This is a genomic window from Candidatus Symbiopectobacterium sp. 'North America', from assembly GCF_015762685.1.
GTDB lineage: Bacteria > Pseudomonadota > Gammaproteobacteria > Enterobacterales > Enterobacteriaceae > Symbiopectobacterium.
Window position 1 is genome coordinate 1 of record NZ_PEHF01000021.1, and the last position, 45,724, is coordinate 45,724.

32 protein-coding genes and 6 pseudogenes are annotated in these 45,724 nt (G+C 45.3%); 29 read left to right on the plus strand and 9 right to left on the minus strand.

All coding sequences use genetic code 11. The annotated features are described in order from the left end of the window. Positions 1-713 precede the first annotated feature (713 nt). The 3 genes from CS369_RS04905 to CS369_RS23025 all read left to right on the plus strand — a co-directional run bounded on the left by CS369_RS04905 (position 714) and on the right by CS369_RS23025 (position 2,273). Entirely contained in the window at positions 714-1,403 is a 690-nt protein-coding gene (locus tag CS369_RS04905) for a LuxR C-terminal-related transcriptional regulator (RefSeq protein ID WP_196906229.1), read from the plus strand. A 154-nt stretch (positions 1,404-1,557) separates the two neighbouring features. Next, positions 1,558-2,049 (plus strand): PAS domain-containing protein, encoded by a 492-nt coding sequence (locus CS369_RS04910; protein WP_244664777.1) that lies wholly within the window; start codon positions 1,558-1,560, stop codon positions 2,047-2,049. A 26-nt stretch (positions 2,050-2,075) separates the two neighbouring features. Next, positions 2,076-2,273 (plus strand): hypothetical protein, encoded by a 198-nt coding sequence (locus CS369_RS23025; RefSeq protein WP_244664778.1) that lies wholly within the window; start codon positions 2,076-2,078, stop codon positions 2,271-2,273. A gap of 73 nt (positions 2,274-2,346) precedes the next feature. Here the strand turns inward: CS369_RS23025 and modF are convergent. Both modF and modE read right to left on the minus strand, forming a co-directional pair. Then, positions 2,347-3,826 (minus strand): annotated as a pseudogene (gene modF / locus CS369_RS04915) (molybdate ABC transporter ATP-binding protein ModF). A gap of 99 nt (positions 3,827-3,925) precedes the next feature. Beyond that, positions 3,926-4,717, minus strand: coding sequence for a molybdenum-dependent transcriptional regulator (modE, locus tag CS369_RS04920; protein WP_196906230.1), 792 nt, complete (start codon positions 4,715-4,717; stop codon positions 3,926-3,928). 237 nt (positions 4,718-4,954) lie between these two features. Between modE and CS369_RS04925 the strand changes: the two genes are divergently transcribed. From CS369_RS04925 to modC, 4 genes and pseudogenes are all read left to right on the plus strand, one after another. Continuing rightward, the gene (locus tag CS369_RS04925; RefSeq protein WP_196906231.1) at positions 4,955-5,104 is read left to right on the plus strand and encodes an AcrZ family multidrug efflux pump-associated protein; all 150 of its coding nucleotides are present in this window, start codon (positions 4,955-4,957) and stop codon (positions 5,102-5,104) included. 173 nt (positions 5,105-5,277) lie between these two features. Then, positions 5,278-6,054, plus strand: a complete 777-nt coding sequence (gene modA / locus CS369_RS04930; RefSeq protein WP_196906232.1) for a molybdate ABC transporter substrate-binding protein — start codon at positions 5,278-5,280, stop codon at positions 6,052-6,054. Continuing rightward, a pseudogene (gene modB, locus CS369_RS04935) lies at positions 6,051-6,735 on the plus strand (molybdate ABC transporter permease subunit). Before modA ends, modB begins: the two are co-directional and overlap by 4 nt. Beyond that, a pseudogene (modC, locus tag CS369_RS04940) lies at positions 6,735-7,793 on the plus strand (molybdenum ABC transporter ATP-binding protein ModC). Before modB ends, modC begins: the two co-directional pseudogenes overlap by 1 nt. Positions 7,794-7,943: 150 nt before the next feature. On the opposite strand, the pseudogene CS369_RS04945 reads toward modC, so the two are convergent. Continuing rightward, positions 7,944-8,765, minus strand: a pseudogene (locus CS369_RS04945) (pyridoxal phosphatase). A 96-nt stretch (positions 8,766-8,861) separates the two neighbouring features. On the opposite strand from CS369_RS04945, the gene pgl reads away from it, so the two are divergent. Beyond that, positions 8,862-9,860, plus strand: coding sequence for a 6-phosphogluconolactonase (gene pgl, locus CS369_RS04950; RefSeq protein WP_196906233.1), 999 nt, complete (start codon positions 8,862-8,864; stop codon positions 9,858-9,860). Positions 9,861-10,003: 143 nt separating this feature from the next. Here pgl and fdnI read toward each other — a convergent pair whose 3' ends face one another. From fdnI to metG, 4 genes and pseudogenes are all read right to left on the minus strand, one after another. Next, on the minus strand, positions 10,004-10,642 hold the full coding sequence (gene fdnI, locus CS369_RS04955) for a formate dehydrogenase-N subunit gamma (RefSeq protein WP_196906234.1): 639 nt from the start codon (positions 10,640-10,642) through the stop codon (positions 10,004-10,006). Continuing rightward, positions 10,639-11,313 (minus strand): annotated as a pseudogene (locus CS369_RS04960) (4Fe-4S dicluster domain-containing protein). Before CS369_RS04960 ends, fdnI begins: the two are co-directional and overlap by 4 nt. A 32-nt stretch (positions 11,314-11,345) precedes the next feature. Then, a pseudogene (gene fdnG, locus CS369_RS04965) lies at positions 11,346-14,384 on the minus strand (formate dehydrogenase-N subunit alpha). 434 nt (positions 14,385-14,818) lie between these two features. Further along, positions 14,819-16,846, minus strand: a complete 2,028-nt coding sequence (gene metG / locus CS369_RS04970) for a methionine--tRNA ligase (RefSeq protein ID WP_196906235.1) — start codon at positions 16,844-16,846, stop codon at positions 14,819-14,821. A gap of 226 nt (positions 16,847-17,072) precedes the next feature. Here metG and apbC point away from each other — a divergent pair, with 226 nt between their 5' ends. Beyond that, on the plus strand, positions 17,073-18,182 hold the full coding sequence (gene apbC, locus CS369_RS04975; protein ID WP_196906236.1) for an iron-sulfur cluster carrier protein ApbC: 1,110 nt from the start codon (positions 17,073-17,075) through the stop codon (positions 18,180-18,182). Between the two features lie 166 nt (positions 18,183-18,348). Here apbC and CS369_RS04980 read toward each other — a convergent pair whose 3' ends face one another. Continuing rightward, entirely contained in the window at positions 18,349-18,633 is a 285-nt protein-coding gene (locus tag CS369_RS04980) for a GIY-YIG nuclease family protein (RefSeq protein WP_196906237.1), read from the minus strand. A gap of 230 nt (positions 18,634-18,863) precedes the next feature. On the opposite strand from CS369_RS04980, the gene udk reads away from it, so the two are divergent. The 4 genes from udk to dcuC all read left to right on the plus strand — a co-directional run bounded on the left by udk (position 18,864) and on the right by dcuC (position 23,830). After that, positions 18,864-19,505: a uridine kinase gene (udk, locus tag CS369_RS04985; protein WP_196906238.1), complete on the plus strand. Its 642-nt coding sequence runs from the start codon at positions 18,864-18,866 to the stop codon at positions 19,503-19,505. 37 nt (positions 19,506-19,542) lie between these two features. Further along, complete coding sequence (gene dcd, locus CS369_RS04990; RefSeq protein WP_196906239.1) at positions 19,543-20,124, plus strand: dCTP deaminase; 582 nt, start codon at positions 19,543-19,545, stop codon at positions 20,122-20,124. A gap of 44 nt (positions 20,125-20,168) precedes the next feature. Continuing rightward, on the plus strand, positions 20,169-22,019 hold the full coding sequence (asmA, locus tag CS369_RS04995) for an outer membrane assembly protein AsmA (RefSeq protein ID WP_196906240.1): 1,851 nt from the start codon (positions 20,169-20,171) through the stop codon (positions 22,017-22,019). A gap of 440 nt (positions 22,020-22,459) precedes the next feature. Next, positions 22,460-23,830, plus strand: coding sequence for an anaerobic C4-dicarboxylate transporter DcuC (gene dcuC, locus CS369_RS05000; RefSeq protein ID WP_196906241.1), 1,371 nt, complete (start codon positions 22,460-22,462; stop codon positions 23,828-23,830). A 47-nt stretch (positions 23,831-23,877) separates the two neighbouring features. Here dcuC and CS369_RS05005 read toward each other — a convergent pair whose 3' ends face one another. After that, positions 23,878-25,464 carry a TerC family protein gene (locus tag CS369_RS05005; RefSeq protein WP_196906257.1) on the minus strand — a complete coding sequence of 529 codons (1,587 nt, stop codon included), beginning with the start codon at positions 25,462-25,464 and terminating at the stop codon, positions 23,878-23,880. A 594-nt stretch (positions 25,465-26,058) separates the two neighbouring features. Here CS369_RS05005 and wecA point away from each other — a divergent pair. From wecA to CS369_RS05085, 16 genes are all read left to right on the plus strand, one after another. Continuing rightward, positions 26,059-27,147, plus strand: a complete 1,089-nt coding sequence (gene wecA, locus CS369_RS05010; protein WP_196906242.1) for a UDP-N-acetylglucosamine--undecaprenyl-phosphate N-acetylglucosaminephosphotransferase — start codon at positions 26,059-26,061, stop codon at positions 27,145-27,147. 114 nt (positions 27,148-27,261) lie between these two features. Next, on the plus strand, positions 27,262-28,398 hold the full coding sequence (locus CS369_RS05015) for a polysaccharide export protein (RefSeq protein ID WP_196906243.1): 1,137 nt from the start codon (positions 27,262-27,264) through the stop codon (positions 28,396-28,398). A gap of 26 nt (positions 28,399-28,424) precedes the next feature. After that, positions 28,425-28,859, plus strand: coding sequence for a protein tyrosine phosphatase (locus tag CS369_RS05020; RefSeq protein ID WP_196906244.1), 435 nt, complete (start codon positions 28,425-28,427; stop codon positions 28,857-28,859). A 15-nt stretch (positions 28,860-28,874) separates the two neighbouring features. After that, positions 28,875-31,046, plus strand: coding sequence for a tyrosine-protein kinase Wzc (gene wzc, locus CS369_RS05025; protein ID WP_196906245.1), 2,172 nt, complete (start codon positions 28,875-28,877; stop codon positions 31,044-31,046). A gap of 37 nt (positions 31,047-31,083) precedes the next feature. Continuing rightward, entirely contained in the window at positions 31,084-32,421 is a 1,338-nt protein-coding gene (locus CS369_RS05030) for a flippase (RefSeq protein ID WP_196906246.1), read from the plus strand. Positions 32,422-32,431: 10 nt separating this feature from the next. After that, positions 32,432-34,780: a polysaccharide pyruvyl transferase family protein gene (locus CS369_RS05035; RefSeq protein WP_244664779.1), complete on the plus strand. Its 2,349-nt coding sequence runs from the start codon at positions 32,432-32,434 to the stop codon at positions 34,778-34,780. Further along, complete coding sequence (locus CS369_RS05040) at positions 34,777-36,000, plus strand: glycosyltransferase (RefSeq protein ID WP_196906248.1); 1,224 nt, start codon at positions 34,777-34,779, stop codon at positions 35,998-36,000. The genes CS369_RS05035 and CS369_RS05040 overlap by 4 nt, the downstream gene beginning before the upstream one ends. A gap of 7 nt (positions 36,001-36,007) precedes the next feature. Continuing rightward, positions 36,008-36,763 carry a glycosyltransferase family 2 protein gene (locus tag CS369_RS05045; RefSeq protein ID WP_196906249.1) on the plus strand — a complete coding sequence of 252 codons (756 nt, stop codon included), beginning with the start codon at positions 36,008-36,010 and terminating at the stop codon, positions 36,761-36,763. Beyond that, the gene (locus tag CS369_RS25050) at positions 36,757-37,989 is read left to right on the plus strand and encodes an O-antigen polymerase (protein WP_374191032.1); all 1,233 of its coding nucleotides are present in this window, start codon (positions 36,757-36,759) and stop codon (positions 37,987-37,989) included. The genes CS369_RS05045 and CS369_RS25050 overlap by 7 nt, the downstream gene beginning before the upstream one ends. Before the next feature lies 1 nt (position 37,990). Further along, positions 37,991-38,989 carry a glycosyltransferase family 1 protein gene (locus tag CS369_RS05055; protein ID WP_196906251.1) on the plus strand — a complete coding sequence of 333 codons (999 nt, stop codon included), beginning with the start codon at positions 37,991-37,993 and terminating at the stop codon, positions 38,987-38,989. 39 nt (positions 38,990-39,028) lie between these two features. Then, on the plus strand, positions 39,029-40,150 hold the full coding sequence (gene gmd / locus CS369_RS05060) for a GDP-mannose 4,6-dehydratase (protein ID WP_196906252.1): 1,122 nt from the start codon (positions 39,029-39,031) through the stop codon (positions 40,148-40,150). 6 nt (positions 40,151-40,156) lie between these two features. Beyond that, positions 40,157-41,125: a GDP-L-fucose synthase gene (locus CS369_RS05065; protein ID WP_196906253.1), complete on the plus strand. Its 969-nt coding sequence runs from the start codon at positions 40,157-40,159 to the stop codon at positions 41,123-41,125. Beyond that, entirely contained in the window at positions 41,125-41,589 is a 465-nt protein-coding gene (locus CS369_RS05070; RefSeq protein ID WP_307833657.1) for a GDP-mannose mannosyl hydrolase, read from the plus strand. Before CS369_RS05065 ends, CS369_RS05070 begins: the two co-directional genes overlap by 1 nt. Before the next feature lie 7 nt (positions 41,590-41,596). Continuing rightward, positions 41,597-42,997 (plus strand): mannose-1-phosphate guanylyltransferase/mannose-6-phosphate isomerase, encoded by a 1,401-nt coding sequence (locus CS369_RS05075; protein WP_196906254.1) that lies wholly within the window; start codon positions 41,597-41,599, stop codon positions 42,995-42,997. A 5-nt stretch (positions 42,998-43,002) separates the two neighbouring features. Beyond that, positions 43,003-43,767, plus strand: coding sequence for a glycosyltransferase family 2 protein (locus CS369_RS05080; RefSeq protein ID WP_196906255.1), 765 nt, complete (start codon positions 43,003-43,005; stop codon positions 43,765-43,767). Further along, a complete protein-coding gene (locus CS369_RS05085) occupies positions 43,754-45,184 on the plus strand; it encodes a phosphomannomutase (protein ID WP_196906256.1) in 1,431 nt (476 codons plus the stop codon). Before CS369_RS05080 ends, CS369_RS05085 begins: the two co-directional genes overlap by 14 nt. The last annotated feature ends 540 nt before the right edge of the window (positions 45,185-45,724 follow it).

Here is a 45,724-nt window from a genome sequence, read left to right on the forward strand (position 1 = left end):
GGCTGATGGCTGAAAACCCGGAAATCTCAAAAAGTGCGTGGAACTAAAACCGGTGTGCTTACAGTATCGCTATCACTTTGATCCATCAATAAGAAACCTTAGCTCCTGCGCCGCGCAGGCAAGGGAAAAATACCATATCTGCTGGGGAAGGGGTACTTGATGATGAATGACAAAGCGTGATGAAAAATGAAGCAGCGCGCCGAAGCGCGCGTGAAAATGCAAAAGGGTCCCTGGTGTAAGTGAAGGGGGATGGCTCCCAAAATCTTATTAGTTTGGTTTTCCTTTTGAATACGCCGATTGTGCTTTTTTTCAGCGTAATACCTCTAATAGTTCTTATACATTACGACTCATTTGTATATAAATAATAGCGTAATTTATTTTTAAGTGGACTGTATCTTTCCGCATTCATTGAGAGGGATCTATACGATACGGGGGTAGTAAATGTTACTATAATAATTCAATCACTTTGCTACTGTTTTGTAAAAATGAATATGTGTTTGTAGTGTGGTTGTGATTTATAAACAAACATAAAACGTATGGTGTGAAATTTCAAAAAATGATGTTATTTATTTTTTTTATTTGTGTAATGTTAATTTGTTGTTCTGCTTAAGTATGAGATTCATAGTGTGGTTGTTTTTTGCAGGCGCTATGCGCCAATAATGATTGTTTTATTATAGAACATTAATCTTTTTTATTGCACTAAAGAGGTCGTCATGAAAAGTGATGAGCACGAAAGCATAGTTCTTCCAAAAATGTTGACATCATTACTTGATCAGCATAGTGATGCTTATTTTATCAAAGGATTGGACTCACGTTTTATCTATGCTAATTTGTCTGCCGTTAAAAAAATGGGACTACAGTCGTTGAATGATTTGTTGTATAAAAATGAGAACGATCTTTCATCTCGTTTGACAGAGAATAAGGATATTATTAAAGAGTGGCAATGGCAGGATAGACAAGTAGCGTCATCAAGAAAAAAATTAGATACATTAGAGGTCAATCCAGAAGCTGTTAACTCACCTTATATGGTTAGAAAATTTCCTTTTTACAATGAAAATAATAAATGTCAAGGCGTTGTTATTTATTACAAGGCTTTAGAGGATTTTTCTTATACACAGTTGTTGGGTGGGAATAGTACAGGGTCATTTTTATTAACCAAGCCTGATGATTTTTTTACTGAAAAAGAGTGTGAGGTTATTTATCTAAGTCTACAGGGACAAACACCAAAAAGTATTGCTTCTCGACTGGTTTGCTCGGTTCGGGATGTTGAGTGCTCGTTTCAGGAAATATACAATAAAGCTTGTGTGAAACATTATGATGATTTTTATGAGTTTTGTTACCGAAGGGGTTATCATCGTTATTTGCCAAGATGTTTTATTAGTAGTCGCTTTATCATGTTTTAATATCTTGATTGTTTTGTTTGTTCTGATTTTATTGGGATGTGGACTATTAGTAAAATCTCATCATTAATTTATATTGTTGAATTTTTCATTGTCGGGTAAATATGCAGAGGTTGTAAGAGGTTTTTTAATTCATATATGGTGAAAAGGTGGTTTTATGAATGATGATGTTCATGATGATAATTATCTCCCAAGAATTCTTACGAATATTTTGGATCAAGTTCCCGATCCTTATTTTATAAAAGATTTAGATTCGATGTATATATATGCTAATTTGCCAACGGCAAAGCTTGCTGGTTTGAGAACGCCAAATGATTTTTTACATAGAACGGAATATGAACTTTGTTCCAGGTTAACGGAAAATGCAGATGTTGTTAAAGAGTGGCAATTTCAAGATAAACAAGTTAGTACCTCAAAGAAAGGACTTAGTATGTTGGATGTCCACCCTGAGGCTGTTAGCTATCCATATATTGTGAAAAAGATGCCCTTTTATGACAACAATAATCAATGTGTTGGAGTAGTGACTTATGAGAAAACCCTACAAACATTCACACCCAATGATTTTGTCAATGGGCGATGCCCCGGGTCTTTATTACTCAATCGTCCAGATGATTTTTTACAGAAAAAGAGTGTGAAATCATTTTTTTAAAACTAAAAGGACGAACCTGTAAAGCTATAGGCGATATGTTATTCCTTTCGCCTCGTACCATTGAGAGTGCTCTGCAAAGACTCTATACCAAAGTTGGTGTATCCCATTTTGATGATTTTGCAGAGTTTTGTCATAACAAAAATTACCATCGTTACCTCCCACGGCGATTCCTTGAATGCAAACGCGCCATGTTTGAAAACAATTATGATTTAGATGAGTGGTGATGTATCTTGCAATTTACATACACTCCGCAGTTAAAAGAATAAAGGCCGCTCAGCGGCCTTTATTCTTTACTTTTTATTTCGTGTTACCCGCCAGCGTTTCAAACTGATATCCGTAAATATCCCCTTGTGCTACAAAGGTAAGACGGTTCGTGATACATTCCGGCGCGTCTTCGGCGTGATGGGAAACAAGCAGTAGTTGCGTTTCTCCTTCACCGATCAACACATCCAGCCAGCGCCGCACCAGCTGTCGGTTGAGCGGATCTAACCCTTGTAACGGTTCGTCAAGGATCAGCCGTGCCGGGTGTTTCACCAGCGCGCGCAATCAGTACCAGACGCTGCTGCCCCCATGACAATGCGTGGAACGGGGAGTCCGCTTGTGAAGTGAGTCCCAGCAGTTCAAGCCATTGTTGCGTTAAAAAACGTTGGTGATCGGACACGGCCTGATAAATGCCAATCGAATCGAAAAAGCCTGACGTAATAACATGACGCACACTACTGCTGACGCGGTATTCCAAATGCAGGCTGCTGCTGACGTAACCGATATGCCGTTTGATATCCCAAATGGTTTCACCACTGCCGCGACGGCGTCCAAACAGCGTTAAATCATTACTGTATCCCTGCGGGTGATCGCCAGTGATAAGGCTCAGCAATGTTGATTTCCCGGCACCGTTTGGGCCGACGATTTGCCAATGCTGACCGGGCAACACCTCCCAATCAAGGTGATGCAAAATAGGGCGATCGTTATATTGCACCACGCCATCTCGCAGGAGGATGCGCGCTTGATCGGCTGGGAGCGTTGGTGTATGCAGTGGGTCTTCTGGGGCTGGTAGCGCTGTGCCGGAAAGCGTTTCACTAAATGCAAGTTGGGCGATCAAGGCATCGGCCAATACCGCTTCAAGCGTACCCGTGCGCGTCAGAGTGCAGTCAGTCAGAATACCGACATGATTGATAAATTCAGGAATATCATCGAACCGGTTAACGATGATCGCCAGCGTGTAGCCGCGCTGAGCCAACTCCGCCAAATGCTCTGCCAACTGTGCGCGGGAAGCCACATCAAGACCATCGAAGGGCTCATCCAGAATCAGCAGATCGGGCTTTGGCATCAGCGCCTGGCACAGCATGACCTTGCGTGTTTCGCCGGTAGAGAGGTATTTAAAACGGCGCGAGAGCAGGGGAGTGATGCCAAACAGGGCGGCCAGCGTCGCACAGCGGGCAGGATCGCGAATCTCATCCTAAATCACTTCAGCGGTAGTACGTCCGGTATCGTCTTCATCAGCGCTGAGCATATCGGTATTGTTACGCTGCCACTCTTGCGTGACCAGTTGTTGCAACTGCTCGAAGGAGATGCGTGCAACGCGAGGAAAATCGCTGTGTTGCGAGCCCTCCAGCAGCGGAAGTTCACCCGATAGTGCACTCGCCAGCGCAGATTTTCCGCTGCCATTTGCGCCCACAAAGGCCCACTGCGATTTTCCTTCCAGCGCCAAGGCATCAATGCGCAAAACGCGTATGTCATTTATGCGAAAAACACCTTGCAAAATTTGCAACGACGACATTCTTTATCTCTTTTTTAGCAAGTAATACTCTCAGAAATAAAGGGCATTGCCGCCATTGTCAAGCCGTTCCTATGGTTATTCTTGTCGTGAGGACAGCAATCAGCACAAGGTCGCGACAATCGCACGATCGGCATTAAAGCAGGCTGTCACCGCCATGCCCACGCGCAGTTTTTGTTGCGTCACTTGCTCGTTTGGCACCGTGGCGCAAAGTGTCTCACCGCTTGCCAGCGCGATCAGCACTTCACTACTATCCTGTCCCGTTTCCAGCGATGACACGGTGCCAGCCAGCTCGTTATCGGATTGAGGTCGGGTTGCTGCGGAATCGTATACCGCAATCCATGGCGCTTTGATCAACACCAGCACTTCTTTACCTTCATTGAGCCCCAATCGTTCGGCGCTCTGTTGGATCAGTAATACATTCACCGCCGTCTTTCCATCGGCCAGCAGTACGCTCAGGTGCTGCTGAACCGTGTCCCGGCTGCGGGCTTGCACCGTACCAAAGAACTGGTTGCGGGCGCTGGTTTGCAGTGAAAAACGCGCGATGGCGGCCAGCAGGCTGTCCAGCGGCAAATTATCATCTTGCAGAACGTCAAACGCCTTTTGCTGTATGTGTGCCAGCAAATCATAGAGTTGAATCAATCGTTCGCCATAGCGCGTCAGCGTAGCCCCACCGCCGCCTTTGCCGCCGGTCATGCGCTCTACGATGGTCTGCTCTGCCAGTTGATTCATTTCGTTGATGGCATCCCAGGCGCTTTTGTAGCTGATACCTGCGAGTTTGGCGCCTTGACTGATGGAACCGGTGTGACGAATCTGTTTGATCAGCTCAATGCGTCGTGGGTCGGCAAAAAGACGTTGTTGTAATTTGAGTGTCAGAAGGATTTCAGCTTGCATGGTCACGGTCCAGGGAGATTAAAAAAGACAAAACCGAGCGTGCGTGACGTTCGGTACAGCGCTATTGTCGCGCGTTTGAGCGGTGCGGGCAAACCGCACAAATGGTCGCATTAATTCTTACAGTTACGGTACACTATTCACCATCACCCGTAATGATTTTTCGTTGCGGTACGTTGAGATTCGCGATGAATGTCGCGTGTATTGAGAAACGGACCGTTAGCGATAAGTGAGGTAAGCATGTTGGATTTGCTCAAAAGCCTGCTGTTTGCAGTTGCCATGGTGCCTGTGATGATGGCGATCATCCTCGGTGCTATCTACGGTTTAGGCGAAGTATTTAACGTCTTTTCCCGTATTGGCCATGCCGATGAACGCGTTGTAAGAAAGTAAACCCACTACGTTTTATCTTTTCTGATGCCCGGTCGATTCTACCGGGCATTATTTTTTTGTATGTACTCTCTTCGGATTATGCGAGCAAAAGCGCATGACATTGCTGGATTTATCGTTATATTATTTCGAATACAACGATAACGTCCTGATGTAATTACTCTTGGGAGAGACCGATGAAACAGCAATGGATGAAATGGGGTGTCGCACTAACCCTGTGCGCAACCTTGGCAATGCCAGCCTTCGCGGCAGAACAGAAAATCACCGTGTTTGCCGCCGCTTCGCTGACCAATGCGTTGCAGGAAATTGCCGCACAATATAAGAAAGAGAAAAACGTCGATATCGTTTCCTCTTTTGCCTCATCTTCAACGCTGGCTCGCCAGATTGAGCAAGGTGCGCCTGCGGATCTGTTTATTTCTGCCGACCAGCAGTGGATGGATTACGCTCAGGATAAAAAACTGACGGATACCGCGACACGCTACACCCTACTGGGTAACGCGTTGGTGGTGATTGCACCGAAAACCAACGATGTGAAGCATTTTGCCATCACGGATAAAACCGACTGGAAGAGCCTGTTGAAAGGGGGCCATCTGGCGGTTGGCGATCCCGACCATGTGCCTGCCGGGATCTATGCCAAAGAAGCGCTACAAAATCTGAAAGCCTGGGATGAACTCTCTCCTGTGATGGCTCGTGCTAACGACGTGCGTTCCGCCATGGAGCTGGTAGAACGTGAAGAAGCCCCTCTGGGTATTGTGTATGGCTCCGATGCGGTCGCCAGCAACAAGGTGAAAGTGGTCAGCATTTTCCCGAAAGAGAGCCACAAGCCGGTCGAATATCCGATGGCTATCATCAAAGATCATAACAACGCGACGGTGACCGGTTTCTACGAATACCTGAAAACGCCTGCCGCTGCGGATGTGCTCAAACGCTATGGTTTCACGCCGCGCGGATGATGCTCACGGATTACGAATGGCAAACCATTGAACTTAGTCTTAAAGTTTCCATCACCGCTGTAATATTCAGCCTGCCGCTAGTGATCCTGGCGGCATGGGTGTTGGTACGCTGCCGTTTTCCCGGAAAGTCGCTGTTAGACAGCATTATCCATTTGCCGCTGGTGTTGCCACCGGTGGTGATTGGCTATTTGTTGCTGATCGGGATGGGCAGAAAAGGAATTATCGGCCAATGGCTTTATGAATGGTTCGGCCTCAGCTTCAGTTGGCGTGGTGCCGCACTCGCTTCCGCTGTGATCGCATTTCCTCTGATGGTGTGCGCAATTCGTCTGGCGCTGGAGGCGGTGGATACGCGTTTGGAACTGGCCGCCAGAACGCTGGGTGCTAACCCTTGGCGTGTCTTCTTCACCATCACGTTGCCTCTTTCATTTCCCGGCATTGTGGCAGGCACCGTATTGGCGTTTGCTCGCTCGCTGGGTGAGTTTGGTGCAACCATTACATTTGTGTCCAATATTCCGGGGGGAAACACGTACCATCCCGTCGGCGATGTACACATTGATTCAAACACCCGGTGCAGAAGCCGATGCGGCGCGCCTGTGCGTGATTGCCATTCTGCTCTCAATGGCGTCGTTGCTGCTCTCTGAGTGGTTAACCCGCTGGGGTCGCAAACGGTTAGGGGTGTAATGCTGGAGCTTAATTTTCATCAACGCCTCGGCGATCTTGATTTGCGTATGGATACCCAATTGCCCGCATCAGGCATTTCTGCGGTGTTTGGCGTATCTGGCGCAGGAAAAACGTCGCTGATCAATGCGGTGGTGGGTCTGACGCGCCCGCAGTTTGGCCGAATTGTGCTCAACGATCGCGTGTTAATGAATGCCGAGAAACGTATCTGCCTGCCGCCCGAAAAGCGCCATGTGAGTTACGTCTTTCAGGATGCACGGCTGTTTCCGCACTATCGTGTGCAAGGCAATCTGCGTTATGGCATGGCGTCATCCATGAAATCGCAGTTTGATGCCATTGTGGCACTGCTGGGTATTGAGGCACTGTTAAACCGCCTACCGCTGACCCTTTCCGGTGGCGAAAAGCAGCGTGTGGCGATCGGTCGCGCCTTGCTGACCGCACCGGAACTGCTGCTAATGGATGAGCCGCTGGCGTCGCTTGATTTGCCGCGTAAACGTGAGCTATTACCCTATCTGGAGACGTTGGCAAAAGAGGTCAATATTCCTATCCTGTATGTCAGCCACAGTATGGAAGAGATCGTGCGGCTTGCCGATCGGGTGGTGGTATTGGATAAAGGTAAGGTTAAAGCGGAAGGTCGGCTGGAAGAGGTATGGGCAAGCAGTGCGATGCGTCCCTGGTTACCGAGCGATGAGCAAAGCAGCATTCTCAATGTGAAAGTGATGTAGCAGCATGAGCGTTATGCCATGACGACGCTGTCGCTGGGCGAACAACGACTGTGGGTGAATCGGGTTTCCATGCCGTTGAAAACGTCGCTGCGTATTCGTGTCAACGCGGTCGATGTCTCTTTGGTGTTGCAACCGCCAACGGCGAGCAGTATTCGTAACGTGTTGCCCGCTAAGGTGTTGGAAGGCATTGATGTCGATGAACAGGTCGAAGTGAAGCTGTCGGTGGGTGGACAAATCCTCTGGGCGAGGATTTCACCTTGGGCGCGCGATGATCTGAGACTGCGTGCGGATATGTGGCTGTATGCGCAGATCAAAAGAGTGTCGATTACGGCGTAGGGCTTTCTGTATGTGCCATGCACGTTATCCCCGCGCAGGCGGGAATCTCTTACAGACGAAACGCGTTTATTCTGCCAGAGATCCCCGGTTTGCGCCGAGGATGATAGAGAATGAGGCCGAGGATGACTAAGAGCGTGGCTGAGGATGACCTTATTGCAATACGCGCTGGCGGATTAACTGCGCAATAGCCGGTTCTTCATTGTGTCCGATAACCAGATCGGCGTGCGCTTTAACGGCGTCATCACTGTTGCCCATGGTAACGCCGAGTCCTGCGGCTTCGAGCATACTGATGTCATTGAAGTTATCGCCAAAAGCCAACACCTCGCTCATGTCATAGCCCTGATACGTGACCCACTCACGCAGCAGTTTGCCTTTGTTATTTCCGCTTTGGGCTACGTCAACCTAATCCTGCCAGGACCACTCGCAGGTCAGACCAAACTCGTCCATGACCCGATTGGCAAAGTTGTCTAATGCTTGCGTATTCGAATGCGAAAGGGCGAATTTCCAGATATTTTGCACCCGATCGGCGGCGTTCAGCAGGTTGTCAACGTGAAGGAGGGTGGGGCGCTGGTGTGGCGGCAGGGTTTCACCCCACGCCTGAGTGCGAATCACATGGCCGGTGGGTTCTTGATACAGCATGCCGTCATCGGCGTACATCAGACCGTGAATGCCATATTCGCCTAACAAGGTCAGCACGCTTTTAGCCTGTGTCGCTGTCAATGGATTGGCCTGCGATGTCTGTTTATTCTGATAATCGTACAGATAGGTGCCGTTGCAGCAAATCGCCGGTGTATCCAGATCCAGCGCCTGATAGAACGGATGAATCGCGGAATGGTGCCGCCCCGTGGCGATCACCGCTTTGACACCCTGTTGGCGCGCCAGCGTCAGTGCAGTGAGGGACTCCGGTAAAATTTTCTTTTGTTTGTCCAGCAATGTGCCATCCAAATCAAGAGCAATGATACGATACGTCATAGCGGTCCTATTAAGAGAGTCTAGAATTGCGTTAATGCCCATAATGTTACACCCTAAGTGACATGGCGCAAAATGCGACAAACCAAGGAGAAAAGCATGCAGCAAGTGGTCTATATCGCCAGTCCGGAAAGCCAGCAGATTCACGTCTGGCAGTTGGCGTCTTCGGGGCAGCTCACGCTGTTACAGGTTGTCGATGCGCCGGGTCAGGTGCAGCCGATGGTGATAGCACCCAACAAACAGCATCTTTACGTTGGGGTACGCCCGACGTTCTCGGCCATCAGTTACCGTATCGATGCACAAGGTTTGCTGACGCAGGTGGGTTCTGCCTCGTTGCCGGGAAGTCCGACACATTTGTCCACTGACCGCCAAGGGCGTTTCCTGTTTAGCGCATCGTATAGCGGAGAAACGTTGAGCGTCAGCTCGATTGATGCCGAAGGCGTTGTGGGGGAGCCGATTCAACAACTGGATGGGCTATCAGGCTGCCACTCGAGCAATATCGACCCTCAAAACCGAGTGCTGTGGGCACCGTGTTTGAAAGAAGATCGCATTCGTTTGTATGACGTTTCTGCTGAGGGTGAGCTGTCCGTTGCGGCGCAAGCGGACCTCCATGCGGTGGATGGCGCAGGCCCACGGCATATGGATTTTCACCCCAATCAGCGTTTTGCCTACTGTGTGAATGAGTTGAACAGTACGGTTGACGTGATTGAGTTGCACTCGGTGGCGGGCAAAGCGCGTACCGTGCAGTCGCTGGATGCCATGCCGCAGGGCTTTGCGGATATCCACTGGGCTGCGGATATTCATTTGACGCCAGATGGTCGTTTCCTTTATTGCAGTGATCGCACCGCCAGCCTGTTAAGTATTTTCCAGGTGTCCGAAGATGGCAGTACCTTGACGCTGATGGGGCATCAACCAACGGAGACGCAACCGCGCGGTTTCAATATCGATCACCGGGGTGAGTTTGTGATTTCTGCTGGACAGAAGTCCCAGCACATTGAGGTGTATCGCATCGATCAGGAAAGTGGAAATCTGCAACCATTGGCGCGCTATGCGGTAGGGCAGGGGCCGATGTGGGTGAGTGTGTTGGCGCTTGATTGAGTTGTGTAGGAATCGTGGCTTCATTTTTCGTCATCCCCGGCGAAGGCCGGGGATCTCTGGCAGAAGTAATGCGTTTCGTCTGTAAGAGATTCCCGCCTGCGCGGGAATGACGTGAGAAGGCGCGGGAACGACGAGATTGAGATTTACTTTTTCTCTTCTTCTTCGTTAAGCACCTGACGCGCCCAACGTGGGTGGTGCTTACGCGCCCACTTGGCAGAAACTTTGCCTTCGATCATGCCCTTGATGGAACCACGTACCCAGAACGCTATGTACATATGAATCAGGATGGCGTGGATCAACACGATAGCTGCCGCCGCGTGAACCAGAATGGCGTAACGCACGATATCGATCGGGAACAGATGAGCAAAGTAAGGCCGCCACATGATGATGCCGGTAATCAGCAACACCAGCGTCAACCCCATAATGCTCCAGAACATCATTTTCTGGCCCGGGTTGTATTTGCCCACATCCGCGACGTTATGTTCATTGCCTTTCAGAACCTCAACGATATGCAGGAACCAGGGAAGGTCACGGCGTTTCGGAATATTGTGGCTCACAAAACGGAAGAACATTGGCACCAGACAAACCACGATCAGAATACCGAATAACGGGTGCATGATGCGTCCCATCTGCGGCGTACCGAAGGTCTGCGCCAGCCATTGCAGCGTGGGGAAAAACAGCGCAATCCCGGACAGCGCCACCAGGAAGAAGCTGATCACCACAATCCAGTGACAGATGCGGTCAACGAATTTGGTGCGCACAATCATTTTCTGCTTGCTCATTGCTTCTCATCCTCATCGTGGTCATGCTCCGTTTCTTCCGTGTTTGGCCCAATGCCAACATAGTGGAAAATCAAACCGGCAAAGGTAGCGACAAAGCCGAGCGTTGCCAGCAGTTTCATCTCTTCCTTGGTACCGAAATGAATGGCGCCGGTCGGACAGGTTTTCACACAGGCTGGTTCCTGACCCGTGCTAACGCGATCCACACACAGAGTGCATTTATACACCCGGTTATCGTCTTTATTGAGACGCGGAACGTTGAACGGGCAGCCAGCGATACAGTAACCGCAGCCGATGCAGTGCTCGGACTGGAAGTCGACAATGCCGTTCGCATACTGAATGATGGCACCGGCAGACGGACATGCCTTCAAACAGCCCGGATCGCTACAGTGCATACAGCCATCTTTACGGATCAGCCACTCCAGACGATCGGCGCTTTCCACTTCAGAAAAGCGCATCACCGTCTAGGATTTGGCGCTCAGATCCATCGGGTTGTCATACACCCCGTGGTTATGGCCCACTTCATCACGGATGTCGTTCCACTCGGAGCAGGCCGCCTGACAGGCTTTACAGCCAATACAGGTGGTGACGTCAATCAGTTTGGCCACTTCACTTTTATCGTTTCTCACGTGCGGTGGCGGTGTCAGGCTACTGGTAGCCGAACGTTGAATAATATCTTGATATTACATTGATATAGCGCGCTACCTTACACCTTTTCCACATTCACCAAAAACGCCTTGAACTCTGGCGTTTGCGAGTTAGCGTCACCGACGCTGGGCGTGAGGGTATTTGCCAGGAAGCCTTTGCGCGTGATGCCTTCAAAGCCCCAGTGACAAGGTATCCCGACGGTCTCAATTGCTTTACCGGCGACGGTCAAGGTCTTGATACGTTTGGTGACCACCGCTTTGGCTTTGATGTAGCCGCGCTGACAGGAAACCTTCACCTCATCCCCCGCCTTGATCCCTTTGCTCTGCGGCAGGTTTTCGCCAATTTCCACAAACTGCTCGGGTTGGATAATGGCGTTAATGCGCGCATGCTTGGTCCAATGACGGAACAGCTCAGTAATGGAGTAGGTGGTAGCGACATACGGGAAATCGCTCGCCTTGCCCATGGTTTTTGCATCGCGGGCAAACAGTCGCGCCGCCGGGCTGGAAATCACGGACGGGTGCAGCGGGTTGGTGTCGAGCGGCGTTTCTACCGGCTCGTAGTGTTCCGAGAACGGGCCGTCGACCAGTTTGTCCATCGAGAACAGACGTGCCACGCCTTCCGGCAACATGATAAACGGCATCGCGTCTTTGCCTGGCGGTACGGTAGCGGCGAAATCAGGCACGTCAATGCCCTGCCATTTCTGGCCGTTCCACTCCAGCAGTTTGCGCTTGCTGTTCCACGGTTTCCCTTGCAGGTCGGAGGAGGCGCGGTTGTACAGAATGCGGCGGTTTTGCGGCCAGCACCAGGCCCAACCCGGCGTTGCCCCCAGTCCGGCATCGCTGTTGTCGCGGTTTGCCATCTGGTTGCCTTTTTCCGTCCAGCTACCGGCGTAAATCCAGCAGAAGCTGGATGTGGTGCCGTCGTCGCGCAACTGTGAGAAGTCTGCCAGTTGCTGGCCTTTTTTCAGGATCAGCGTACCCTTGTCGTCATAAATATCCGCCAGCGCCATACCGTTACTTTCGCGCGCAATTTCTTCCGGCGTTGGGTCTTCCGGGTCCTGATAGTTCCAGTTGATGTTCATCAACGATTCAGGGCATACGCCGCCTTCTTCGCGATACAGTTCGCGCAGGCGCATCAGCAGTTTGCCGAGGATCTTCCCGTCGTGCATCGCCTCTGCCGGTGGCTCGGCCGCTGCCCAGAGCCATTGCAACCAACGGCCGGAGTTGGCGATGGAGCCGTTTTCTTCCGCGAAGCAACTGGAAGGCAAACGGAACACTTCAGTCTGGATGGATGCGCTATCGACGTCGTTAAATTCGCCGTGGTTCTGCCAGAAGGTGGAGGTCTCGGTCACAAGCGGATCGATAACCACCATGTACTTCAATTTAGAGAGTGCTTCTGTCGCTTTGTTCTTGTTGGAGAACGCCGCCAACGGGTTGAAGCCTTGCACGATATAGCCATGCATCTTGCCTTCAACCATCAGTTCGGTTTGCACCATCACGTCGTAGCTGCGATCCCACTTCGGCAGCCATTCATAGCCCCACTGATTGTCTGCTTGCGCGTGGTCGCCATAGAAGCTCTTAATCATGCTGATAAAGAATTTTGGCGTATTCTTCCCGTAGTTGACTTGGTCCGGCAGCAGTGCATCCGGCGTGATCTGCTTGAGGTAGGTTTTCAGGTCAGCTTGCTTTTCCGACGGCAGCGGCATGTAACCCGGCAGGTTAAGGCTGAGCAGTCCCAGGTCGGTATAGCCCTGAATATTGGAGTGACCGCGTAGGGCGTTGACATCGCCACCGGCCATGCCGATATTGCCAAGCAGCAACTGGATCATGGCCGCGGCACGGATAATCTGTGCGCCGTTGGTGTGGTGTGTCCAACCCAGCGCGTACATGAAGGTCGCTGTTTTATCGGGAACGCTGGTTTCTGCCAGAGAGCGGCAGATCTCTTCGTAATGATGCGCTGGCGTACCGCACAGGGAAACCACCATTTCAGGCGTGTAGCGAGCAACGTGCGCTTTCAGCAGGTTCCAAATGCAGCGCGGTTGTGTCAGCGTCATATCGCGTTTGGCAAAGCCGTTGGCGTCCAGTTCGTAGTTCCAACTGGTCTTGTCGTACTGGCGGGCATCCGCATTATAACCGCTGAACAGCCCTTCATCGAACCCGAAGTCTTCACGCACGATCAGGCTGGCGCTGGTGTAAGACTTCACGTATTCGTGCTGAATTTTATCATGGGTGATCAGGTAATTGATAATCCCCAGCAGGAACGCAGCATCGGAACCCGCCCGGATCGGGGCATAGAGATCGGCCACGGCGGCGGAGCGGTTAAAGCGCGGGTCAACCACGATCAGTTTGGCATCGTTATGGGTTTTCGCTTCGACCGCCCATTTAAAACCAACCGGATGGGCTTCTGCGGCGTTACCGCCCATCACGATAATCAGGTTGGCGTTTTTGATATCCACCCAGTTGTTGGTCATGGCACCGCGACCAAACGTGGGCGCGAGTGCGGCAACGGTCGGTCCATGGCACAGGCGTGCCTGGCAATCGATAGCGATCATACCCAGTGAGCGGGCAAATTTCTGATCGAGGATACCGGTTTCATTGCTGGCGGCGGAAGATCAGAGCATGCCGGTGGTCAACCAACGGTTAACTACAGCGTTGACGCGTTCAAAGTCGGCATCGCGGTCTGCCTTCATCAGGCGTGCAATACGATCAATGGCGTCATCCCAGCTAATGCGCTGCCATTTGTCGGAGCCTGGCGCGCGATACTCGGGGTGCTTCAAACGTCCTTCACTGTGGATGTCGTCAACCAGCCCCGCGCCTTTCGGACACAGCGAGCCACGGCTTACCGGATGATCCGGATCCCCCTCGATATGGTAAATGGCCGGTTTAGCGTTTTTCGCGCCATCACCCAGGCTGTACATCAACACACCGCACCCGACGGAGCAGTAGGTGCAGTTGTTACGAGTTTCCTTGGCGCGCGGTAATTTGTACTGACGTACCGATGCCATTGCTTCCGTGGGGGCAAAGCCCAGTGCGGCGAGGGTGGTGCCTGTCATCCCTCCAGCACAAACTTTAAAGAAACCTCTTCGATTGATTTGCATTAGTTTCTCTATGTGATTGTTTGCTTATTTTTTGTTGCAGGCAATTTAACAATACTCACTATAGGGTTTTGCGCGAAATCAAAATTTAAGTATTTAAAACACCTTTTTACTTCTTTAAAGTATGTTTTTATGGTGATATATAATATAGCGTTTGGTTTCGGTTTTGTAATCTGATGGTTGTTTTTTCGCTGCAAAATAGCAAAAAATCGCCGTACAAAAAAGATACAATTGAGCAACAGGAAATGGCGAGGAATGCTACGTCTGTGAGATGTTTTGCCGCAAATAAAGGGTGGGAATGACAGAGGAAATGCGTAAGCGTCAACGCCCCTCCGTCATCCTCGGCGCAAGCCGGGGATCTCAGACAGAAAGAGCGCGTTTCGCCTGTTCGGATTCCCGCTTGCGCGGGAATGACCCTGTTATGTGTGCTTGATGGGTTACTTAACTTGCATTCCCGGCTGAGCACCGCTATCCGGGCTGAGCAGGAAGATTTCCTTGCCGCCAGGACCTGCGGCCATCACCATACCTTCCGAGACGCCGAAGCGCATTTTACGCGGGGCCAGGTTGGCGACCATGATGGTCAAACGGCCTTCCAGCGCTTTCGGATCGGGGTAAGCCGTGCGGATGCCGGAGAAAATCTGGCGCGTTTCACCGCCGAGATCCAGCGTCAATCGTAGCAGCTTGTCAGAGCCCTCCACGAAATCTGCCTGCTTGATCAGCGCAATGCGCATATCCACTTTGGCAAAATCGTCAAAAGAGATGGTGTCCTGAATTGGATCGTCAGCCAGCGGACCGGTCACTACCTTTTTGGCACTCATGTCCTCTTTGGAGGCATCAACCATCGCATTGACCTTGTCGAGATCGATACGGTTGAACAATGCTTTGAACGCTTTCACATCGTGACCTAGCAGCGGTTGTGCTACCGCATCCCAGGTCAATGTAGTGTTGAGGAACGCTTCGGCGCTCTCGGCCAGTGATGGCAATACCGGTTTCAGGTAGGTCATCAGCACGCGGAACAGGTTGATGCCCATCGAGCAAATCGCCTGCAAATCCGCATCGCAGCCTTCTTCTTTTGCCACTACCCACGGGGCTTGTTCGTCCACATAGCGGTTGGCGATATCGGCCAGCGCCATGATCTCGCGGATGGCTTTGCCGGATTCGCGGTTGGCGTAGGCTTCGGCAATGCTGTCAGCCGCATTGGCGAAGGTGGCATAAAGCTCGGCATCGGCCAGCGTTTCCGCCAGTTTCCCACCAAAACGCTGATTGATGAAACCGGCATTACGCGACACGAGGTTAACCACTTTGTTAACGATATCGGCATTCACGCGTTGTACGAAATCTTCCAGATTGAGGTCGATATCGTCGATGCGTGACGACAGTTTGGCCGCGTAGTAATAGCGCAGGCAATCGGCATCCAGATGTTGCAGATAGGTCTCGGCCTTGATAAAGGTGCCGCGCGATTTGGACATCTTGGCACCGTTTACCGTCACATAGCCGTGCACAAACAGGTTGATTGGCTTACGGAAACCGCTGCCTTCCAACATGGCAGGCCAGAACAGGCTGTGGAAATAGACGATGTCTTTACCGATAAAATGGTACAGCTCAGCACTGCTTTCTTTACGCCAGAATTCATCAAAATCGATATCACCGCGTTTGTCGCACAGGTTTTTAAACGACCCCATGTAACCGATCGGCGCATCCAGCCAGACGTAGAAATATTTACCCGGCGCATTCGGCACTTCAAAACCGAAGTAGGGCGCGTCACGGGTGATATCCCACTGTTGCAGGCCAGCATCAAACCACTCTTGCATCTTGTTGGCGACCTGCTCCTGCAACGCACCGGAACGCGTCCAGGCTTGCAGCATTTCGCTAAATGCGGGCAAATCAAAGAAGAAGTGCTCAGACTCGCGCATCACCGGTGTCGCACCGGAAACCGCCGATTTCGGGTCGATCAGTTCCGTCGGGCTATAGGTCGCGCCGCACACTTCGCAGTTGTCACCATACTGATCGGCCGCTTTACATTTCGGGCAGGTGCCTTTGACGAAACGGTCCGGCAGGAACATGCCTTTTTCCGGATCGTAGAGCTGAGAAATGGTGCGGTTCTTGATAAAACCGTTCTCTTTCAAACGATCATAGATAAGACCGGACAACTCCCGGTTCTCTTCACTGTGGGTGGAGTGATAATTGTCGTAGCTAATCTGAAAGCCAGCGAAATCCCGCTGATGTTCCTGACTCACGTCCGCAATCATCTGCTCCGGTGCCACGCCCATCTGCTGTGCTTTCAACATGATTGGCGTACCGTGGGCGTCATCCGCACAGATAAAGTGAACCTGGTGACCACGCATTCGCTGATAACGGACCCAGATATCAGCCTGGATATGCTCCAGCATGTGGCCGAGGTGGATTGATCCGTTAGCATAAGGCAACGCGCAGGTTACCAATATTTTCTTAGCGACTTGAGTCATAGTGGGGAACTTACTTTCTTTCATGATGATGAGAGGGAATCCCGATGTTAACCGATAGGCCCTTGTGGCGTAAACCGCTGTAAGCGGAAAACCCTGTCAAACGCGGGTAACGCGGCGTTCTCGTTGCCCGGGGCGATTTTTTCACTGAGGTCAACGATCGGGGCGGGGCATTCTGTTATGCTATGGCTGTTTTTCCACAAAATAATGAGAACGATAAGGAGCCGGGATGGACGCAACAATCCCTGAGCAGACCCCCGATACGCTGAAGGCACTGGTGACCGGTGTCCTCTCCACGTTTAAGCACCCGACTCTGAAAAATAACCTGACGGCGCTCAATGCCTTGCATCACTGTGCCTTGCTGGATGAGATGCTGCGCATCGAACTGGTGATGCCATTTGCCTGGTTGAGTGGGTTGGACGTATTAAAAGAAACCGTCAGCCCAGAGTTGATGCGTTTAACCGGCGCCAAGGATGTGGAATGGCGCCTGACACACAGTATTGCCACGCTGCGCCGTGTTAACAATCAGGCAGGTGTCAAAGGTGTTAAAAACATTATTGCCGTTAGCTCTGGCAAGGGCGGCGTAGGGAAATCCAGCACTGCGGTGAACATGGCGTTGGCGCTGGCCGCAGAGGGAGCGTCGGTGGGTATTCTCGATGCCGACATCTATGGCCCGTCCATTCCGACCATGTTAGGCACTGCCAGCGAGCGTCCGACCTCTCCCGATGGTCAGCACATGGCACCGATCATGGCTTATGGTCTGGCGACCAACTCTATCGGTTATCTGGTGACGGATGATAATGCGATGGTGTGGCGCGGCCCGATGGCGAGTAAAGCGCTGTTGCAACTGCTGCAAGATACGCTCTGGCCGGATCTCGATTATCTGGTATTGGATATGCCGCCGGGCACCGGGGATATGCAGTTGACGCTGGCGCAAAATGTGTCGGTGACGGGCGCAGTGGTGGTGACGACGCCGCAAGACATTGCGTTGGTGGATGCCATGAAGGGCATCACCATGTTCGAGAAAGTCAGCGTGCCGGTGTTAGGTATCGTCGAGAACATGAGCGTGCATATTTGCAGCCACTGCGGTCATCTGGAGCCGATTTTTGGCACCGGCGGCGCGCAGAAACTGGCGGAAAAATACAACTGTGCCCTGTTGGGGCAACTGCCGCTGCATATCTCTCTGCGTGAGGATCTAGATCGCGGTGAACCCACCGTTGCCAGCAAGCCAGACAGCGAGTTCACCTCACTGTATCGCGAGCTGGCCGGGCAAGTGGCTGCGCAGCTTTACTGGCAGGGTGAAGTCATTCCGACCGAGATTTCGTTCCGCGCGGTGTGACTGGTTACAGGAGTGGGGACGTGTGGCGTTCCTACTCTGCCCCTTTTTCCTTTGTTTTTCTCGTACTTTCTCTGTCATTCCCGCGCAGGCGGGAATCTCTGATAGGCAGAACGCGTGCATTCTGCCAAAGATCCCCGGCTTTCGCCGAGGATGACGGAGGGGACATTCAGAACAGGGTGAAGAATAAGTCATTCCACAAAGGGTTGGCAGCCTCGATCAAGTTAACTTTCCACGCCCGCCTCCATTTTTTTAATTGCTTCTCCCGCTGAATCGCCATGAGCATACTTTCAGTATGTTCGTAATAAACAAGCTGATTTACATTGTATCGATGGGTAAACCCACGTGTTTTCAGATTATTATGCTGCCAGATGCGCCGTATCAAATTGCCGGTGACACCGATATAAAGCGTGCCATTCGGTTTGTTGGTTAATATATAGACACTCGGCGGCATTCTTATTCACCTGGCATATTAAGAACTCCGTTGTAACTGATCTTCACCGTGACGTCTTTCGTTATCCTCGAATATAGCGACCGTGCTCACCGATCCTTTCGCAAACCAGAAATGACCATGAGTAGGGCTGGCGCTGCCTGCCTTAACTCCCTATAATTCTCTCGTTACTGTTTGTTTACCCGTTACTATGCCATTCGGCATTTCCCTCATTTATCAGGTCATTTATTGTCATGGCTGCGACGTCTCACCAGTGTGTCATCATCGGAATTGCAGGAGCATCCGCTTCTGGCAAAAGTCTTATTTCCAGTACGCTCTATCGCGAGTTGCGCGATCAGGTGGGGGATGAGCATATCGGGGTCATCCCGGAAGACAGTTATTATAAAGATCAAAGCCATCTGAGCATGGAAGAGCGGGTGAAAACCAACTACGACCACCCCAATGCCATGGACCATGACCTGCTGTTAACGCATCTGAAAATGCTTAAAGCCGGGCAAGCGATTGAGTTGCCACAGTACAGTTACGTTGAGCATACCCGCAAGCAAGAGACGGTACGCTTGCTGCCGAAGAAAGTGATCATTCTGGAAGGTATCTTGTTACTGACGGAAGTCCGCCTGCGCGCTGAGCTGAATTTTTCTATTTTTGTCGATACCCCGCTGGATATCTGTTTGCTGCGTCGTATGCGCCGTGATGTGAACGAACGCGGTCGCTCCATGGACTCAGTCATGGAGCAGTATCAAAAAACGGTACGCCCGATGTTTTTGCAATTTATTGAACCGTCGAAGCAATATGCAGATATTATCGTGCCACGCGGCGGTAAAAACCGTATTGCGATTGATATTCTGAAAGCCAAAATCAGTCAGTTTTTTGAATAATTCACCGAAGACGGCGTAAACGAGAAAAGGGAACAACATGAGACTGTGCGATCGTGATATAGAAAGCTGGCTAGACGATGGACGTCTGGTTATCACCCCCCGTCCTCCCGTTGAACGAATCAACGGTGCAACGCTGGATGTGCGGCTGGGCAATCAGTTTCGCGTTTTCAGCGGACACACTGCCGCATTTATCGATTTAAGCGGCCCAAAAGACGAAGTTAGCGCGGCGCTCGATCGCGTGATGAGCGATGAAATCAACTTGCCGGAAGGCGAAACGTTTTTCCTGCATCCTGGCGAATTGGCGCTGGCGGTGACGTTGGAATCGGTGACATTGCCGGATAATCTGGTGGGCTGGCTCGACGGTCGCTCATCTTTGGCGCGCCTGGGATTAATGGTTCACGTTACTGCGCATCGCATCGATCCCGGCTGGCAGGGTAGAATTGTGCTGGAGTTCTATAATTCAGGTAAGCTACCGTTGGCATTACGTCCTGGCATGATTATCGGTGCATTGAGTTTTGAACCGCTCTCTGGCCCGGCCGCGCGCCCCTACAACCGTCGTGAAGATGCAAAATACAAAGATCAGCAGGGCGCTGTGGCGAGCCGAATCGATAAGGATTGATCGCCAGTGCATAATGCTGTTGCACTGATTGTTGGGAGGATGACATGAAAAGAGTGTTGACGACGCTGGCGATTTTGCTTGTGGTGCTGGCTGTCGGTATGACGGCGCTGGTCATGCTGGTGAACCCCAACGATTTTCGCGCTTACATGGTAAGCCAGGTTGATGCCCGCAGCGGATACTGTTTGCAGTTGGAGGGGGATCTCCGCTGGCACGTTTGGCCGCAGCTCAGCATTCTTTCTGGCGGTATGTCGCTAACCACACCGGGCGCGGCGGCACCGATTGTCAGTGCAGAAAACATGCGTCTGGATGTGAAACTCTGGCCGCTATTGTCACATCGTCTGGAAGTGAAGCAGGTGATGCTGAAAGGAGCGGTGGTGCGCTTAACGCCTGAAAGCGAAGCGCATCGCTCCAGCACCGCACCCATTGCGCCAGCCGGTTCGTCAACGCCGGAAGAGACGCGCAATTGGCGACTTGCCATTAATCAGTTGAAAATCGTGGATAGCCTGTTGATTTTGCAACGCGGTGACGACGAACAGCTCAACGTGCGCGATATCAACCTCACGTTGGAAGAGAGTAGTGAGCGCCAACTGGCGCTGGAATTGACTAGCCGCATTAATCGCGATCAGCGCGACCTTACTGTATCACTTCAGGCGAATCTCGATATGCAGCACTATCCGCAGAAAATCGACGCCAGTATCGAACAATTTCAATACCAACTTCAGGGCGCAGGTATTCCCGTTGGCGGCATCAGCGGCAGTGGTAGCCTTCAAGCCAGTTATCAACAAGCTGCTGGTTCTACTCAGCCGGAAAAAGTCACAGTAAATCAGTTCACGCTGGCAGCGAGTGACAGTCAACTGAGCGGGAATGCGACAGCAATCCTGGGCGATCACCCTGAATATACGCTAGACATCAACGCGGCGCGGCTAAACCTTGATGCGCTGCTGGGAAGTGCGCCAACGGCACAAACGCAAAATGCTACGCCAGCCGCGATCAAGACCGTTACGCCGGTGGTCTCGACGGAGCGTGGGCTGAGTGAGGGGGATGCCTTATGGCAATCGTTCAGTGCGCAGTTGGCATTGCAGGTAAACACGTTTATCTACCGTGGCCTGACCTTCAGCAAGGTAAACCTTAACGCGGTTAATCAGGCTGGCGTACTGACTATTTCCTCGTTGCAGAGCGAGCTTAACGGCGGGCGTATCGCACTGACCGGAAAAATGGATGCGAAGGCCACACCTAAAATCACTTTGCAACCCACGATTGAGGGTGTGAGCGTTGAGCCGCTGACAGTAGCGTTTGCGTTGCCGCAAACGGTCAGTGGCAAACTGTCGTTAAAGGGACAGTTTAGTGGCGATACTTTCTCGCTGGATGCATTGATGCGTCAGTGGCGGGGTAACGCGACATTGAGTGTGGATAACCTGCGTTTTCAGGGCGTGAATATTCAGCAGATGATTCAGTTGGCGGTGGTGCGTAACAACAGCAATGTGCAGGCGTTAGAGCGCTACGATCGCTATACCGATATTACGAGGTTGACCGGCAATGCCGATCTCAATGCAGGTAAACTGCGGGTAAGTGATATTACCGGTCAATCTGCGCTGCTGTCGCTCACTGGTACCAGCCAGTTTGATCTCCCGGCTCAACAATGTGACATGAATTTTAACGTGCGCATTACCGATGGCTGGCGTGGTAACGAGCAGTTAGTGGAGATTTTAAAATCTACCAGCGTACCGCTGAGTATTTATGGCCCGATCAATAACCTGAGCTATCAACTGCAAGTCGATCAGTTGCTGCGTAAACGCTTTCAGGATGAGATGAAAAAGCGGCTCAATGAGTGGGCCGACAAAAACCAGCAGAGCCAGACCGGCAAAGGGCTAAAACAGCTTCTCGACAAGCTTTGATTGCCTATGTCGTGGTCTTAAAAGCGACGGCGATAAGGCGATAAATAGGGGGACTCATTATCTCCGTCCCCCTTCGCCAATCAAGAACGTCACTCGTCATTCCCGCTCTTCATCCGTCATTCCCGCGAAGGCGGGAATCTCCCAGAGACTAAACGCATTTCCGCTGGCAAAGGTCCCCGGCTTTCGCCGATGACGGCAGAGAGGGCTGCCACGATATCCATGATCGCTAATGGTTTTTTTTCTTTCAATACGTCAATAGGTAGTTTATTAACCTTATCTCGCTTACGGAAATAAACTTTACTTCTTTGATCTTTGCCATTTGTAGTTTTTCTACAAATCAGTAAACTTCCCTGCTTTTATCACGTTTTCTTATACCAGAGCGCTATTTGATGTCTGCCCGTCAGGCATTTGTTTACGTTCACTTTCTACAGAGAAACATCATGATCGAACTCCTTATAGGTGTTGTTGTGACGGTGCTGGTGGGCCGTTACATCATTAAAGGCTATTCCGCGACCGGCGTTCTGATGGCAGGCGGGTTGCTGCTGCTGCTGATCAGCGTGCTGATGGGGAAAAGCGTACTGCCCGCCAGTGCGAAATCCACAGGGTGGGGCTTAACGGATATTGTTGAATACGTTAAAATTCTGCTGATGAGCCGCGGCGGCGACCTCGGCATGATGATTATGGTACTGTGCGGTTTTGCCGCCTACATGACGCATATTGGTGCCAATGACGTTGTGGTAAAACTGGTTTCACGCCCGCTGAAAGTGATCAACTCCCCTTATTTGCTGATGATTGCCGCCTATTTCGTGGCCTGCCTGATGTCACTCGCTGTGTCATCTGCCACCGGATTGGGTGTGTTGCTGATGGCAACGCTGTTCCCAGTTATGGTGAATGTGGGCATCAGCCGTGGAGCGGCGGCGGCTATCTGCGCCTTGCCGGCGGCATTGATCCTGTCGCCGACCTCTGGCGACGTGGTGCTGGCGGCACAGGCTTCGCAAATGAAGCTGGTGGATTTTGCCTTTAAGGTGACACTGCCGATCTCCATTGCCGCCATTGTGTCTATGGCGATTGCCCACTTCTTCTGGCAGCGCTATATCGACCAAAAAGAGAACATCAGCCACGAAATGGTCGAAGCGAAAGACATTGAAACCAATGCGCTGCGCCTGTACGCCATTTTGCCGTTCACGCCGATCATTGGTGTGCTGATTTTTGATGGCAAGTGGGGGCCGGAACTGCACATTATCACCATTCTGGTGATCTGTATGCTGCTGGCTGCTATGTGTGAATTCCTGCGTTTCTTTAACGCCAAAACCATTTACGCTGGGCTGGATGTCGCTTATAAGGGCATGGCCGAGGCCTTCTCCAGCGTTGTGGTGCTGTTGGTTGCTGCCGGTGTGTTTGCACAGGGGTTGAGCACCATCGGTTTTATCAGCGGGTTGATCGGGTTGGTGCAATCCTTTGGCAGCGGCGCTCTGCTTATGATGCTGATGCTGATGCTGATGCTGGTGCTGGTAGTGATCACCATGTTGGCGGCAATGATCACCGGGTCGGGTAACGCGCCGTTCTATGCGTTTGTCGAACTGATCCCCAAGTTGGCTTCACAGATGGGCATCAACCCAGCCTATCTGGCGATCCCGATGCTGCAAGCTTCTAACCTTGGCAGAACCATTTCTCCGGTGTCTGGCGTAGTGGTTGCGGTAGCAGGGATGGCGAAGGCTTCGCCGTTCGAAGTGGTAAAACGCACATCAGTACCGGTATTGGTCGGGCTGATTGTGGTGGTGGTTGCTACGGAAATTTTGATTCCGGCATAAGATAAATGGGCATCCCTCACTGTGTATCGGTGGGGGATGCTTCACTTTTATACCTCATAATCCTGCTCAGGCGTGTGCTCCTGAGTGATTGCCACTTTCACAATACGGTGGCTCTCCATGCTTAATATTTTGAAGCGATAACCATCTATGGTGAGTTCATCACCCTCTTGCGGCACCCGCTGCGAATATTCCATCATTAACCCGGCCAGCGTGTAATACTCACGTTTTTCATCCAGCGTAAGGGGGATGTACATGGCGAGATCTTCCAGCGGCGTATAGCCGTTGGCAATCCAACTCCCGTCTTCATTTTGCGTGATGTCGTGACGTGCATCGACATCTTCTCCCTCGACCGGCAGATTACCGGCGATGGTTTCCATTACATCACTCAGCGTAACAATACCTTCCACCGAACCAAATTCATCCACCACAAAAGCGAAGTGGGTTTTTGCCGTTCTGAACTGCTCTAGCGCCTGTAGCAAAGAGATCTGCTCAGGGAACACCAGCGGCTGGCGCACCAGCTTATGCAGATCGAGCAGTTCATGGCGCAACTGTTGTTGCAGCAGGGAGGCCACATGCACGATACCCACCGGTTCATCCGAGGTAGAGCTATCCATCACTACCAGTCGCGTATGCGGGCTTTTCTCCAACAGCGTTGCCAGCGCATCTTGGGGAGACTGAAGCTCAACGGCGATGATATCGTGGCGGGATGTCATGATGCTGCTGACGCTACGCTGCCCCATGCCGAGCACGCGTTCGATCATGCGCCGTTCCTGACGGTTGAACACCGCATTACCGCTTTGTGCGTTGTCGCCAATCAGGTCCGAGGTTTGGTTATTCAATTCCGCATCTTCATGCTCGCCGCGCAGGATTTTCAGGATCACATCGGCGGTACGCTGGCGCAGCGGCACATCTGAGGTGAGGAAACGGCGGCGGTTAAACTGGGCAACCTGATTTAGCACCTCAATCAATACGGAGAAACCAATCGCTGCATAGAGGTAGCCTTTAGGAATATGGTAACCGAAGCCATTTGCGACCAGGCTAAAGCCGATCATCAGTAAAAAGCTGAGGCAAAGAATGACGATAGTTGGGTGAGCGTTTACAAACCGGGTTAACGGCTTGCTAGCGAGCAGCATTAATCCAATGGAGATGGTGACGGCAGACATCATCTCCAGCAGATGATCCGTCATACCGACAGCGGTAATCACCGAATCCAGCGAAAAGATGGCATCCAGGATTACAATTTGCGTCATAACCGCCCAAAAGTGCGCTCTTTTACGCTGGCCATGCTGCTCATGATCTTTGCCTTCTAACCGCTCATTGAGTTCTACGGTGGCCTTGAACAGCAGAAACAGCCCGCCAATCACCATAATGATATCGCGCGCGCTAAACGGCTGTTGAAACAGGGTGAAAAGCGGGGCGGTGAGGGAAACCAGCCAGGACATAGAGGCAAGCAGCACCAGCCGCATCAATAGCACGAGTGACAGACTAACGACGCGGGCACGATCTCTGAGTTTTTCGGGGAGTTTTTCCGCCAGAATGGCAATAAAGGCAAGGTTATCGATACCTAATACCAGTTCCAACACCACGAGCGTTGCCAAACCGGCCCAGATAGTGGGATCAGCGATCCACTCCATATAAATTTTTTCACCTTCATCAACCAGAATCGATATAGGGTAGCAGCGCAGGCCGCATTGAACCAGCATTTGTGGGGACATTGCCCGCCAGACAACATTTTCATAAAATCATTGCAAACATAATTACTTTATTTACAACTATTTAGCATTTTAACCTGCTGATTTAAAATCGCTAACTTTCAAAAAACGGTATCTAGCCACGCGCAAAAGTGCTAGCCTTTGTAAGGAATTATTAAATAAAACCGTTTTGTTTAAAAAACACTCAAACATAAAAAGACATGTGATTTCCTAAGGTTATTGCGGTTTTGTTGCGCGGGATAGGCCTAATCTGAAAATCTTTGTAAATCCACGAACTTTCTGTACAGAGTGAAATTTGCTCCATACTATAGTGGCGTGCGCGGCACTATAGAGTCTTTTTCTGAAAGTTTTGTGGTTTTTTTTGGTTGACTAGCCCGTAACAGTAAATAAGTACCCAGGAATCATAATGTGCCCCACGGATGGTATTCCGTATTTTAACAGCACGTTGGCGGCTATAAGCCAAGGGCGGTAGCGTGCCTGGTGCGAAGTAACTTCACGGTTGATGATGGTGCAAAAATGCAAGAAATTACGGTTATCTTTATAAGCTCTTTTATTGCGCTTTTTCTGGCAAGAAAAACAGCAATAAAAATAGGATTAGTGGATAAACCGAACTCGCGCAAAAAACACCGCGGGCACATCCCCCTCGTGGGGGGTGTTTCTATTTATCTCGCCCTGTGGATCCTCTATGCCCTTCATTCTGAATGGCTACCTGATTTTTCTCTCTATATGGTCTGCGCCAGTGCGTTACTTTTCGTTGGCGTGCTGGACGACCGCTTCGATCTCCATGTTATGCCTCGTATCTTCCTGCAAGCGCTGGTAGCCAGCATCATGATGTATTCCGGGCTTCATCTTGCGAGCCTGGGTAACATTCTGTTTGGCTATGAGCTGGTGCTGGGATGGGCGGGCTACGCGGTGACACTGCTCGCGGTCTGGGGCGCTATCAATGCTTTCAACATGGTCGATGGTATCGATGGTTTACTGGGCGCACTCTCTTGCGTTACCTTTGGTGCGCTGGCCGTGATGTTTTATCTGGATGGCGAGCATGAACTGGCGCAGTGGAGTTTATGCCTGTTGGCTGCATCCATTCCTTATATTCTTCTCAATCTCGGTATTCCGTGGGGACAAAAATTTAAAGTCTTTATGGGCGATGCTGGCAGCACCTTGATTGGCTTTACCGTCATCTGGTTGCTGATTGTCGCCACGCAAGGGCATGACGCTGTAATTCGCCCGGTAACTGCTTTGTGGTTTATCGCCGTACCGTTGATGGACATGGTCACTATTATGACACGCCGTATTCGCCGTGGTGATAGCCCCTTCAAGCCCGATCGCGAACACTTGCATCATATTTTACTGCGTGCGGGGCTGGGGCCGCGTCAAACCCTGTTAGCCATTGTTGGCGTAGCGTTTATCTTTGCGCTGGTAGGTATTATTGGCGAACGTGCAGGAATCCGAGAGTCTGTTATGCTTAGCCTGTTTTTACTGGCATTCGTCGGCTATTTCTGGTCAATTACCCGGGTATGGCGTTTGCTGACATGGGCTCGCCGTGGTAGCGGCCAGTCCGAGCATTTGCACAGCAAAGTGATCCAAACGCCACTGAACAAGTAAATTACCCGTTTTTACAGCCGTAACTCATGGAATCAATAGCACCCGAATTCTTTATGATAGAGGCAGAGGATCGGCGGCGACTTATAACTTATTAAAAGTGATGGCATAAACAGGATGATAGCTTACAAAAGAAAAGTGATACCGTTGATGGTATCTGCCGTGTTGCTGAACGGTTGTACCATTATTCCTGGTTCGCATTTGACGAACAGCGGCAAAGAAGTGATTAAACAGCAGGATGCAGATTTCAACATCAGTAAACTGGTCAACGTTTACCCGATGACGCCCTACCTGATTGAGAAAATGCGGGCAAAATCGCTGGTAGCTCAAGCTAACTCCGTGCTGGATCGTGAACTGCAAAGCTACGAATATCATATAGGCGTCGGTGACGTGCTGATGATTACCGTATGGGACCACCCTGAATTGACCACTCCCGCAGGTACCTATCGCACTGCGGCAGATTCCGGCAACTGGGTCCACGCGGATGGCACTATCTTCTACCCCTACATTGGTAAAGTGACGGTGGCGGGTAAAACGGTCACCCAGGTGCGCGATGAGATCATGGGCCGCCTGGCACAATATATTGAATCGCCACAAGTGGAAGTAAGCATTGCCGCGTTCCGTTCACAGAAAGTGTATGTTTCGGGTGAAGTGGCGACATCTGGACAGCAGGCCGTTACCAACGTGCCGCTAACCATTCTGGATGCCATCAACAAAGCGGGTGGGCTGACGGAAAACGCCGACTGGCGCAACGTGGTGCTCACCCATAACGGGCAGGAAAAACGCATTTCCCTCCAGGTGCTGATGCAAAACGGCGACCTGTCTCAGAACCAACTTCTCTACCCTGGCGATATCCTTTATGTGCCGCGTAACGACGGCCTGAAGGTGTTTGTTATGGGGGAAGTGAAAAAGCAAAGCACGCTGAAAATGGACCGCAGCGGCATGACGCTCACCGAAGCGTTAGGCAATGCGGAAGGGATGGATCAGGCGATGTCTGATGCCACCGGTGTGTTTGTTATCCGTCCACTGCGCGGCACACAAGGCCCTAAACTGGCCGATATCTACCAGCTTAATACTGCGGATGCGACATCGTTGGTGATGGGCACTGAGTTCCAGCTACAGCCCTATGATGTGGTTTATGTGACGACCACACCTCTTGTGCGTTGGAACCGCGTGATTTCACAATTGGCTCCAACCATATCAGCATTTAATGATCTGACCAAAGGCGCGACGCGTGTTCGTACCTGGCCATAACCGTTCATTGATACGCGAAGAACGTCATGTTTGATTCCATTTTAGTGGTATGCGTCGGCAACATCTGCCGCTCTCCGACCGGGGAGCGGTTGTTAAAACAGCTGTTGCCAAACAAAAGAATCGCCTCTGCGGGACTAGGGGCACTGGTTGAGCATGCCGCAGATAACACTGCCAGCGATGTAGCCAGTGAGCACGGCCTTTCACTGGAAGGGCACTCAGCCCAGCAGTTCACCAAATCCTTATGCAGAGAATATGACCTGATTTTGGTGATGGAAAAAGGCCACATCGATGCCGTGGGGCGCATGGCACCGGAAGTGCGTGGTAAGACCATGTTGTTTGGCCACTGGCTGAACCAGCGAGAGATTGTTGACCCTTATGGCAAAAGTCGCGAGGCTTTTGAGTTTGTTTATGTACAACTAGAGCAGTCGGCCCAAAAATGGGCGCAGGCTTTAAATAGATAATTTTCAGAGAAACCGATGGCAGAGAAAAATTCAGTGAAAACATCTGAAATTGATCGTTCAGATGAGATTGATTTGGGGCGATTGCTTGGAACCCTGCTAGATAATCGTTGGTTAATTATTGGTGTAACGGCTCTATTTACCATCGTTGGTATTATGTATGCCATGCTCGCCACACCGATTTATAAAGCGGATGCGCTGATTCAGGTAGAACAAAGCAGCGGCGATTCTTTGATCAAAGATATCTCCAGCATATTACCGGATGCTAAGCCGCAATCAGCTGCTGAAATTGAGTTAATCAAGTCGCGCATGGTAATGGGAAAGACCATTACCGATTTAACATTAGATATAGATGTTCATCAGAAATATTTCCCCATCATTGGTAAAGGTATTGCGCGCTTAGTGGATGCTGAGTCAGGCCAAATTACCGTATCTCGCCTTGATGTGCCCGAAAGTTGGCAAGATGAACCGCTGACGCTAAAAGTCATTGATAAAGAGAATTATACTTTAACGGGGGGAGACACCGTTTCTTTCTCAGGTAAAGTGGGACAGGTGGAGAGCCATAACGGTATTGATCTCTTAGTTAGTGATATTCAATCTGAGAACGGTACGGTTTTTCGCCTAAGGAAGCTTAATCCGTTAACAGCGATTAATGGATTATTAAATGATTTTACTGTTGCCGATAAAGGGAAAGATACTGGTGTTTTAGGGTTAAGTTTAGAAGGTGAAAATCCTATCTTAACCACCAAGATTCTAAACAGCATCAGCCAAAACTATTTGCAGCAGAACGTGGAGCGTAAATCAGAAGAAGCAGGGCGCAGCCTTGAGTTTTTAAAAGAACAGCTACCAAATATTCGTGGTCAGTTGAATGATGCAGAAAATAAATTAAACACCTTTCGCCAACAGAATGATTCTGTTGACCTCTCATTAGAGGCCAAAGCGGTGCTAGACACAATGGTGTCTGTGGAATCTCAGCTTAATGAACTAACGTTTAAAGAAGCAGAGATCTCCAAACTCTACACCCGTGAACATCCTGCCTATCGTGCGTTGATGGAAAAGCGTAAAACCTTGCAGCAAGAGCGCGATAAGCTGAATAAACGTGTAAGTGCGATGCCTAAAACTCAGCAAGAGATTTTGCGCTTAACCCGTGATGTGCAAGCTGGGCAAGAAGTGTATATGCAACTGCTGAATAAACAGCAGGAGCTCAGCATTAACAAAGCCAGCACGGTAGGCAATGTGCGTATTATCGACAAAGCTGTTGTTCAGCCTAAACCTATTAAACCTAAAAAAGCATTGATTGTGCTGCTAGCAATGGTTTTAGGTGGAATTGCCTCTACTGTATTTGTCGTACTGAAAACCTTGTTGCATGAAGGAATCGAAAGCCCTGAGCAATTAGAAGAGTTAGGCATTAACGTTTATGCCAGCGTGCCACTTTCTGAATGGCAACAAAAGAAAGACAGGGCGTTATTGGCTAAGGGCAAGAAAAGTAATACCCGCTCTACAGAGTTACTTGCTATTGGCAACCCAGCTGACCTGGCCATCGAAGCCATTCGTAGCTTACGCACGAGTTTGCATTTCGCGATGATGGAAGCGAAAAACAATGTATTAATGATTTCTGGTGCCAGCCCTTCCATCGGTAAAACGTTTATCAGTGCCAACCTTGGCGCGGTGATTGCTCAGGCAGGGCTGCGTGTGCTGATTGTTGATTGCGATATGCGTAAAGGTTATGCCCATGAATTAATGGGGGTACAAAGCAACAATGGCCTTTCAGATATCCTTTCTGGCCAGATACAAGCAACTGATGCTGTGAGAAAAACGCATATGGAGGGAATGGATTTTATCCCTCGTGGTCAGGTTCCTCCCAACCCTTCTGAGTTGTTGATGCATGGCCGTTTTTCGGAGTTTATTAAGTGGACAGTTGAGAATTACGATTTAGTACTACTGGATACTCCGCCTATCCTGGCAGTGACAGATGCAGCTATTATTAGTCGTCAAGCTGGCACTTCTTTGCTTGTTGCTCGTTTTGAAATGAATACTGTGAAAGAAATTGAAGTGAGTATTCGCCGCTTTGAGCAGAATGGGGCGGAAATTAAAGGCATAATTCTTAATGCCATTGTTAAACGTGCTGCTAGTTATTATGGGGATGGTAATTATCATTATTATACTTATGATTATAAATCAGAAAAATAAAATATCTTAGGGGTGTAGTGATGCTCCCTTTAACATAGTGCCTAACAGAATAATTAGTGAAACGGAGTTTGATATTTTAAAAAATATATTTTGGATGTTATCTGAAAAAACTATAAGGCTGGGATTCAGTGTTTTAACTAGTGCCTTAATAGCGCGACATTTAGGGCCGAAAGATTTTGGAGAGCTTAACTATTATATTGCATTATTAGCAATATTTATTGTCGTTTCTTCTGTTGGTTTGAATAGAATTATCGTGCGAGATGTTGTTCAATCTAAGGATAATAGAACACAGCAAAATATTATTATTACAACAGCTTTGTATATACGATTGTTTTTTTCTTGCTGCATTATATTATTGGCCGTATTATATTCATTATTATATCTCTCTGCCGATAATTTTTTAGCATCTATTATAATTTTCCTTTCATTAATATTTACATCGGTTGACATATTAGACTTCTACCAGCAAGGACTATCTTCATTTAAACTGGTAAGTATATGTAGAACAATTACTTTTTTTATTAGTTCACTAATCCGACTTCTATTTGTATATTTATCCTTTGAATTTATATGGTTTGTCTTGGCTGTACTGATTGAGTATATGATTACGGGGTTCGGATTAATATATATCAATTCTAAGAATAAACTTATCTCACCATTTTCAATTAAATTTTTTTCAATTGATAAAGCTAAATTTTTAATCAAAGAGTCCTGGCCTGAAATTATTGCAGGATTTGGGGCTGTTCTATTTATGAAGATGGATCAGGTTATGCTTCAGTTAATCAGTGGCTCTGAAAGCGTAGGTATATACTTAGCGGCTACAAGGATTAGTGAGGCGTGGTACTTTGTTCCTATGGCAGTAGTCTCGGCAACGTTTCCTAAAGTTATTCACTTAAAAAAAATATCAGTAATTGCTTATTACGATGCAATCGCAGCATTAAGTTCTGTTTTGGTTTATATGGCCCTGTTGGTTGCTATCTTTTTCTCAATTTATGGTGGTAGCATCATAAATATTATTTATGGGGAAGCGTATGCAGATAGTGCAATAATTATTTCATGGCACACATGGGGAGCAATTTTCTTATGTATGGGAATTACTTCTGGCTCTTGGTTGGTTGCGGAAAAAAAACTAAATATCAATTTATATCGTAATATTTTTGGGTTGGTTATTAATTTTATATCAAATATTATTCTGATTCCGATATGGGGAACTCAAGGTGCAGCTAGTGCAACTGTAATAGGTTTGGCTTCCGCATTTTATTTTTTTGATTTATTTTTACCTTCTCTTAGACCTATTTTTTGGATAAAAACAAAATCAATTCTTCCTACTGAATTTTATAAATGTATAACTTTTTTTGTAAAGTTTAAAAACTGACATTTTGGATATGATATTCATAAAGTTTTCATCTCTCATTAATCAATGTAAATATCTTTTCACTGAACATGCAACTCGTTTGAAAAAACCTCGCGTTATCCAATTTCCAGTTATAGATACATGCAATTCTAGATGTCAAATGTGTCGAATATGGGAAAATAAAAAAAGTACTGACATCTCAGTTGCACAACTCCGGAAAGGATTAGCCAGTTCACTTTTCAGTGAAGTAGAGGGTATTGGTTTTAACGGTGGAGAACCGACTCTGAGGGCAGAACTCGCTGAGTTAGTAGATGTTGTTGTTGATTCATTACCAAAACTAAAACATGTATCTCTAATTACAAATGCCTATAAATATTCACAAGTTATAGAAAAAATCCAAACCATAGGCCCTATTATTAAGAAAAAAAATATCAATTTTGATGTTATGATATCTATCGATGGTTACGGTGAGGTACACGATCGTGTTAGAGGTAGGAGTGGAAATTTTGATAATGCCCTTAAGGTAATTGATTTTTTACAAGTTTACCCTCTCGTTGATAATATTAGAATTGGATGTACAGTAATTAGGGAGAATGTATATCATTTACCTAAATTACTTGAGTTTTGTATTAAAAAAGGACTATATGTCAAATTTAGACAGGGTGTACCACATCAACGACTTTATACAGAAAATCTCTTAGATCCTTATGCATTAACAGTAGAAGAAAAATATGAATTTGTTGAGTTTTTAGAAGGATTAATCAAGCATTACGAGAAAAGTATTATGCAACGATTCTTCTATCGATCACTTATACAGCAAATAACTAATGACGGACCAAGAATTGCTGGTTGCGACTGGCGCCACCGTGGGGCGACAATTACTGCGAAAGGGGAACTTGCTTATTGTGCAGTGCAAAGTAAGTCATTAATGCGAAACATTGCTGAAGGTGATCCTAATGATGCTTATTTTTCTAATGAGGTACATTTAAAAGAAATAATTAAAACCAAATGTGCTAATTGTCATCATGACTACGTAGGTATACCAGCTAAAGAGCATTATCGTCATATTTTTATTGAAAGAATAGATGAAAAATTTAAAATAAAGGCGAAGATACGTGAAATTCCTGGGTTTAATATGCTTAATAACATGCGAAAGAAACGTACTTTTAACAAAAATTTAAATTATTATAAATCGTCTTTAGCAACTTTCAATATTTTATTAAACCCAAATAAAAAAATAAAAGTACTCATATGTGGTTGGTATGGAACCGAAACATTAGGTGATAAAGCCATTATTGGAGGAATAATTCATAGTTTCAAAAAGTGTCTAGATGACGATGTACAGTTTATTGTAGTCAGCTTATTTGAATACATTACTAGAATTACGGCATTGCAAATGCCAGAATTTGTTCATGCAAAGGTAGTTACCCCAGAAGAAGGTATTTCTCTCATAGAGAAGATGGATTACGTGGTATTCGGCGGTGGTCCATTAATGGGTATTGATACATTAGCACCAATGCAAGCTATTTTTGAAATTGCCAAACAGAAAAAGATAAAAACTGTGATAGCTGGATGTGGAGTAGGGCCTTATGGCGAGATATGGCATAATGTAAGTATAAAACGTATCTTGGAACTCGCCGATATTCGGATTTATCGTGATAAACGATCAAAGGAATATGCTGCTGAATTGGGGGTGAATGTTATTAATGATAGTGTTGCTGAAGATCCTGCATTTACTTGGTTGGCAAATTCATCTGTTTCAACAAAAATAGAAAAAGATTCTTCTGAAAAAAAAGTTTTGTTATTAGGTCTTAGAGATTTTCCCTATGAGGAATATGCTCGACATATTCCTCATAGAGATAGATTAACTATCAAAGACAACTATGAAAAAACAATTGTAAAATCACTGATCATTTTGTCAGAAAAGTATCCGGAGTTAATTATTAAACCATTACCAATGTGCACTAATCATTTTGGCTCTGATGATCGCTGGTTCTATCGACGTTTATTTAGGGATTGTAGTGAATTAGCTGAGGTTATTGATGATTCGCTACTTGGCCATGAAATGGCTCCTGTAGACTATTTTAATTCATTTAAATCAGCTGATGCCCTGCTGGCGATGAGATTTCACTCTCTCGCCTTTGGGCTTGGTATCGGCGTCAATTCGGTTGCATTAGATTATACTCTTGGTAAAGGTAAGGTTCGCTCTTTGGCTGAAAAATATAACACAGAGCTAATATCTATGATTGATCTGGATGAACATCGCTTGATTAAAGCAATTGTGATCGCATTAGAAGCAGAAAAACCAAATGCAATTAGCCTTAACGAACTGCATTTTACTAGCTCATTGAATGCCGAATTAGATAAGGTTTCCTCATGAAAGTACTCCATCTTTGTTATAGTGATTTAAGTGGGGGAGCTGCTAGAGCTGCATATCGAATACATATAGCCCAAAGACGTTTAGGTATTGATAGCCATATGTTAGTAATCAATAAACTATCAGATAATGATTACGTTCATACAGTATCTAAATGGTGTCATATTAGAATAAAAATTCTTAATTTTGTGGCAACTAGTATTTTAAAATTTAAAATAAAAAATAATCCGGTGGTGCACTCAATAAATATTTTTCCCTCCGGAGTAGTAAAGTATATAAATAAGTTAAACCCACAAATTGTCAACCTTCATTGGATTGGTTGCAATATGCTTTCTATTCATGAAGTTAGTAAAATACAGCAACAAATTGTCTGGACATTACATGATATGTGGGCATTCTCTGGATGTGAGCACTATGAAGATTTAAACAGCCCTTGCCAATATGTAAATGGCTATAAATCGGAAGGGTTTTTTACTTCAGATTTGAATAAAATAATTTTTTCACTAAAAGTAAAAAAGTGGAAGAGGAAAAAAATTCACTTAATCGCACCTAGTAATTGGATGGGGGATTGCGCCAAAAATAGTTTCTTATTTAAAGGTAATAAAATAAGTGTAATTAGTAATTGTATTGATCATAAAAAATACAAGCCTGTCTACAAGCAGTTCGCGAGATATGTATTTGGGTTACCTAAAGAGAAAAAATTGATTTTATTTGGAGCTATGTCAAGTACCTCTGATGTGAGAAAAGGATATTCGCTCTTAAAAGATGCATTGGCTATTATGAAGATTAAAGAAAACGTTGATGATATAGAGTTGGTTATTTTTGGGGCAAGCAAAGGTAGTTATAGTGATAATGTTAATATGAAAGAACACTATTTAGGAACGTTAGCAGATGATGTTTCGTTAAGTTTACTTTATTCTGCTGTAGATATATTCGTTGCTCCATCACTGCAAGACAATCTGCCGAACACACTTGTTGAATCTCTGGCGAGTGGAACACCCTGTGTAGCGTTTAATATTGGTGGGATGAGTGATTTAATTTCGTCAGAAATTTTCGGTTCATTAGTCGATGAGGTAGATTCAAATTCTTTAGCTGATTCGATAATGACATTATTAAAAATGAAAGCTAATCCAAATCTTATATCTGAGAAGAGTGCTAAGCTACGTAATGAAAGCAGTATTGCACAACAATACTATGAAATTTATAAATTATACATAAACTAAATTTATAATGAAAAAATCCCCTAAAATTAGTGTGATAACTGTCGTTTATAATAATGCCACCGAATTACAGTCAACGATAGATTCAGTAGTAGAACAAACATATCTCGATGTTGAATTTATTATTATTGATGGTGGCTCAACAGATGGAACTCTAAATATAATAGAGAAGAATAACAATTTTATTGATTGCTGGATTAGTGAGCCGGATAAAGGAATTTATGATGCAATGAATAAAGGTACTCAAATCTCAAGTGGTGATTATATTATTTTTATTAATTCTGGTGATAAGTTTTTTCATAAAGAAGTTTTGGCTAATGTTATAAATCTATCTGGTTGTAAAAATGATGTCATCTATGGAGATCATTGGACACTAAAATCGTATAAAAATGATGGTCACTATAAAGCAAAAAATTTGAGAAAGTTAAAATATGGAATGATATGCTCTCATCAAAGCATGTTATTTAAACTAAAACTATTAATGGAAAGAGGATATTCCTATAATTATGGAACTGCCGCTGATTATGAATTACTCTGCTATTTATATTCAAAGGGTGCAAGTTTTTTTAAGTTAGATGATGTTATAATATCCTATTACCAAGCAGGTGGTGTATCGGATAAAAAAAGAATAAAATCATTATGCAATTCATATAAAGCTTATCGTGATAACTTAAGGTCAACCTTTGATATTAAATTTTTCTATCTATGGAGGTTAACTATGGAAACCGGAAAGTTGATTTTTAGGTGGGTCAAAGTAAAATGCTAATAATTTTTATTTTTGTTTTATTATTATTCATTTTAGCATATAGATTCTATTTTTGTTATCCTTTGGATTTTTATTATTTTATTTGTTTTGGTGTTGCTTATTATATTATATCACCTTATATTGTATACTTGTCTGGCGGGTTATTGAATTATCCTGGTATATCTTCTTGGCGAGATTATCTTTATTATTTTTCCGAGGCTTATGAATATTTGTGCATTATTTTTTTTGCGTTTACCGTGCCAATATTTATTTGCAATAAGTTTTTTTTAAGAATAAAAACTCCTAACATTAAAATGTCAGAGATATCTTCACTCTCGTTAGTTATTTCCTTTTTTTCTATTATGATTTTGTGTTTTTATTTGTGGTATTCAGCCTATGATGCAAACCTACTTTTTAGTGGTTATACATCAGAGTATAGCACAAGAATAATGGGGAATATGGCGACAACTAATTTGCTTTTGAATTTCTTAGCGATATACTCTAATTTAATTTGTAAAAAAAAAATTAAAAAAATATATATAGCATTAATTATAATAAACTCACTCTTTCTCTTGAGTATGGGGGGGAGAATGTATGTCGTTACAATAATCATTCCATGGTTAATGATCTATGGGGATAATGTAAAAACCTTAAAGGATTTTATAAGAAAATTTAAAATAAGTTTAATCCTGGTGAGCTTGATAATCTTATTCTGTGCGATAGGTATATTCAGATTGGGAATAACAGATTTCTCATTTATGATTTATATTTTCTTCGCTGAGCCGATATTTACTAGTTATTCTTCGGTTACATATTTACTATATAATTCAAATATTCCGTTGCTAAATAATGGTATGCTTTTTATTAGTTCATTTCTCGGTATAATACCGTCTTTCATTATGGAAAATAAATACTCGCTTTATCTTCTTCCTGAACATATGGGTTTTTATTATGAATCACCCTTTGGAGCTACATCAATAATTGTTTATTTATTCACATCGTTTGGTGTATTTGGGGCTTTCATTTTTATGTGTTTTTTGGCTTTTTTTTACAGTATTATGTCCAAAATAGCAAAAACATGTGTTTTTTTTAAAACCTTTTATTTATGTGCGTTATCTATTATACCATTCATTTTTTTTCGTGAATCATTTTATATATCTACAAGAATTATTGTCTTTCCTATATTTATTTTACCTATGTGTGTATTTATTTTTGATCGCTGTTTACATATTCTATCTAGGAAGTGAGTTGATGATTATATATGATAATATTATTCGATCGCTTCAAACTTATGGTGGAGTGTCAGTATATTTTGATAACCTGATACATAGAGTTGTAAATGATAATTTAGAGCATGAAATAATAAATTATAATAATATTCAGAAAATATCTGGTGCTAAGCAAAGTAGGTTTTTGGAACGGTATAGAGCATGTGACTGTGGGGAAATACAAGAGGGGATATTTCATTCTAGCTATTATCGGCTACCATTGAATTCTGACTTATCGATTATTACAACAGTACATGACTTTACGTATGAGAAATATATCAAAGGCCCTGCGCTTTGGGTTCATCATTGGCAAAAAAATAAGGCGATTAAATTTAGTGACTTAGTTATTTGCGTCTCACAAAATACAGCCAATGATCTTTTGAAGTACATACCAATCCCTGAGCACAAAATAAGAGTTGTTCATAACGGAGTGTCTGAAAATTATCACCCTACATCCCACAACTCAACTGTAAATAATGAAGTGCTGTTTGTCGGAGCTCGCTCAGGGTACAAAAACTTTGACTTGGCGGTCCAAGCTATTTCTGCAATGCCAGAGTTGAGCTTATCAGTTGTAGGTGGTGGAGATTTTTCAGAAAAAGAAAAGGCCTTATTGAATGAACTAATACCAGGGCGGTATAAGTGGCTAGGTCGCCTTAGTGATGCTCAGTTAAATGTTGAGTACAATCAAGCCTATGCACTCATCTATCCATCTAGTTATGAAGGCTTTGGAATACCTGTATTAGAAGCTATGAAAGCAGGCTGCCCAGTGGTTGCTGTCAATTCCTCATCAATACCTGAAGTTGCAGGGGATGCAGCGTTCTTGGCGGAAAAAACACATAGATATGCATTTATAGAAGGTTTGAAGTATGTAGAGGCAAATAGAGCGCGTCTCAGAGATAAAGGTTTTTTACAAGCAAGCAAGTTTTCATGGGATAAGTGTTATCAAGAAACGTTAAGTACATATAAAAAGTTATTGTAAGTATCACTTTCACAACGGTTAATTTATTAGGTCCAAGTCATGACAAAAAAAATAGCATTAGTTACTGGAGTTACAGGGCAAGATGGATCATATCTGGCTGAGTTTTTATTAGAAAAAGGGTATGAAGTTCATGGCTTGAAACGCCGTTCATCACAATTTAATACTAACCGTGTTGACCATATTTACCAAGATCGTCATGCAGATAAACAAAATTTCATTCTTCACTATGGTGACCTGACGGATTCTTCAAACCTTATAAGTCTTGTTCAGAAAATACAACCAGACGAAATATACAATCTTGGCGCTCAATCACACGTTGCTGTTTCTTTTGAATCCCCAGAATATACAGCTGATGTTGATGCGATGGGGACATTAAGATTATTAGAGGCGATAAGAATTAATGGCCTTAGTAATAAGACAAAATTCTATCAGGCTTCAACATCTGAGCTATATGGCTTGGTACAAGAAATTCCTCAAAGAGAGACAACTCCGTTTTACCCTAGGTCTCCATACGCGGTCGCAAAGTTATATGCATATTGGATTACCGTAAACTATCGTGAGTCATATGGAATTTATGCTTGTAACGGTATACTTTTCAATCATGAATCTCCACGTCGTGGTGAAACTTTTGTAACACGAAAAGTCACTCGCGCAATTGCTAATATTTCGAAAGGAATTGAACAGTGTCTTTATTTAGGTAATATGGACTCTTTACGTGATTGGGGACATGCTAAAGACTATGTACGCATGCAATGGATGATGTTGCAACAGGATAAACCAGAGGACTTTGTTATTGCGACCGGAAAGCAGATTTCTGTTCGTGAATTTGTACGAATGTCTGCAAAAGAAGTTGGGCTTGAATTAGAGTTTGAAGGTGAAGGTGTTGATGAAATCGGAACTGTTGTTGGAAAAACTTCAGACTGTGCAATTTCTGTCAATATTGGTGATATTATCATACGTGTTGATCCCCTTTATTTCCGCCCAGCAGAGGTCGAAACTTTATTAGGTGAGCCAAATAAAGCAAAGGAAAAACTTGGATGGACACCCGAAATAACTGTTGAAGACATGTGCGCCGAAATGGTAGCGAATGATCTTGAGAAAGCTAAGCAGTTAGTCCTGTTGAAAAAACATGGTTATGATGTTTCTATTTCTTTAGAGTAAAAATATATGTCTGCAAAAAAACGCATCTATATTGCAGGCCATAATGGCATGGTTGGTTCTGCAATTTTCCGCGAACTCAGTAATAGTGATAATGTTGAGTTAATAGTTAGAACGCATAGTGAACTTGATTTAACATCACAGACTGCTGTGAATGATTTTTTTAGTGCTACTAAAATTGATGAAGTATATCTTGCTGCTGCCAAAGTTGGTGGGATTCATGCAAACAATGAGTACCCAGCAGACTTTATTTATCAGAATTTGATGATTGAAGCTAATGTCATTAATGCAGCACACCGCGCTGGTATTCAAAAATTACTTTTTCTTGGTTCAAGTTGTATCTACCCTAAATATGCAGTTCAACCAATGTCTGAAGATGCTTTATTGACTGGTGTACTAGAATCAACTAATGAACCATATGCTGTTGCAAAGATTGCAGGTATTAAACTTTGTGAATCTTACAATCGCCAGTATGCTCGGGACTATCGTAGTGTAATGCCAACAAATTTGTATGGTATCAATGATAATTTTCATCCTAAAAATTCACATGTAATTCCTGCATTACTTAGGCGCTTTCATGAAGCGAAAGAGAGTAATACCCCCACTGTTACAGTATGGGGGAGTGGCCTTCCGAAGAGAGAATTTCTTTATGTAGATGATATGGCATCTGCATCTATCTACGTTATGAATCTTGACCATGAGTTCTATGCTAAAAATACACAACCACTGCTTTCACATATTAATGTTGGTTCTGGCGTCGATTGTACCATTCGAGAATTAGCAGAGACAATGGCAAGTGTTGTAGGCTATCAGGAAGAAATAGTTTTTGATATAAATAAACCAGATGGAACTCCTAGAAAATTAATGAGTGTTGATCGACTTAATAGCTTAGGATGGACATATAAACATGATCTTTTTACTGGTTTAACTCACACTTATGCATGGTTCATAAAAAATATTAATTCATTTAGATGCTGATGATGTGCCAACGATTAGATAAAGTTTTTTTCCGAATTATTGTTGCTAATACACCTTTAATTTCAATTGACCTCATTGTTAAAAATGATCACGGGCGGGTTTTACTTGGTAAAAGAGTCAATAAGCCAGCTCAAGGATATTGGTTCGTGCCTGGTAGGCGTATTTTTAAGGGGGAATCATTTCAATCTGCTTTTATAAGCGTTTGTAACGAAGAACTAGGAATAGCCATAGATATTCGAAATTCCAGATTTTTAGGTGTGTATGAGCATTTCTATGAAAATAATTTTTCTGGCGAAGACTTCTCAACTCATTATATAGTTCATGGATATGAAATTAATATTAATTCAAAATTTTTATCTCAACCATTAATACAATATGAGTGTTTTCAATGGATGAGTGTATCAGATCTTCTTAGCTCTGATGCAGTACATCAATACACAAAAAATTATTTTATAACTAGGTGATACGATTATGTTGCTTCCTGTAGTAATGGCGGGTGGGGCAGGATCAAGGCTTTGGCCTCTTTCACGAACCTTGTATCCAAAGCAATTTTTGTCTTTAAATACAAAGATGACAATGTTGCAAGAAACATTAAGACGGTTAGAAAAGATAGAACACCATGATCCATTGATTATTTGCAATGAGTCCCATCGTTTCATTGTTTCTGAGCAACTAAGGAATGTAGGATACACTCATAGTGGAATTTTACTTGAGCCTGAAGGGAAAAATACAGCACCAGCTGTTGCACTTGCAGCTATCCAAGCAAGCCGGATGGGAAACGACCCTATTTTACTTGTATTGGCAGCAGATCATGAAATCTTGAATGAAGAAAAATTCCTTTTATCAATACAACAAGGAATTCCATTTGCTGCTAATGGATATTTGGTTACATTCGGCGTTATCCCCTCATGTCCAGAAACTGGTTATGGCTATATCCGTCAAGGCGAAAAACTTTCTGAAGGAGGATTCCGTGTTGCAGAGTTTGTCGAAAAACCTGATTTATCAACTGCTCAGCAATATTTGAATGACGGTTGTTTTTTATGGAATAGTGGCATTTTCATGTTCAAAGCGTCAGCCTATTTAGCTGAACTTAAAAAATACCGATCTGATATTCTTGATATATGTGAACAGTCGTTAATGTCTCCACAACAAGATTTAGATTTTATTCGCATTAATGCTGATTGTTTTCATTCCTGTCCCGAAGAGTCTATAGATTATGCTGTTATGGAAAGAACAGAACATGCGGTAGTTGTTCCACTAGATGCTAAATGGAGTGATGTCGGTTCTTGGTCTGCACTATGGGATATAAGTGATAAAGATAATGCTGGCAATGCTGTTCGAGGCGATGTGCTAATTGAAGATGCTAAAGATAATTATCTTTATTCTCAGCATCGACTTATTGGTGTTGTAGGTGTTGAGGATCTAGTCGTTGTTGAAACAAAAGATGCGGTATTAGTCGCGCATAAAAGCAAAGTCCAAAATGTTAAGGACATTGTTTGCCAATTGAAAGATAATAATAGACCTGAATATCTTCAGCATCGAGAAATTTTTCGTCCCTGGGGTAGCCATGATACAATTGCTGAAGGTGCAAGATTTCAAGTTAAGCACGTTACAATCATGCCTGGGAAAAGGACTGCAAAGCAAATTCATTATAACCGCACAGAGCATTGGATTATTGTATCAGGCACAGCTAAGGTTCATCTTAAAGATGAAACTATACTTATTACTGAGAATGAATCAACTTTTATACCTGTTGGTATGCCTCATGCTATTGAAAACCCAGGTAAAATTCTTTTAGAAATTATTGAGGTCAGGTCAGGAGTATATCTTGATGAAGATGATGTTATTCGCGTTTCTGATTCTGGAGTCTGATCACAATGCGTATTTCGATAATAACAGCTACATACAATAGCGAAAAAACAATAAAGGATACATTACTTTCAATAGAAAGGCAGTCGCACAATGATATTGAATATATTATCATTGACGGAGGGTCCACTGATAGAACAATTCACTTAATTAATAGGCTCAGTACTAGAGTGTCTAAAATAATAAGTGAACCAGATAAAGGTATTTATGACGCTCTTAATAAAGGAATAAATGCTGCGACAGGTGAAGTTGTAGGTTTCTTGCACTCAGATGATTTTTTTGCTTATGATGATGTCTTGAAAAACATTGTAGAGGAATTTGAATCTAAAAACTGTGATGCTATTTACGGCGATTTAGAATATGTATCGCAGTATAATGTTGAGAAATGCTTGCGGGTGTGGAAAAGTGGCATTTTTAGTAGACATAAACTGATGCTCGGTTGGATGCCTCCTCATCCATCTTTTTATATGAAGCGATCTTGCTATATAAAATATGGTTGCTTTTCGTTAGATTATAATATAGCTGCTGATTATAATTCAATACTAAGGTATCTCTTCAAAAATGAGGTGGTACTTTCTTATATGCCTAGAGTTCTCATAAAAATGAGGGTTGGTGGACTTAGTAATCGTTCGGTAAGAACTATGGCTAAAAAATCCTTAGAAGATATAAGAATTATGAAAAATAATGGAATTCCGTGGCCACTAGCTATCGTCTGTAAGAATTTATCAAAAATCCCTCAGTTTTTTAGAAGAAATTACCATGCTAAAAACTAATAAAGTTATCAAAGAAAGTCAGGTTATGTTTGGTACAAGTGGTGCTCGGGGGCTTGTTGTAGATTTTACCCCAGATGTTTGTGCCGCATTTACCCATGCCTTTTTGAACGTTATTAAAACGAAATACGAATTTGATCGTGTTGCTATTGCTATAGATAATAGGCCAAGCAGCTTAGCAATGGCACAATATGTTGCATCTGCTATCAAACAGCATAACTATCATTTCATATTTTATGGGGTTATTCCGACACCTGCTTTAGCATTCCGTGCAATGGAGGATGATATACCATGTATTATGATTACTGGCAGTCATATTCCCTTTGATAGAAATGGATTGAAGTTTTATACCCCTTATGGAGAAATAACAAAAGATAATGAAAGGCAGATCATAGATAGTGCTTACGATTTTAATCATCTTGGTGAACTTACCGAGCTAGTCGCTTGCAATGATGCGGCTTGCACATATATAGAACGTTACACTTCACTTTTTTGTGATGAGCTATTGCTTGGAAAACGTATCGGCATTTATGAGCATTCCAGTGCTGGTAGAGAATTGTATGCTCAGATTTTCTCAAGACTCGGTGCAGACGTTATTTCTTTAGGACGTAGTGATAAGTTTTTACCTATAGATACTGAAGCTATTAGTGACGAGGATTGTGCACTAGCGATAAAATGGGCTAATGAGTATAGGCTCGATGCAATTTTTTCTACTGACGGTGATGGAGATAGACCTTTAGTTGCCGATGAGAACGGACATTGGTTAAGAGGCGATGTTTTGGGGTTATTATGTGCTGATAAACTTGGTATTGAAGCTGTTGCCATACCCGTAAGTTGTAATACTGTGATAGAGAGATCGGGAAAATTTAAGTACGTGGCAAGAACGAAAATAGGTTCTCCGTATGTGATCGATGCTTTTTCACAGTTAACTGATATGTATTCATCAATCGCAGGTTTTGAAGCTAATGGGGGCTTTATACTTGGCTCTGATGTTTACATTAATAATACACATCTATCCGCTTTACCAACAAGAGACGCTGTTTTACCCGCATTAATGTTAATCGGATCTATTCGAGAACAACCTATTTCAAGATTAGTAAATTCCTTACCAGCACGTTTTACTTTTTCTGATCGACTAAAAGATTTTCCTGTAAATCTCAGCCAAAAAGTTATTAATCATGCATTAAAATTTCCTGATCAATTTATCTCTGAACTTGGTTTTAAGTTTTTGACCTGCTCATGTATCGATACTACTGATGGAATAAGAATGTCATTGAGTAACGGAGATATTATTCATTTAAGGCCATCAGGAAATGCTCCTGAATTAAGATGTTATGCTGAATCCTCAACGCAATACATGGCGCGAAAACATGTTGAGATCACGCTAAAGCATTTGGCTACTGGCTCTATATATATTTAGGTTGAGTGTTAATGTGAATTAATGAATCTTCGCAATTTCCTTTTTGAGAAATTAGGTGTGATATATAAAATGATGTTTGTGTTAATAACTACGCCTAGTAAATATTTATGTTTTATATATTTTTTTTTAAAATGTTTATTTTCTAGCCCTGTAGTAATTATTTATATGACGAATTAAAGTATTTGTCTTTTTGTCTATTATTAGCCAATAAAATAAACCGTTCTGTAAATAATAATGTAATGCAATCTTCACAACTAGATAGCCTTTGCCACTCACCAAGGATGCGATATCGTTAATGTGCACCTGCAAAATCAGGTGTCAGGATTGGAACCCTGCCTTACTTCATCGATGACACCAAGCGCATCTGCACTTTTTTTGTGTCATACGCTTAGCTGCATCTCAATGGTGGGCCGGGGGGGCATCGCAAGATGCGCCAGTATCGATGAGGCCGGGAGTTCCAACCCGTCCGGTTCCACTGTAAGCACAGAGGTTTTAGTTCCACGCACTTTTTGAGATTTCCGGGTTTTCAGCCATCAGCCG

Excerpts from the sequence above, each read along its gene's own strand:
- CS369_RS04905 (WP_196906229.1), top strand. The coding sequence starts at position 714 with ATGAAAAGTGATGAGCACGAAAGCATAGTTCTTCCAAAAATGTTGACA.
- CS369_RS04910 (WP_244664777.1), top strand. The coding sequence starts at position 1,558 with ATGAATGATGATGTTCATGATGATAATTATCTCCCAAGAATTCTTACG.
- modE (WP_196906230.1), bottom strand. The coding sequence starts at position 4,717 with ATGCAAGCTGAAATCCTTCTGACACTCAAATTACAACAACGTCTTTTT.
- CS369_RS04925 (WP_196906231.1), top strand. The coding sequence starts at position 4,955 with ATGTTGGATTTGCTCAAAAGCCTGCTGTTTGCAGTTGCCATGGTGCCT.
- modA (WP_196906232.1), top strand. The coding sequence starts at position 5,278 with ATGAAACAGCAATGGATGAAATGGGGTGTCGCACTAACCCTGTGCGCA.
- pgl (WP_196906233.1), top strand. The coding sequence starts at position 8,862 with ATGCAGCAAGTGGTCTATATCGCCAGTCCGGAAAGCCAGCAGATTCAC.
- fdnI (WP_196906234.1), bottom strand. The coding sequence starts at position 10,642 with ATGAGCAAGCAGAAAATGATTGTGCGCACCAAATTCGTTGACCGCATC.
- metG (WP_196906235.1), bottom strand. The coding sequence starts at position 16,846 with ATGACTCAAGTCGCTAAGAAAATATTGGTAACCTGCGCGTTGCCTTAT.
- apbC (WP_196906236.1), top strand. The coding sequence starts at position 17,073 with ATGGACGCAACAATCCCTGAGCAGACCCCCGATACGCTGAAGGCACTG.
- CS369_RS04980 (WP_196906237.1), bottom strand. The coding sequence starts at position 18,633 with ATGCCGCCGAGTGTCTATATATTAACCAACAAACCGAATGGCACGCTT.
- udk (WP_196906238.1), top strand. The coding sequence starts at position 18,864 with ATGGCTGCGACGTCTCACCAGTGTGTCATCATCGGAATTGCAGGAGCA.
- dcd (WP_196906239.1), top strand. The coding sequence starts at position 19,543 with ATGAGACTGTGCGATCGTGATATAGAAAGCTGGCTAGACGATGGACGT.
- asmA (WP_196906240.1), top strand. The coding sequence starts at position 20,169 with ATGAAAAGAGTGTTGACGACGCTGGCGATTTTGCTTGTGGTGCTGGCT.
- dcuC (WP_196906241.1), top strand. The coding sequence starts at position 22,460 with ATGATCGAACTCCTTATAGGTGTTGTTGTGACGGTGCTGGTGGGCCGT.
- CS369_RS05005 (WP_196906257.1), bottom strand. The coding sequence starts at position 25,464 with ATGGAGTGGATCGCTGATCCCACTATCTGGGCCGGTTTGGCAACGCTC.
- wecA (WP_196906242.1), top strand. The coding sequence starts at position 26,059 with ATGCAAGAAATTACGGTTATCTTTATAAGCTCTTTTATTGCGCTTTTT.
- CS369_RS05015 (WP_196906243.1), top strand. The coding sequence starts at position 27,262 with ATGATAGCTTACAAAAGAAAAGTGATACCGTTGATGGTATCTGCCGTG.
- CS369_RS05020 (WP_196906244.1), top strand. The coding sequence starts at position 28,425 with ATGTTTGATTCCATTTTAGTGGTATGCGTCGGCAACATCTGCCGCTCT.
- wzc (WP_196906245.1), top strand. The coding sequence starts at position 28,875 with ATGGCAGAGAAAAATTCAGTGAAAACATCTGAAATTGATCGTTCAGAT.
- CS369_RS05035 (WP_244664779.1), top strand. The coding sequence starts at position 32,432 with ATGATATTCATAAAGTTTTCATCTCTCATTAATCAATGTAAATATCTT.
- CS369_RS05040 (WP_196906248.1), top strand. The coding sequence starts at position 34,777 with ATGAAAGTACTCCATCTTTGTTATAGTGATTTAAGTGGGGGAGCTGCT.
- CS369_RS05045 (WP_196906249.1), top strand. The coding sequence starts at position 36,008 with ATGAAAAAATCCCCTAAAATTAGTGTGATAACTGTCGTTTATAATAAT.
- CS369_RS25050 (WP_374191032.1), top strand. The coding sequence starts at position 36,757 with ATGCTAATAATTTTTATTTTTGTTTTATTATTATTCATTTTAGCATAT.
- gmd (WP_196906252.1), top strand. The coding sequence starts at position 39,029 with ATGACAAAAAAAATAGCATTAGTTACTGGAGTTACAGGGCAAGATGGA.
- CS369_RS05065 (WP_196906253.1), top strand. The coding sequence starts at position 40,157 with ATGTCTGCAAAAAAACGCATCTATATTGCAGGCCATAATGGCATGGTT.
- CS369_RS05070 (WP_307833657.1), top strand. The coding sequence starts at position 41,125 with ATGATGTGCCAACGATTAGATAAAGTTTTTTTCCGAATTATTGTTGCT.
- CS369_RS05075 (WP_196906254.1), top strand. The coding sequence starts at position 41,597 with ATGTTGCTTCCTGTAGTAATGGCGGGTGGGGCAGGATCAAGGCTTTGG.
- CS369_RS05080 (WP_196906255.1), top strand. The coding sequence starts at position 43,003 with ATGCGTATTTCGATAATAACAGCTACATACAATAGCGAAAAAACAATA.
- CS369_RS05085 (WP_196906256.1), top strand. The coding sequence starts at position 43,754 with ATGCTAAAAACTAATAAAGTTATCAAAGAAAGTCAGGTTATGTTTGGT.